45 protein-coding genes (2 of these 45 only partly in view) are annotated in these 57,671 nt (G+C 57.1%); 17 read left to right on the top strand and 28 right to left on the bottom strand.

The window, feature by feature from the left end; translation table 11 throughout:
• The 4 genes from purM to ppx form a co-directional block, all read left to right on the top strand.
• On the top strand, positions 1-754 hold the 3' portion of the coding sequence (gene purM / locus BJP35_RS18855) for a phosphoribosylformylglycinamidine cyclo-ligase (RefSeq protein ID WP_014171131.1). It extends 284 nt beyond the left edge of the window; 754 of the gene's 1,038 nt are visible here — the last part of the coding sequence; the start codon falls outside the window, past its left edge; it ends in the stop codon at positions 752-754.
• Entirely contained in the window at positions 751-1,392 is a 642-nt protein-coding gene (purN, locus tag BJP35_RS18850; RefSeq protein ID WP_014171132.1) for a phosphoribosylglycinamide formyltransferase, read from the top strand. Before purM ends, purN begins: the two co-directional genes overlap by 4 nt.
• A 229-nt stretch (positions 1,393-1,621) precedes the next feature.
• Positions 1,622-3,682: a polyphosphate kinase 1 gene (gene ppk1 / locus BJP35_RS18845; protein WP_047743052.1), complete on the top strand. Its 2,061-nt coding sequence runs from the start codon at positions 1,622-1,624 to the stop codon at positions 3,680-3,682.
• 3 nt (positions 3,683-3,685) lie between these two features.
• Positions 3,686-5,224, top strand: coding sequence for an exopolyphosphatase (gene ppx / locus BJP35_RS18840; RefSeq protein WP_020883058.1), 1,539 nt, complete (start codon positions 3,686-3,688; stop codon positions 5,222-5,224).
• A 4-nt stretch (positions 5,225-5,228) separates the two neighbouring features.
• Here the strand turns inward: ppx and BJP35_RS18835 are convergent, their stop codons facing one another.
• Positions 5,229-7,469, bottom strand: a complete 2,241-nt coding sequence (locus BJP35_RS18835) for an EAL domain-containing protein (RefSeq protein WP_086463477.1) — start codon at positions 7,467-7,469, stop codon at positions 5,229-5,231.
• Between the two features lie 370 nt (positions 7,470-7,839).
• Here BJP35_RS18835 and BJP35_RS18830 point away from each other — a divergent pair, with 370 nt between their 5' ends.
• On the top strand, positions 7,840-8,010 hold the full coding sequence (locus BJP35_RS18830; RefSeq protein ID WP_086463593.1) for a YfgG family protein: 171 nt from the start codon (positions 7,840-7,842) through the stop codon (positions 8,008-8,010).
• On the opposite strand, the gene BJP35_RS18825 is transcribed toward BJP35_RS18830, so the two are convergent.
• Positions 8,007-8,897: a LysR family transcriptional regulator gene (locus BJP35_RS18825; RefSeq protein WP_032678668.1), complete on the bottom strand. Its 891-nt coding sequence runs from the start codon at positions 8,895-8,897 to the stop codon at positions 8,007-8,009. The two genes, BJP35_RS18830 and BJP35_RS18825, sit on opposite strands and share 4 nt — an antisense overlap.
• A gap of 97 nt (positions 8,898-8,994) precedes the next feature.
• Between BJP35_RS18825 and BJP35_RS18820 the strand changes: the two genes are divergently transcribed.
• From BJP35_RS18820 to BJP35_RS18810, 3 genes are all read left to right on the top strand, one after another.
• Complete coding sequence (locus BJP35_RS18820; protein WP_086463476.1) at positions 8,995-10,188, top strand: MFS transporter; 1,194 nt, start codon at positions 8,995-8,997, stop codon at positions 10,186-10,188.
• A 111-nt stretch (positions 10,189-10,299) separates the two neighbouring features.
• Positions 10,300-10,767 (top strand): DUF6130 family protein, encoded by a 468-nt coding sequence (locus BJP35_RS18815; protein WP_025203479.1) that lies wholly within the window; start codon positions 10,300-10,302, stop codon positions 10,765-10,767.
• Between the two features lie 11 nt (positions 10,768-10,778).
• Positions 10,779-11,522 (top strand): alpha/beta fold hydrolase, encoded by a 744-nt coding sequence (locus BJP35_RS18810; protein WP_086463475.1) that lies wholly within the window; start codon positions 10,779-10,781, stop codon positions 11,520-11,522.
• Positions 11,523-11,567: 45 nt separating this feature from the next.
• Here the strand turns inward: BJP35_RS18810 and BJP35_RS18805 are convergent, their stop codons facing one another.
• Positions 11,568-12,014, bottom strand: coding sequence for a helix-turn-helix domain-containing protein (locus BJP35_RS18805; RefSeq protein ID WP_014171141.1), 447 nt, complete (start codon positions 12,012-12,014; stop codon positions 11,568-11,570).
• 113 nt (positions 12,015-12,127) lie between these two features.
• Between BJP35_RS18805 and BJP35_RS18800 the strand changes: the two genes are divergently transcribed.
• The gene (locus tag BJP35_RS18800) at positions 12,128-13,345 is read left to right on the top strand and encodes an MFS transporter (protein WP_086463474.1); all 1,218 of its coding nucleotides are present in this window, start codon (positions 12,128-12,130) and stop codon (positions 13,343-13,345) included.
• A 41-nt stretch (positions 13,346-13,386) separates the two neighbouring features.
• On the opposite strand, the gene iolB is transcribed toward BJP35_RS18800, so the two are convergent.
• The 10 genes from iolB to BJP35_RS18750 all read right to left on the bottom strand — a co-directional run bounded on the left by iolB (position 13,387) and on the right by BJP35_RS18750 (position 26,506).
• Positions 13,387-14,199 (bottom strand): 5-deoxy-glucuronate isomerase, encoded by an 813-nt coding sequence (iolB, locus tag BJP35_RS18795; RefSeq protein ID WP_044867668.1) that lies wholly within the window; start codon positions 14,197-14,199, stop codon positions 13,387-13,389.
• Between the two features lie 9 nt (positions 14,200-14,208).
• Positions 14,209-15,099: a myo-inosose-2 dehydratase gene (gene iolE, locus BJP35_RS18790; protein WP_047743065.1), complete on the bottom strand. Its 891-nt coding sequence runs from the start codon at positions 15,097-15,099 to the stop codon at positions 14,209-14,211.
• Between the two features lie 14 nt (positions 15,100-15,113).
• Positions 15,114-17,018, bottom strand: coding sequence for a 5-dehydro-2-deoxygluconokinase (gene iolC, locus BJP35_RS18785; protein ID WP_047743066.1), 1,905 nt, complete (start codon positions 17,016-17,018; stop codon positions 15,114-15,116).
• Positions 17,019-17,030: 12 nt separating this feature from the next.
• Positions 17,031-18,164, bottom strand: coding sequence for a Gfo/Idh/MocA family protein (locus BJP35_RS18780; RefSeq protein ID WP_020883047.1), 1,134 nt, complete (start codon positions 18,162-18,164; stop codon positions 17,031-17,033).
• Positions 18,165-18,172: 8 nt separating this feature from the next.
• Positions 18,173-19,201 (bottom strand): ABC transporter permease, encoded by a 1,029-nt coding sequence (locus tag BJP35_RS18775; protein ID WP_014171147.1) that lies wholly within the window; start codon positions 19,199-19,201, stop codon positions 18,173-18,175.
• A gap of 11 nt (positions 19,202-19,212) precedes the next feature.
• Positions 19,213-20,760 carry a sugar ABC transporter ATP-binding protein gene (locus tag BJP35_RS18770; RefSeq protein ID WP_014171148.1) on the bottom strand — a complete coding sequence of 516 codons (1,548 nt, stop codon included), beginning with the start codon at positions 20,758-20,760 and terminating at the stop codon, positions 19,213-19,215.
• A gap of 54 nt (positions 20,761-20,814) precedes the next feature.
• Positions 20,815-21,744: a sugar ABC transporter substrate-binding protein gene (locus BJP35_RS18765; RefSeq protein ID WP_020883045.1), complete on the bottom strand. Its 930-nt coding sequence runs from the start codon at positions 21,742-21,744 to the stop codon at positions 20,815-20,817.
• A gap of 31 nt (positions 21,745-21,775) precedes the next feature.
• Positions 21,776-22,762 carry an inositol 2-dehydrogenase gene (gene iolG, locus BJP35_RS18760; protein WP_025203474.1) on the bottom strand — a complete coding sequence of 329 codons (987 nt, stop codon included), beginning with the start codon at positions 22,760-22,762 and terminating at the stop codon, positions 21,776-21,778.
• A 301-nt stretch (positions 22,763-23,063) separates the two neighbouring features.
• Positions 23,064-24,989 (bottom strand): 3D-(3,5/4)-trihydroxycyclohexane-1,2-dione acylhydrolase (decyclizing), encoded by a 1,926-nt coding sequence (iolD, locus tag BJP35_RS18755; protein WP_086463472.1) that lies wholly within the window; start codon positions 24,987-24,989, stop codon positions 23,064-23,066.
• Between the two features lie 11 nt (positions 24,990-25,000).
• Entirely contained in the window at positions 25,001-26,506 is a 1,506-nt protein-coding gene (locus BJP35_RS18750; protein ID WP_086463471.1) for a CoA-acylating methylmalonate-semialdehyde dehydrogenase, read from the bottom strand.
• Positions 26,507-26,784: 278 nt separating this feature from the next.
• Between BJP35_RS18750 and BJP35_RS18745 the strand changes: the two genes are divergently transcribed.
• The gene (locus tag BJP35_RS18745) at positions 26,785-27,615 is read left to right on the top strand and encodes a MurR/RpiR family transcriptional regulator (RefSeq protein ID WP_032680493.1); all 831 of its coding nucleotides are present in this window, start codon (positions 26,785-26,787) and stop codon (positions 27,613-27,615) included.
• A gap of 58 nt (positions 27,616-27,673) precedes the next feature.
• Here the strand turns inward: BJP35_RS18745 and guaA are convergent, their stop codons facing one another.
• The gene (gene guaA / locus BJP35_RS18740) at positions 27,674-29,251 is read right to left on the bottom strand and encodes a glutamine-hydrolyzing GMP synthase (RefSeq protein WP_014171154.1); all 1,578 of its coding nucleotides are present in this window, start codon (positions 29,249-29,251) and stop codon (positions 27,674-27,676) included.
• A 67-nt stretch (positions 29,252-29,318) separates the two neighbouring features.
• Positions 29,319-30,785: an IMP dehydrogenase gene (guaB, locus tag BJP35_RS18735; RefSeq protein ID WP_020883040.1), complete on the bottom strand. Its 1,467-nt coding sequence runs from the start codon at positions 30,783-30,785 to the stop codon at positions 29,319-29,321.
• A gap of 162 nt (positions 30,786-30,947) precedes the next feature.
• Here guaB and xseA point away from each other — a divergent pair, with 162 nt between their 5' ends.
• The 3 genes from xseA to BJP35_RS18720 all read left to right on the top strand — a co-directional run bounded on the left by xseA (position 30,948) and on the right by BJP35_RS18720 (position 33,764).
• Entirely contained in the window at positions 30,948-32,321 is a 1,374-nt protein-coding gene (xseA, locus tag BJP35_RS18730; RefSeq protein ID WP_047743070.1) for an exodeoxyribonuclease VII large subunit, read from the top strand.
• A 72-nt stretch (positions 32,322-32,393) separates the two neighbouring features.
• Complete coding sequence (locus tag BJP35_RS18725) at positions 32,394-33,413, top strand: M4 family metallopeptidase (RefSeq protein WP_014171157.1); 1,020 nt, start codon at positions 32,394-32,396, stop codon at positions 33,411-33,413.
• Entirely contained in the window at positions 33,414-33,764 is a 351-nt protein-coding gene (locus BJP35_RS18720) for a protealysin inhibitor emfourin (protein ID WP_020883037.1), read from the top strand.
• On the opposite strand, the gene BJP35_RS18715 is transcribed toward BJP35_RS18720, so the two are convergent.
• The 13 genes from BJP35_RS18715 to BJP35_RS18655 all read right to left on the bottom strand — a co-directional run bounded on the left by BJP35_RS18715 (position 33,761) and on the right by BJP35_RS18655 (position 53,398).
• The gene (locus tag BJP35_RS18715; RefSeq protein ID WP_025203470.1) at positions 33,761-33,982 is read right to left on the bottom strand and encodes a zinc ribbon domain-containing protein; all 222 of its coding nucleotides are present in this window, start codon (positions 33,980-33,982) and stop codon (positions 33,761-33,763) included. The genes BJP35_RS18720 and BJP35_RS18715 overlap by 4 nt on opposite strands.
• A 52-nt stretch (positions 33,983-34,034) precedes the next feature.
• Positions 34,035-35,069, bottom strand: a complete 1,035-nt coding sequence (locus tag BJP35_RS18710; RefSeq protein WP_047743072.1) for a Gfo/Idh/MocA family oxidoreductase — start codon at positions 35,067-35,069, stop codon at positions 34,035-34,037.
• Between the two features lie 65 nt (positions 35,070-35,134).
• Positions 35,135-36,676 (bottom strand): peptide MFS transporter, encoded by a 1,542-nt coding sequence (locus BJP35_RS18705; protein ID WP_025203468.1) that lies wholly within the window; start codon positions 36,674-36,676, stop codon positions 35,135-35,137.
• A 300-nt stretch (positions 36,677-36,976) separates the two neighbouring features.
• The gene (der, locus tag BJP35_RS18700) at positions 36,977-38,449 is read right to left on the bottom strand and encodes a ribosome biogenesis GTPase Der (RefSeq protein WP_020883033.1); all 1,473 of its coding nucleotides are present in this window, start codon (positions 38,447-38,449) and stop codon (positions 36,977-36,979) included.
• A gap of 112 nt (positions 38,450-38,561) precedes the next feature.
• The gene (bamB, locus tag BJP35_RS18695; protein ID WP_014171163.1) at positions 38,562-39,740 is read right to left on the bottom strand and encodes an outer membrane protein assembly factor BamB; all 1,179 of its coding nucleotides are present in this window, start codon (positions 39,738-39,740) and stop codon (positions 38,562-38,564) included.
• A gap of 10 nt (positions 39,741-39,750) precedes the next feature.
• Entirely contained in the window at positions 39,751-40,371 is a 621-nt protein-coding gene (locus tag BJP35_RS18690; RefSeq protein ID WP_020883032.1) for a YfgM family protein, read from the bottom strand.
• Positions 40,372-40,384: 13 nt separating this feature from the next.
• On the bottom strand, positions 40,385-41,659 hold the full coding sequence (hisS, locus tag BJP35_RS18685) for a histidine--tRNA ligase (RefSeq protein WP_047743074.1): 1,275 nt from the start codon (positions 41,657-41,659) through the stop codon (positions 40,385-40,387).
• An 81-nt stretch (positions 41,660-41,740) separates the two neighbouring features.
• Positions 41,741-42,859 carry a flavodoxin-dependent (E)-4-hydroxy-3-methylbut-2-enyl-diphosphate synthase gene (ispG, locus tag BJP35_RS18680; protein ID WP_014171166.1) on the bottom strand — a complete coding sequence of 373 codons (1,119 nt, stop codon included), beginning with the start codon at positions 42,857-42,859 and terminating at the stop codon, positions 41,741-41,743.
• A gap of 26 nt (positions 42,860-42,885) precedes the next feature.
• On the bottom strand, positions 42,886-43,902 hold the full coding sequence (rodZ, locus tag BJP35_RS18675; protein WP_014171167.1) for a cytoskeleton protein RodZ: 1,017 nt from the start codon (positions 43,900-43,902) through the stop codon (positions 42,886-42,888).
• 293 nt (positions 43,903-44,195) lie between these two features.
• Entirely contained in the window at positions 44,196-45,362 is a 1,167-nt protein-coding gene (locus tag BJP35_RS18670) for a bifunctional tRNA (adenosine(37)-C2)-methyltransferase TrmG/ribosomal RNA large subunit methyltransferase RlmN (RefSeq protein WP_014171168.1), read from the bottom strand.
• 169 nt (positions 45,363-45,531) lie between these two features.
• Positions 45,532-45,963 (bottom strand): nucleoside-diphosphate kinase, encoded by a 432-nt coding sequence (gene ndk / locus BJP35_RS18665; RefSeq protein WP_003860625.1) that lies wholly within the window; start codon positions 45,961-45,963, stop codon positions 45,532-45,534.
• Between the two features lie 156 nt (positions 45,964-46,119).
• Positions 46,120-48,444, bottom strand: coding sequence for a peptidoglycan glycosyltransferase PbpC (gene pbpC / locus BJP35_RS18660; RefSeq protein ID WP_047743077.1), 2,325 nt, complete (start codon positions 48,442-48,444; stop codon positions 46,120-46,122).
• Position 48,445: 1 nt separating this feature from the next.
• Entirely contained in the window at positions 48,446-53,398 is a 4,953-nt protein-coding gene (locus tag BJP35_RS18655; protein ID WP_086463470.1) for an alpha-2-macroglobulin, read from the bottom strand.
• A 285-nt stretch (positions 53,399-53,683) separates the two neighbouring features.
• Here BJP35_RS18655 and BJP35_RS18650 point away from each other — a divergent pair, with 285 nt between their 5' ends.
• The 4 genes from BJP35_RS18650 to BJP35_RS18635 all read left to right on the top strand — a co-directional run.
• Positions 53,684-55,228: a PTS transporter subunit EIIC gene (locus BJP35_RS18650; RefSeq protein WP_047743081.1), complete on the top strand. Its 1,545-nt coding sequence runs from the start codon at positions 53,684-53,686 to the stop codon at positions 55,226-55,228.
• A 12-nt stretch (positions 55,229-55,240) separates the two neighbouring features.
• Positions 55,241-56,608, top strand: coding sequence for a 6-phospho-alpha-glucosidase (locus BJP35_RS18645; RefSeq protein WP_014171173.1), 1,368 nt, complete (start codon positions 55,241-55,243; stop codon positions 56,606-56,608).
• 90 nt (positions 56,609-56,698) lie between these two features.
• Complete coding sequence (gene sseA / locus BJP35_RS18640; protein WP_032678689.1) at positions 56,699-57,547, top strand: 3-mercaptopyruvate sulfurtransferase; 849 nt, start codon at positions 56,699-56,701, stop codon at positions 57,545-57,547.
• Positions 57,547-57,671: the 5' portion of a MurR/RpiR family transcriptional regulator gene (locus BJP35_RS18635; protein WP_014171175.1), read on the top strand. Its footprint extends 646 nt past the window's final position; 125 of the gene's 771 nt are visible here — the first part of the coding sequence; its start codon is at positions 57,547-57,549; its stop codon lies off the right edge, out of view. The genes sseA and BJP35_RS18635 overlap by 1 nt, the downstream gene beginning before the upstream one ends.

Raw genomic sequence — 57,671 nt, 5'->3', positions numbered from 1 at the left:
GGTGGTTCAGGGCGCAGAGCCGCTGTTCTTCCTGGATTACTACGCGACCGGAAAACTGGACGTGGATACCGCAGCAAGCGTCATTAACGGCATTGCCGAAGGGTGTCTGCAGTCTGGCTGTGCGTTGGTCGGTGGTGAAACCGCCGAAATGCCCGGTATGTATCACGGCGAAGATTATGACGTCGCAGGCTTCTGCGTTGGCGTAGTAGAAAAATCAGAAATTATCGACGGCAGTAAAGTGGCTGATGGTGATGTGCTGATCGCGTTGGCCTCCAGCGGCCCGCACTCGAACGGCTACTCTCTGGTGCGTAAAATCCTCGACGTGAGCGGCAGCGATCCACTGACCACCGAGCTTGATGGCAAGCCACTGGCTGACCATTTGCTGGCGCCGACCCGCATCTACGTGAAAAACGTGCTGGAGCTGATCGAGAAGGTTGACGTGCACGCCATTGCCCACCTGACCGGTGGCGGCTTCTGGGAAAACATTCCGCGCGTCCTGCCGGACAACACCCAGGCGGTGATCGACGAATCGTCCTGGCAGTGGCCGTCCGTCTTTAACTGGCTGCAGACTGCGGGCAACGTGAGCTCACACGAGATGTACCGCACCTTTAACTGTGGCGTGGGCATGGTTATCGCGCTGCCAGCAAGCGAAGCGGATAAGGCGATTACGCTGCTGACCGACAAAGGTGAAAACGCGTGGAAAATCGGTATTATCAAAGCATCCGATTCCGAACAGCGTGTGGTCATTGAATGAAAAACATTGTGGTGCTCATTTCCGGTAACGGAAGCAATTTGCAGGCGATAATTGACGCCTGCAAACAGAAGAAAATCAACGGCACCATTCGGGCAGTATTCAGCAATAAGGCCGACGCGTTCGGCCTTGAACGTGCCCGGGAAGAAAACATTCCCGCGCACGCGCTGGAAGCCAGCCAGTTCTCCGGACGTGAAGCGTTTGACCGGGAACTGGTTCAGGAGATTGATGCCTACGCGCCTGACGTTGTCGTGCTGGCGGGGTATATGCGTATCCTGAGCCCGGCCTTTGTCGGGCACTACGCTGGTCGTCTGCTGAATATCCACCCTTCCCTCCTGCCGAAGTATCCCGGCCTGCACACCCATCGTCAGGTTCTGGAAAACGGCGATGAGGAGCACGGTACCTCCGTGCATTTCGTTACCGACGAGCTGGACGGCGGGCCGGTGATCCTGCAGGCAAAGGTGCCGGTCTTTGAAGGTGACAGCGAAGACGACGTTACCGAACGCGTGCAGACGCAGGAACACGCCATTTATCCTCTGGTGGTAAGCTGGTTTGTTGACGGGCGTCTTCAGATGCGCGACGGTGCCGCCTGGCTGGACGGCGTCAGGCTCCCTGCACAGGGTTATGCCGCTGACGAGTAGTTTGTTTGATGTGCCCGGCGGCGCGACGCCTGCACGGGCCTGTGGTCTTCACTGTCGGGTGAGCACCGCGCTTCCCGACATGCCCTTCCCCCAACCCTCTAAAATCCCCCAGAAAAAAAATAACTGTCATACTTTTCTGGCACTGTTGGACATATCGTGGAAATGCTCGCCATAATAAGGACGAGACGGATTTACCACGTCCTGTGATTGAACTGGAGTGTGAGCTGTAATGGGTCAGGAAAAGTTATATATCGAGAAAGAGCTAAGCTGGTTAGCATTCAACGAACGTGTACTCCAGGAAGCGGCAGACAAAAGTAACCCGCTTATCGAGCGTATGCGTTTTCTGGGGATTTATTCCAACAACCTGGATGAGTTCTACAAGGTTCGCTTTGCCGAACTGAAACGGCGAATCATCATCAGCGAAGAACAGGGCTTAAACTCTCACTCGCGCCATCTGCTGGGCAAAATTCAGTCGCGCGTATTGAAAGCCGATCAGGAGTTTGACGGCCTGTATAACGAACTGCTGCTGGAAATGGCACGCAATCAAATCTTCCTGATTAACGAACGTCAGCTTTCTGTTAACCAACAAACCTGGCTGCGCCACTATTTCAAACATTACCTGCGCCAGCACATTACCCCTATTCTGATCAACCGCGAAACCGATCTGGTGCAGTTCCTGAAAGATGACTACACCTACCTCGCGGTGGAAATTATTCGTGGCGAGACGATTCGTTACGCATTGCTTGAGATCCCGTCCGATAAGGTGCCGCGGTTTGTGAACCTGCCGCCGGAAACCCCGCGCAGACGCAAGCCAATGATCCTGCTCGATAACATCCTGCGTTACTGCCTGGACGACATCTTCAAGGGCTTCTTCGATTACGACGCGTTAAACGCCTACTCCATGAAGATGACCCGTGACGCCGAATACGATCTGGTGCACGAGATGGAAGCCAGCCTGATGGAGCTGATGTCATCCAGCCTGAAACAGCGCCTGACGGCGGAGCCGGTGCGCTTTGTTTATCAGCGCGATATGCCAGATGCCATGGTGGAAATGCTGCGCGACAAGCTGACCATTTCTCGCTATGACTCCATCGTGCCGGGCGGTCGTTACCATAACTTTAAAGACTTTATTGGCTTCCCGAACGTCGGCAAGGCCAATCTGGTGAACAAACCGCTGCCGCGACTGCGCCATCTCTGGTTCGATAAATTCCGCAACGGTTTCGACGCCATTCGCGAGCGCGATGTCCTGCTCTACTATCCGTACCATACGTTTGAACACGTGCTGGAACTGCTGCGTCAGGCTTCGTTCGACCCGAACGTACTGGCGATCAAAATCAACATCTACCGTGTAGCAAAAGATTCCCGCATCATCGACGCGATGATCCATGCGGCGCACAACGGCAAAAAAGTGACCGTGGTGGTTGAGCTGCAGGCGCGCTTCGACGAAGAGGCAAACATTCACTGGGCGCGCCGTCTGACGGAAGCCGGTGTCCACGTTATCTTCTCAGCGCCCGGGCTGAAAATTCACGCCAAGCTGTTCCTTATCTCCCGTAAAGAGGGGGAGGACGTGGTGCGTTATGCCCACATCGGTACCGGGAACTTTAACGAAAAAACCGCGCGAATTTATACCGACTACTCGCTGCTGACTGCCGATGCGCGCATCACTAACGAGGTTCGCCGGGTGTTCAACTTTATTGAGAACCCGTACCGCCCGGTCAGCTTCGATTATCTGCTGGTCTCGCCGCAGAACTCACGCCGCCTGCTGTACGACATGATCGATAAAGAGATCGCCAATGCCCAGAAAGGGCTGTCGTCGGGCATTACGCTGAAACTCAACAACCTGGTCGACAAAGGGCTGGTGGATCGTCTGTATGCGGCGTCCAGCTCCGGCGTTCCGGTCAATCTGCTGATACGCGGTATGTGCTCGCTGATCCCTGAACTCGACGGCATCAGCGACAATATTCGCGTGATCAGCATTGTTGACCGCTACCTGGAACACGATCGGGTCTATATTTTCGATAATGCGGGTGATAAACAGGTCTATCTCTCATCTGCAGACTGGATGACGCGCAATATTGACTACCGAATTGAAGTCGCGACACCGCTCCTGGATCCGCGGCTGAAGCAGCAGATCCTCGATATCATCGAGATTCTGTTCAGCGATACGGTGAAAGCACGCTATATCGACAAAGAACTCAGTAACCGCTATGTACCGCGCGGCAATCGCCGTAAAGTGCGGTCGCAACTGGCGATTTACGACTATATCAAATCACTCGAGCAACCCGATTAACCTATGCCGATAAATGATAAGACCCCACGCCCGCAGGAATTCGCCGCGGTCGATCTTGGTTCTAACAGTTTCCACATGGTCATCGCCCGTGAGGTGGATGGCGCGTTGCAGATCATCGGTCGTCTGAAACAGCGTGTACACCTGGCGGATGGTCTTGATGAGCGCAGCATGCTCAGCGAAGAGGCAATGGAGCGAGGCTTAAACTGCCTGTCGCTGTTTGCTGAACGCCTGCAGGGCTTCTCGCCCTCCAGCGTATGCATTGTGGGCACCCACACGTTGCGCCAGGCGCTGAATGCGCCAGAATTCCTCAAGCGGGCCGAAAAAGTGATCCCCTACCCCATTGAGATCATCTCCGGTAACGAGGAAGCCCGTCTGATTTTCATGGGTGTTGAACACACTCAGCCGGAAAAAGGGCGCAAGCTGGTCATCGACATCGGCGGCGGCTCTACGGAACTGGTGATCGGCGAAGATTTTGAGCCGCGTCTGGTCGAAAGCCGTCGTATGGGCTGCGTCAGCTTTGCGCAGATGTATTTCCCGGGTGGCGCAATCAGCCGCGAAAACTTCCAGCGCGCGCGCATGGCCGCTATCCAGAAACTGGAGAACCTGGCCTGGCAGTACCGTATTCAGGGCTGGAACGTAGCGCTGGGCGCATCGGGCACCATCAAAGCGGCACATGAAGTGCTGTTGGCGATGGGTGAAAAAGATGGGTTTATCACCCCTGAGCGCCTGACCTTGCTGACCGAAGAGGTGCTGAAACATAAAAGCTTTGACGCCTTAAGCCTGCCGGGTCTTTCCGACGAGCGCAAAGCGGTATTCGTACCGGGGCTGGCTATCCTGTGCGGCGTATTTGATGCGCTGGCAATTAAAGAGCTGCGTCTTTCCGACGGCGCGCTGCGTGAAGGTGTGCTGTATGAAATGGAAGGCCGTTTCCGCCACCAGGATATTCGTAGCCGCACCGCGCAAAGCCTGGCAAACCAGTACAATATCGACCGTGAACAGGCGAAGCGCGTGCTGGAAACAACCGTTCAGATATACGACCAGTGGCAGGAGCAGAACCCTAAGCTGGCGCATCCGCAGCTTGCCGCCCTGCTGAAATGGGCAGCAATGCTGCACGAAGTGGGACTGAATATTAACCACAGCGGAATGCACCGCCACTCAGCCTATATCCTGCAAAACAGCGATCTGCCTGGCTTCAACCAGGAGCAGCAAACCATGATGGCGACCCTGGTGCGCTACCATCGTAAAGCCATCAAGCTTGACGATCTGCCGCGCTTCACGCTGTTTAAGAAGAAGCAATTCCTGCCGCTTATTCAGCTGCTGCGTCTCGGCGTGCTGCTCAATAACCAGCGTCAGGCCACCACCACCCCGCCCACGCTGAAGCTCAAAACGGATGACAACCACTGGACCCTGAGCTTCCCGCCAGACTGGTTTAGCCAGAATGCGCTGGTGCTGCTGGATCTGGAAAAAGAGCAGCAGTACTGGGAAGCGGTCACCGGCTGGCTACTCAAAATCGAAGAAGAGAGCTCAGACGTCGCGGCGTAACGGCTCAGGTCTCGACCGGCGACGCCTCTGCTTCCAGCAGTGACTCAAGCGCCACCGGTCTGCCAATCAGATAACCCTGCACATAATCGATACCTAGCGCGTGAACCGCGCTACGTATCTCTTCTGTTTCGACATACTCCGCGACCACCAGCATTTTCTTCATTCGCGCCAGATGGCAAATCGAGGCCACTATCTGATAGTCCAGACTGTTGTTGACGATATTACGGATAAAGCTTCCGTCTATCTTAAGGATATCGGCGTCCACGCTTTTCAGCCGCGCGTAGCTCGCATAGCCGGTACCGAAATCATCAATCGCAATGCGTACCCCCATTTTTTGCAACTGCCTGAGGGTATGTAACGCCTGCTCACCACTGCCGAAGGTGCTGCACTCGGTCACTTCAAATATCAGCTGCCAGGGTTCCACGGCGTATTTCGCCAGCAGACGACTCACCTCAGCCGGGAACTGCGCACGGCACACGGTGGAAGGGCCCAGATTAATGGCAAAACGCTGGCCGGGCAGATTTACCCGATGCTCTGCCAGGAAGCGTAGCGTGTTCTCCAGTACCCACAAATCAACCCGCGACGACAGACCAAATTCCTGGGCGACGGGCAGGAATTGCAAGGGAGAGAGCAACGCCCCGTTTGCATCCGACATCCGCAGCAACACCTCGTGGTAGCAATCGCCCCGCACGCCGCAAACCGGCTGGACCAGCAGAGTAAACGCGTTACTGTCGAGCGCACTTTGCAGACGGCTCATCATCGCAACCTTGTCCTTCAGGCTACGCTGGAGATGGACAGCACCGCGCTGCTGCAGATTTTCCGGATGGTTGGTCGAAATCGACAGATCGGCAATCACCCCCAGTTCACCGAGGACCAGATAGAGATGGGTCACCGGTGAGCGCACATAGCAGTAGCTCACGCCCACCTGAGGCTGCAGCGGCATCCCATCCCAGACAAAGCGGAACTGTTTAATATGCTCGTCCAGCGCCTCGATGCGTTGCTGGTGCGATTCCGCGTTAAGGCGAACCGCCAGGTCACAGCCGGTGAGGTGATAGACCCGCTCACTGGGCTGCAAGGTGCCATTGACCCACTGCGCCAGCTGCTGTTTATACAGGATCCGCAACAACACCCCGTAATTTCGGCCCAGCACCTCCAGCTCCGGAATGCGCAGCAGACAGAGCGCCGACCACGGGTTTTTAGCAAGATCGCGCGACAAGGCCCGCAGGTTCGGCATATGGACAACCGGGTCGAGTAGCGCCAGCCTGCGGGAACGTTTATTCGCGGCGCGCTGGCAGGTGGCCAGCATCGACATGTAAATCACCACAAACGAAAAGACCAGATAGCTGGAAGAGGTAATTGCCAGCTGAATGTCATACCCGGACTGTTGAGGGATATAGCGGTAAAAATAGTGAATAGACACCAGCAGCACCGGGGTCCAGATGAGCGACATCAGCTTATAGCCAAACCGCATCGCTCCCCAGAGCATCACCGGCATCAGCAACGACAGGGTGTAGTTGGTGGTGAAAATCGAGCTGTTTTCATTCATCGGGAGCAGCAGCAGGGTAAGCAGCCCGCCAAGCGCAATGGCCCACAGCAGAAATTCAATGACCGTCACCTTTTTGTCTATCTGCATTCGCACCTGCGAGACAAGACTTCTGATATACCGCGGATGGCGAATCAGACGGATCAGTAAATAGCTTAACGGCACGCCCGTCAGCCCACTGACCAGCAGCGTCTGATAGTTAATCAGCGTGCGAATATTAAGCGGGGTCAACCCCTCCAGGCTCTGACGGCTCTCATACACCCCCAGATAGAGGGCAAACTGGAACAGCAGCAGAAACAGCGTCGCGGGGCAAAAGGCCTGCCAGAAGATACGCTGCGCCATCAGTCTGACATCCCCGTAAGCCGTCATGCTGCGTCTGGGCGCAAACACCCGATACCCCCCCCAGCTGAGCACAACAGGGACAATAAAATGAAAAATGCCGGCGATGGTTTCGAACAACCCAACCGACGGGTAGTAGCGGATGAACAGTGACAATACGATGCCGGGCAGCGCTTCCAGACCAAAAAACATCATCACCGAAAGCAGAAAGGAGAGAGGTAAATAATAGAGTGCCACCAGACCATCGCCCAATCGGGTAAAGGTATTGGCAACGCTTAATACAGGCAGTAAACCCACCGGTAAAATAAGCGGTAAAGCCCACCAGCGGTCTTTATTGTTTTTCAGGAAAGAAATAATGTTCATAGATGCCCGTTTAAACCCCTTTCGCTCCAGAGGGAAATGAAGACAGGCATCCAACCTGACGTACCTGCCGCCCGACAACGTGCGGGGCGAACAGTATGGAGGTGGGATTTTAAATACCAGGCCAGGGAAACCGTTGACTTAAATCAAACTAATTTACTCAAACGATCCTTTCTTACATTTTTTTTGAAATAGTTTTCTTCATATTATCAATATGGTAAATGCAATTATTAATTTCAATAACATTAATTAATGTAACTATTGACGGTTATTTACACATTTGCGAATTGACCCTCTCTTCCCGCTGTGCCTTAATATCCCTGTCGCCCAAAAGGGCATGCCCAGGAAAAACACAGTGAGTCAGGCCACGCGTATGCGAAAACGACATCAGTTCAACACCCGGATGACCCGCATCATACTGCTTATCAGCTTCCTGTTTTTCTTCGGCCGCTTCGTTTACTCCTCTATTGGCGCCTGGTATCACCATCAGGACAAGACCCAGTCACAGCAATCCAGCCTGACCGTTGATTCAGCCGATCGCTAACGCGTCGAAGGATTTTGTAATATCCGAATTATCCCTGCTATTCCTTTGCTCAGGATTTTATCCTGACGCATCACCACAGCCAGCTGTCGCTGCAGCACGGGCGTGAGCGACATCATGCATAGCCCTTCGCGGTCAGCCGCCAGGTCTACGGCCATACGCGGCACGATACTGTAGCCAAGCCCCGCACGTACCATCCGCTTGATCGCCTCGATGCTGCCCAGTTGCATCACCGGCGTGAGGATTCGCCCCTCGGCAGCAAACCAGCCGTCGATCAGCGCCCGGGTGCCGCTGCCTGATTCAAAAGCAATGAATGGCTGCGCGTGCAACGCAGCCGGCGTCAACGACTGAAAACCGTCCTGCTGGTCCAGCGACGCGATAAAAACAAACTCTTCGTCCATCACCGGCGTAACGTCGAGCGCTCTTCCGCTCACCGGTAGCGTCACCAGCCCCATATCAAGTCGGTTTTCTTCAATTGCCCGGACGATGTCGAGCGTATTACCGGTCGTCACGCCCACTCTGAGAAGCGGATAGTCACGTCCGAGCTGCTGTAACAGCGGCGGCAGAAGATGAATGCAGGCCGTTGCGCCCGTACCAAGCGTAATGGTGCCACTCACGTCGTGGCTGAACTCACTCACGGACCGAATGGCTTCATCCACCGCCTGCTGAATACGCTCCCCGTGCACCAGCAACGCCTGCCCGGCAGCCGTGGGTTTGATACCCCGCCCGGTACGCTCTACCAGCCGGGTTTGCAGAAACTGCTCCAGCTGGCGGATTTGCAGGCTGACGGCCGGCTGGGAAATGCCCAGCAGGTCCGCCGCCGCGGAAAAACTGCCGCGCTGGATAACCAGACGGAACGTCGCGAGATAGCCCAGGTTGAGCGTTGTCATTCAAAGTTTCTCTTATACAGCGCATAAGGTGGCTGACCTGCCAGCACAATAGCGCGCTCGCTATGCTCAGGACAACTGCATAACGGAATGAAAAACAATGAAAACACCTGCCCTTCCCCGTCACCTCGCCCTCCGGGCAGGTTGTCATCAGCTTATCAACTGGGGGATCTCGTTTTATATGCCCGGGACCTTTGCCCAGGCCATTGTGGCCGACAGGGGGTGGTCATCACCGCAGCTCTACCTCGGCCTGACGCTGGCGATGCTGGTAATGGCGATGGTCTCCCCTTTTGTCGCCCGACTGCTGGCGTACGCTGGCGGGCAGAACGTGGTGATAAGCGGAACGTTACTGATTGCCGCAAGCTGCGCGGGCATGGCATATACGCAGACGCTGTTCGGCTGGTACGGTGCCTGGCTGGTTGCCGGTATCGGGATGCGGCTGTCGCTGTATGATGCGCTGTTCGCCGCGCTGGTGAACCTGTACGGCCAGCAGGCACGCAGAACGATCTCGCGCATCACGCTTGCAGGCGGGCTGGCCTCAGCGGTTTTTTGGCCGCTGGGTGATGGACTACTGAAAGTGATGAGCTGGCAACACGCATTGCAGATCTACGCCCTCTTTGGCCTGCTGAGTGCGGTGCTGATTCGCACGCTTCCCCACCAGCAGCTGGCGGCCCCCCCGCACGTTACCGCGCCGCCCGTGCGCGAGGAACGGCGTAACGGCTGGCGGTATGCCACGTTTATTGCCCTCATGACCTTTGTCTCTAACGGCACGTCCACCCATCTGCCAGAGTTTATTGCCAGTTTTGGCCTGCCGGTCGCCATCGGCATGCTGTGGGGAGTTGGCCAGACGGGCGCACGCGCCACGGAGGTGCTGGCGGGTGCACGCTTAACCCCGCTCAACCTGACGCTCCTGACCGCCCTCGCCATGCCGCTCTGCTTTGTTATCGGGTTAAGCAGCTCGCTGTTTGTCGGGTGTGCCGCCGGTTTTGTGCTGGGCTACGGCGCCATCAACGGGCTGATGACGATAGTAAAAGCCACCCTGCCGCTGACGCTTTTCAGCGCCGAAAGCTATGCCCGCCGCACCGGCATGCTGCTCATTCCCGCACAGCTTATGGCCGCGGCATCGCCGTTTGCCTATGCGTGGCTAAACAAAACGCTGGGGATCGCCGGCGCAATGTGGGTTTCCACCGCGCTGACGCTGGTGATTGCCGGGCTGGCGATAGCGATTGTGCGCAGTGCCGACCCCGCGCGGAATGATGAAATGTATCCCACTGTATCCGGAGCGCCACGCTGACAAGCCGGTACAAAACGCCGTTCCCCGCAAACATCCCGGATACATAAAAATGGTTTTCTGTGTCTGTCATTGTTTAAAACCGAATTTGAAACCGATTGAGGAGAGACTCAGATGATCCGTCGTTATTTACTGCTCCCTGCACTTGTTCTGGCGTCAGCAACCTGCTCCTGGGCCGCACCGCTGGATAACCTCAGCGCTGCCGACGTCAACGGCCCTGCCGCTGTTGCCCCGCTGGAACATCCACAGGCGGCCGCTAAGCTGATTGTCGATCCACCGCTTGCCGGCCCGCTGAGCAAGGGGGCGGTCTTTATTCAATACCGGGCTGAAAACCTGCGCATCGAGCCGGTATTCGGGCCCGATGCGCTGAAGGTCACGCCACGTATCGGCCATATCCATGTCGTGGTGGATGACGCCCCCTGGCACTGGGCCGATACCAGCGGAGAGCCAATCATTCTGGTTGGGTTACCCGCCGGGAAGCATAAAGTGACCATAATTCTGGCCGACCCCACGCATAAACCCATCGACCATAAAACCATTGAATTCACCGTACCGCCTCACGCAACGGTCCATCATTTTTAAGGAGCCAGACAATGAAAGCACGCTCTGTACTGACGGCGGGTCTGCTGGCGCTTTCAGCCAGCGCCTTTGCTGAGAGCAAAACCAGCGTGGTGCTGGTCCATGGCGCGTTTGCCGATGGCAGCAGCTGGAACAAGGTCATTACCCGGCTGCAAAAACAGCATACCGAGGTGATTGCCGTCCAGCTGCCGCTCACGTCGCTTAAAGATGACGTTGCCGCCACCCGGCGCGCCATTGCACGGGCGCATGGCGATGTGGTGCTGGTAGGTCATTCCTGGGGCGGAACGGTGATCAGCGAAGCGGGCAACGATGCACGGGTAAAATCCCTGGTCTACGTAGCGGCCTTTGCGCCTGATTCCGGCCAGTCGACGGCGGACCTGGCGGGAAGTTACCCACCGCCAGCGGGGAGTGCGGATATCGCAAAAACGGCAGACGGGTATTTGTATCTCCCGCCAGAAGCCGTGATGAAAGACTTCGCACCGGATGCAGACGCCGTTGAACAGCAGACCATTGCAGCCACTCAGGGGCCGATCAAGGCCGACGCGTTTGCGGAAAAAGTGAGCCATGCGGCCTGGCATGAAAAGCCAAGCTGGTTTGTGGTCAGCAAAAATGACCGGATGATTAACCCGGAGCTTGAACGTGCGATGGCGAAAACGATCCACGCGAAAACCACGGAAGTGGCAGCAAGCCACGTGTCGATGGTGAGTCAGCCGGATGATATTGCCCGCACGATTGAGCAGGCAATAATAAACCATTAAGAATGCAACAAAAGCCCGCGTAGCGCGGGCTTGCAGAGCGTCGGGTTACTTCACTTTCTGCACGTCAGTATCTTGCGCCTTCAGCGCCGTTCCATCCTGCGCTGCTGGCGCCATCAGGGGAACCGGCTTGCCGGTACGCCTGTCGATCAACAGCGAGTGGCGCTCCCCGCGTTCAAACAGATGCTGCTCTCCCCACTGGCGAAGCGCAACGACGATGGGAAACAGGCTTTCGCCTTTGTCCGTCAGGACATATTCCTGATACGACGTACCGTCCGACGCCCCCTGCATCGCGAGAATGCCCGCGTCGACCAGCTTGCGCAGCCGGTCAGCCAGAATGTTACGCGCAACCCCGAGATCCCGCTGAAAATCCCCGAAACGGCGCATGCCGTCAAAAGCATTACGCACAATCAGAAGCGACCAGCGATCGCCAATCAGATCGACGCTGCGGGCAACGGGACAAAATTCCTGTTCAATCGGTTTACGAGACGGCACAGCGTTACCTCGGCAGGTCAGTCAACAATAACTGGTTGCATTTTAAAACTGCATAGCCTAGCCTTCAACTGGTTTCTTTTTAAAACCACTTTACCCAGGGCGAGGATTTGAACATGTCACACGCGTCACCACTACCGTCAGATCGAAAAACCGGGCACGTCCGCTCAGGCGACATGCCGCGTAGCCTGGTGTGGCTGTTCGCCCTCGCCAGCGGCTTAAGCGTGGCCAACGTCTATTACGCACAGCCGTTGCTTGACGCGTTGTCCAGAGACTTTGGCATCAGCCATGGTGCCATTGGCGGCGTGGTCACCGCCACGCAGATTGGCTGTGCTCTGGCTCTGCTGTTCGTGGTTCCTCTGGGGGATAAAGTGGATCGCCGGGGTCTGATGGCGCTACAGCTTGTCGTACTGGTGGCCGCTCTGGTCGCGGTCGGCATGGCGCAGACGTCAACGATGCTGCTGGCGGGTATGCTCGCCACCGGCATGGCAGGAACGGCCATGACGCAAGGGCTTATCGCCTATGCGGCCAACGCCGCGTCGCCGCATGAGCAAGGCCGCGTTATTGGTGCGGCACAAGGCGGGGTATTTATGGGCCTGTTAGTGGCCCGCGTCGTCTCCGGAGGCGTCAGTGATATCGCGGGCTGGCGTGGCGTGTATCTCTCTGCCGCCGGGCTGATGGTCATTATTGCGTTTCCGCTGTGGTGGAGGCTGCCCCGTTTGCCTGCGGTGCCTGAAACGATGAGTTACCCGCGCCTGATTCACTCAATGCTGACCCTGCTGCGGGAAGAAAAAGTCCTGCAGGTGCGCGGCGTACTGGCTTTACTGATGTTCGCTGCGTTCAATATTTTCTGGAGCGCCCTGGTGCTGCCGTTAAGTGCCCCACCCTATAACTTATCGCATACCGCCATTGGTGCTTTTGGCCTGGCCGGAATGGCAGGCGCGTTAGCGGCAACCCGGGCCGGAGAGTGGGCCGATCGAGGATATGCCCGGCGCACCAGCGCGGCTGCACTGGTCATGTTACTCCTGGCGTGGTGGCCGATTTCACTGATGGGCCGTTCGCTCGGCATTTTGCTCATTGGCATCGTGCTGCTCGATTTGGGCGGGCAGGCGCTGCATGTCACCAACCAGAGCCTGATCTTTCGTGCCCGCCCCGAGGCGCATAGCCGGCTGGTCGGGCTTTACATGCTGTTTTATGCCGTCGGCAGCGGTCTGGGCGCGCTGAGCACCACGATGACGTATGCCATCGCGGGCTGGCAGGGCGTCTGCCTGACTGGCGCAGCGGTGAGCCTGGTGGCGCTGGTGTTCTGGTGGGTAACGCGCAAGACAGGATAATGTTGATAAAAAAAGCCCGCGGGGTGCGGGCTTCTGCAACGTCAACGTGGATAGTCGCGGTTGATCCACGCGTGATCGTCTTCCCAGGTGAACATCCATTTTCGCACCGGACCGGCCATCACGTTGAGATAGTAGCTGTCATAACCAGCCAGCGTCGCCACCGGATGGTACCCCTTCGGCACCATCACCACGTCGCGGTTATAAACGGCCATACACTCATCCAGCGACCTGTCGTCGGTATAGACCCGCTGCATGCAGAACCCCTGCCCGGGATTGAGGCGATGATAGTAGGTCTCCTCCAGGTAGGTTTCCTGCGGTGGATTATCCGTATCGTGCTTATGGCTCGGGTATGAACTGGTGCAGCCTTCGTGGGTCCAGACCTCAACCACCAGCAGGCTGTCGGCGGGTTGATCTTCCGGCAGAATGTTGTGCACGTAGCGCTGGTTATGGCCTTTGCCGCGCGCCTGCGCGTCGATATCCTGCGGAGCGATAAGCCGTGTCGGGAAGGTCCCTTTGCCGGGTGCGGCACAGACCGCCAGCTCCAGCGTCGTCAGCGCCTTAATCTGCACCGTCTCTTGCGGCGTGACGTAGACCGCCCAGGGCTTTATACGCTCAAACGGGCTCATCCGCTCGCCGATGTCAGTAAACTGCGCGGTAGGTGTGCTGATAGAGGCCCGTCCGGCCACCAGCACCAGACAGCGCTCTTCGCTGACGGCGGGCAGCGTCAGCGTCTGCCCCTCCTGCAGTTCATACGCTTCAAAGCCAACGTATCCCCAGCCCGCGCGTTCCGGCGTGACGGACTGGGTGCGGCCCTCCGCACTCGGCGGTTGCCAGCGTGATAACAGACGTGACATGTCACCTCCTCAGATAAGCCCGGCGTCGCGCGCCATGCGGCTCAGGTTGTTATACCCCAGACGGGCGTAGGTCAGCGGGTGAGCGATAGCAGGATCCTGCTCCGCCTCCACCACCAGCCAGCCGTGATAATCCTGCGCCTTCAGCAGTCGCATGATGGGCGGATAGTCCACGCAGCCGTCACCCGGTACGGTGAAGACCCCACTCAGCACCGCATCAAGGAAGCTGGTTTTGCGGTTTTTGACGTCCGCCAGCACGTCGGCGCGCACGTCTTTGCAGTGAACATGGTTAATGCGCGATGCCCAGCGCTGGGCCACCGCCAGCGGATCAGCCCCGGCAAAGGTCAGATGGCCCGTGTCCAGCAGCAGGCCCACCTCTTCACCGGTATGGGTCATCAGGTTATCGACATCTTCAGCGGACTCAATGACCGTTCCCATATGGTGATGGTAGGCAATCTGCACCCCCTGCTGCTGCGTGTAGCGGGCAAAAGCGGTCAGCTTCTCACCGTACTCTTTCCAGCGCCCGTGCGGGAAGCGCGGGCGAAGATGAACCGGCGTCTGTTGCTCGCCGTGAATACAGCCGCTCACTTCGGCGAATACCAGCACCTTTGCCCCCAGTTCGCGCAGCAGCGTCAGGTGGGACTGCACGGCGGCAATCTCCTCCTCCACGCTACGCTCCAGCAGACGCCCTGAATACCAGCCGGATACCAGCTGCAGATCGTGGCGCTGCAAAATGGGGCCAAGCAGGCGCGCCTCACGCGGGAATTTATTGCCCAGTTCGAAACCGGCAAAACCGGCCTCTTTCCCTTCGCTCAGACAGGTATCCAGCGGCGTCTCCGCGCCGAGTGAAGGCAGATCGTCGTTCGTCCATGTCAGCGGGTTAATGCCTAATTGCACACTCATTGTCGTCTCCTGAATTATGCGTGTCCGCGCTCGCGCCACCAGGCGATAAGCTGCAGGTAATTGTCCCGGATGCGTGCCACCAGCTGCGCATCGTCAATATCGTGTTTCAGCCATGCACGGGACGCATCGCCAAACAGCGTGCGTCCTACGGCAAAGCCCTTCACCAGCGCGTGTCCCGAGGCGGCTTTAAAATCAGCACGAAGCTGCTCAGCCGGGGCGTCCAGCCCGAGGATCACCACGCCACGGCAGTGCGGATCCCGACGTTCAATAATCTCGCTCAGCGCCGTCCAGCCATCGGCAGAGAGCGGCGGCAGTTTCCACCAGTCGGGATAAATCCCCAGGTTGTAAAAACGCGAGATGGCGCGCAGGTAAAGCTCATCGCTGCGCGGCATGCTGGCAGGCAGGATCACCTCCAGCAGCAGTTCATGACCGGACTGGCAGCAGGCGTGGTAGACCTCAGCGATTTTCTGCTCCTGCTCCAGACGCAGGCCGTGCGCATCTTCCGGATGGAAAAAGACCAGGCATTTCACCACATGCTCCTGCGGCCAGCTGATGAGCTGCGTGCCGATGTTACCGTGCTCCATCTCCAGCGGCCGGGAGCCCGGCAGCTCAATAGGGCGGCCTATCCACCACCCTTCGCCGGTAATCGCGTTCAGGGCGTCCTGACCAAAAGTACCGTCACACAGCAGACCGGCCTTGCCCTCAAGCCCTGCGCTGCAGGCCGCCTCACGGCTGGCCTGCAGAATAAGCTGCTTCAGCGCCGGGATGCGCTTCAGGGATGCCCCGCACTGCAACGCCATATCTTCCAGCTGGCTGCGATGATCGAAGGCCATCACGCACAGCTCCGGCCACTCACGGCGGCGGGTGGTGACGCGGTGCAGATGGTTCAGGCGCGCGTCAAGATCGGGACGCGGCACCGACGCCGCACGCGACAGGTAGTCGTCCAGCTCAGCCTTGCTCGGCATCGCCGGGGCACAGCCGTGGCGGGAAACCACCAGCGCGCCACACGCGTTGGCATAGCGGCAGGCCTGCTCCCAGCCTTCGTCGTTCAGGTAGCCGCGCAGCAGGCCGGACATAAACGCGTCGCCCGCACCGAGCACGTTCAGCACCTCAACGCGCACGCCGGTCACCGTCAGGCCCTCATCCAGCCGGGGCGGAATAGCGTCGGTGTACACCGAACAGCCAAGCGCTCCACGCTTGCAAACCAGCGTAGCGTTACTCACGGCGCGCACGCGACCCAGCGCCTGCAGGGTATCGGTACTGCCACCTGCAATGTGGAACTCTTCTTCGGTGCCGACAATGACGTCGAAAAGGTGCAGCACCTCCTGCAGTTCACGGGTCACGTTTTCCGCGGCAATAAAGCGCGTCTCCCCGTCCCCTAATGAGGTCAGCCCCCACAGTACCGGACGGTAGTCGATATCCAGCACCGTGCGAACACCGTGACGGCGGGCATAGTTAAGCGCCGTCAGCACCGCGTCACGGGTCTGAGGGTGCGAGAGATGGGTCCCGGTGATGGCAAGGCACCGTGCGGAGGCTATGTAGCGTTCGTCCACATCGCTGGCCGTGATGGCCATATCCGCGCAGTTATCGCGATAAAAAATCAGTGGAAAGGTGTCCCGGTCTTTAATGCCGAGGAGCACCAGCGCCGTCAGGCGTTCTTTGTCGGTGATCAGATGGCTGGTATCGCAGCCCACCTGGTGTAATTCTTCTCGCAGGAAGCGTCCCATATGTTCATCACCGACGCGTGCCAGCATCGATGAGCGCAGCCCCTGACGCGCCGTCCCGTAGGCTACGTTGCCGGACGAGCCGCCGAGATATTTCGCGAAGCTCGACACATCTTCAAGACGGGCACCAATTTGCTGACTGTAGAGGTCTACCGCCACGCGGCCCATGCATATCACATCAAACTGCTTTTCCACGTTGATACCTCATCAGACAATGTCGTTCACGTTCAGCCAGCGGCCTTCCTGGTGCGAGAGTGCGATGGCGTCCAGCACCCGCGAAACCTTCCAGCCCTCTTCAAAGTCCGGCCACATCGGCACATCAGCGGCAATACCGTCGACCAGGTCGCGTACTTCCACCGTTTTTTGATCGTTAAAGCCGATACCATGGCCCGCCCCCATGCAAAACGCACCATAGTCCGGATGTGACGGACCCACGAGCAGCGTGCGGAATCCCTGGCGGTTTACCGGGTCGTCATGCAGATAGAGCTTCAGTTCCGCCATCCGCTCCTGGGTAAAACTGATGGCCCCTTTGGTGCCGGTTATCACATACGACAGTCCCATCTTGCGCCCGCAGGCGACGCGGGACGTTTCAATCACCCCTTGTGCTCCGCCGGCGAAACGGACCATCGCGTGCGCCTGATCTTCGTTTTCAACCGCAACGTTTTGCGACGAACCGGCCTGCGCCGGGCGCTCAGGCACAACAATTTTTAAATCACCGCAGACCTGCTGAATGTCCCCGACCAGATACTGCGCCATGTTGACGATATGCGCCGCCAGGTCCCCCAGAGCACCCAGCCCGGCGGTCTCTTTAAAACAGTGCCAGTGAATGGGAGAAAGCGGGTCGGCCATATAATCTTCGTTGTGGGTACCGTAGAAGTGGATCACCTCGCCAATCTCGCCGCGGGCGATGATCTCTTTCGCCAGCTGTGCCGTCGGGTTTTTCATGTAGTTAAAACCCACCAGCGTTTTCACCCCTGCCCGCTTCGCGGCGTCCACCATTTCACGTGCGTCATGGGCATTCAGCGCCAGCGGCTTTTCCGAGTAGACATGCTTACCGTGGCGAATGGCCTCCAGCGCCATCTCTTTATGCAGATGGTTGGGGGAGCATATATCCACGACATCAATCGCCGGGTCAGCCACCAGTGCCCGCCAGTCGCCGGTTGAGCGGTTGAAGCCAAAGGCCTGCGCCCGCTCTGCCGCCAGCGCGGGCGTCACTTCCGCCACCATCTCGCGCACCAGTTTGCCGCGCAGGGTAAATACCGTCGGCGCCTGGGCATAGGCGATGGCATGTGCCTTGCCGATATACCCGGTGCCAATCAATCCAATACGAACCTCTTTCATCCTGATCCTCACAATGCGCCGCGACGGCTCTTGGCATAGGTGTCGAATGCCACCGCCAGAACGATAATTAATCCGGTGATTATTTGCTGGTAATAGGCCGAGACGTTCATCAGCACCAGACCGTTAATCAGGATCCCCATAATGATGGAACCAATGATGGTGCCGCCGATGCGTCCATAGCCGCCCATCAGCGAAGTGCCGCCGATGACCACCGAGGCGATAACGCGCAGTTCAAAGGAGATCCCGGCGACCGCTTCCGCACTGCCAAGACGTGCGCTGAGAATGAAGCCCGCCAGTCCCGCCAGACAACCAATCAGCACATAGACACTCACCAGCACGCGCTTCACGTTGACCCCCGCCAGGCGCGCTGCCTCCGGGTTACCGCCGATGGCATAGACGAAGCGTCCCCAGCGGGTTTTATGCAGCGCCAGATACCCGCCAAGCGCCACGATGGCGAAAATCCAGATTGGAATGGAGATGCCAAGCAGCTCCCCGCGTCCCCACCAGCGGTAACCCGGGTCGAAACCTGCAATGGGCGCGCCGTCGTTGATCACCAGCGTCAGGCCACGCCAGATGGTCATCCCGCCGAGCGTGACGATAAACGGCGGCAGGCGCAGGCGGGTTACGCCCAGGCCGTGCAGGAAGCCAATCGCCGTGCCCATCGCCAGACAAATCCCCAGCCCAATCAGCCAGCTCATGCCGCCCCAGGCGTTCGGATCAACGGTGGTGAAGTTGTCGCCCTTAATCACGTATGCAGCGGTCATGGCGCAGACCGCCAGGATGGAGCCGACTGAAAGATCGATACCGGCAGTCAGAATGACGAAGGTCATCCCCACGGCCATGATCCCGTAGATGGACACCTCGGTCAGGATGTTGAAAATATTGCGTTCAGAGAAAAAATTGCTGTTCTGCGACTGAAAGAAAATCAGCAGCAGGATCATGAAAATCAGTACCCCGAAGCGCTCGAAGAAGGCGATGGGATCGAGGCGTCCGCTGCGTTTCACCGGAACCTGCGTTTTAGAAATCATCTGCGTCATGGAAAACTCCGTTATGCCGCGTTGAGGGCGTTGTGGTTGATGGCCATCATCGTCATCAGCCGCTCTTCGTTAGCGTCGTCGCCGTGGATCTCACCGGTCACCCGGCCTTCACTGAGCGTGATGATCCGATCGGATACCGCCATCACTTCAGGCAGATCGGAGGAGATCACGATCACCGCCACGCCCTGTTTGGCCATATCAAACAGCACCTGGTGTACTTCCGACTTGGTGCCCACGTCGATACCGCGCGTCGGCTCATCGACAATCAGCACCCGAGGGTTCAGCGCCATGCAGCGCGCCAGGATAACTTTCTGCTGGTTACCGCCGGAGAGCTTGCGCACCTCCTGCGCGCTATTGACCATTTTGATCTGCAGCGCCTTGCGGTAGGACTCAATCAGATCGTCCTCTTTGCGGGTATTCACAAACCAGCGCCACTGCATCAGAGAAGAGAGACTGGAGAGCGACAGGTTGTCGCGAATCGATAACCCCAGCACCGCCCCCTCTTTCTTGCGATCTTCCGGGACCAGCGCGATGCCCTGCTCAAGGGCGTACATTGGGTCGCGCGGTTGATACGGGACGCCGTCCAGCTCAAAGCTGCCCGAGGTAAAGGCATCCGCCCCGAACAGGCAGCGCGCCACTTCGGTACGCCCTGCCCCCACCAGGCCGGCAATGCCCAGTACTTCTCCGGCGTGGACATGGAAGCTGATGTCATGCAGGGCAATGCCGTGCGGATCCAGTGGCGGTTTTTCGCGGCTCAGCCCTTTTACTGCCAGACGAACCGGCTTGTTTTCATGATGGGTTTCGCTGGCGGGACGACGATTAAAGGCCACGTCACGCCCCACCATCAGACGGATCAGCTGCTCGACATTGGTTTGCGCCACGGCGCCACTGCCGGTGAAACGGCCGTCCTGGAAAACGGTAAAGCGATCGCAAAGCTGGAAAACTTCGTGCAGTCGGTGGGTAACGTAAATAATGCTCACCCCCCGGTTTTTCAGCTCGCGCACCACGCGGTGCAGGCTTTCCACCTCGCTGTCGCTCAGCGCCGCGGAGGGTTCATCCATGATGATCAGCCTGGCGTTCAGCGTTAGCGCCCGGGCAATCTCGACCATCTGCTGCTGGGCTACGCTCAGACGGGCGACAGGCGTGGTTGGCGCAACGTTCAACTGCAGATAATCGAGGATCACCTGCGCCTCCTGGTTCACCGCTTTTTCGTCGACAATCAGGTTACGTTTACGCGGCTCGCGCCCGAGAAACATGTTTTCCGCGACGGTCATATTGGGCAGCAGGTTAAATTCCTGATAGATAGTGATAATGCCCTTGTTCTGCCGCTCAACCGGTGAATCGTCCACCGGCAGCGTGTCGCCGTTGAACCAGATATCCCCGCGCGTTTGCGGCTGTGCGCCCGCCAGGGCTTTCAGCAGCGTGGATTTCCCCGCTCCGTTCTCACCCAGCAGCGCGTGGATCTCCCCGGCACCGACGGTGAGCTGTGCGCTGCTCAGCGCCCAGACGCCAGAAAAGCTTTTTGCCAGGTCGGTCACTTTCAGTAAGGGTTGCGACATCGGTCTGCTCCTCCTTAATAGTGAGCCGCCACCTGCGCGGCGGCTCCGGATAAATCAGTTACCGGCCTCACTGATGCGCTCAGCCTGCTGCAGATTTTCTTTGGTGATAAGCGTTGGCGGGTAGTCCGCGCCGGTGATGGCTTTCTTCTCACGCACGTTGGCCACCAGTTGGCTCATCGCCGTTTGTACCGCGAAGCCCGGGCGCTGATCCGCTGTGACCGCCAGCCAGCCGTCGCGCACGCGCGCCAGCGCCTCAGGGACCGCGTCAAATCCGGTCACCAGAATTTCGCCTGGCTTCACGCCCTGGCCCTGCAGCGCTTCAATTGCGCCCAGTGCCATGTCGTCATTGGCGGAGAGGATCACCTGTGGGCGTTTCGGCAGTGACGGCAGAACACTTTCCACAATGCGCATCCCTTCAGAGCGCATCCAGTTGCCGGTCTGATCGGCAACGATCTTGTACTTGTCCCCGCCCGCCTTCAGGCTGTCGCGGATCCCTTTGGTACGTTCAATGTTGGAGGAGGAACCTGGCTGGCCGGTGAGCAGAATAATGTCTGCCCCGTTGGGGAATTTGCTTTTAACGAAGTCGCCAATCGCCTGGCCGCCTTTGTAGTTGTTAGCACCAAAATGCGGCACCTTCTTCTGGCTGTCGACGGAGCGGTCAAGCGTCACAACGGGCAGATTCGCATCCTGAATTTCATCCACCGCGCTGGAGACGGCATTGACGTCATTCGGGGAGACGATGAACCCCTGCGCACCACGGGTGATGGCGTTTTCCAGGTCAGCGACCTGTTTCGGCGAGCTGCCCTGCCCGTCCAGTACCTGAAGCTTTACGCCCATCTCTTTTGCGGCTTTTACCGCGGTACGCTGCATGTGAACTTCAAACGGCATCGCCAGGTTTGGTGTACTGAAAACTATTTGCTCGTTTTCGGCCATTGCTGCCCCGGCGGTCATGGCGATGAGGGCGGCTAAGATCAGTTTTTTCATTATTATGTCTCTCTGTGTAGGGTGGTTGTGTTTAGAGGACGATCTCACGCTGGCTACGCAGGGATTCCAGCGCTTTATCCGCCAGGTACAGCGCACGTTCACCATCATCGCCGCTACAGTCAGGCGTCGCTTCGCCGCGCAGCACCGCAACAAAGTGTTCCCACTCCGCGGCGTAAGCGGATTTGTAGCGCTGCAGGAAGAAGTGTTCCGGCAGCGCGCCGGTGCAGCCCTGTTTGCCGTAGTGCTGCACCTGATTTTCAAGAATATTGCCCGCGCACAGCAGGCCTTCTGAGCCGTGCAGTTCCAGGCGCTGGTCGTAGCCATAAGAAGAGCGGCGGCTGTTGACGATGGTCGCCATCGCGCCGGAGGCATACTTCAGTACGATAAACGCGGTATCGATATCCCCCGCCTCGCCAATTGCCGGATCCACCAGATTGCTGCCCTGGGCATACACCGACACCGGCTCTTCGCCCATGATGAAGCGCGCCATATCAAAATCGTGAATGGTCATGTCGCGGAACATACCGCCGGAAACGCGCACATATTGCGCCGGTGGCGGGGACGGGTCGCGGGAGATAATCAGCAGCGATTCGGGCTTACCGATCCGCCCGGCCTGCACCTCGGTTTTGACCCGGCGAAACTGCGGGTCAAAGCGGCGGTTAAAACCGATAAACAGCGGTACGTTGTACTCGTTAACCACTTTCAGGCAGTCGCGCACGCGGGCAAGATCCAGGTGTACCGGCTTTTCACAGAAGATCGCTTTGCCGTGGCGGGCGGCCATCTCAATCAGATCCGCGTGGGTGTCCGTCGCAGACGCGATCAGCACGGCATGAACGTTTGGGTCGCTCATCGCGTCCTCCAGGCTCTGCAGACGAGCCTGATATTGCGTGGCGAGGCGGGTGGCAAATTCCTGATTCGGGTCGACCACAGACCAGAGCGTGGTCTCACTGTGGCTGGCGATGTTAGCTGCATGTACCTGGCCAATTCGGCCAGCGCCCAGTAAAGCAATGTTAAACATAACGGCTCCCGGTGTTGGTGAATGCTGTGAACTAACGACCCCTTAAATAAAACATTTATTTCATTTTTATAAATAGTGAAAATTATATTTTTGAGTGCGGGTTAACACTTTTGAGATGATTGAGATAAATTTTGTTATCAATCTCACAACATGGAAGAAGGTGCTACTAACCCCTCACCCCTGCCCTCTCCCCAAAGGGGCGAGGGAGAAAAGAGTGCACTACACCATCCCCTCTCCCCTTTGGGGAGAGGGTTAGGGTGAGGGGAAAATGAAATGAAAATTTCGTTATGGCGGGAAATACTTAATACTGGCGTGCTTTTTTCACCTGCGCCTGGGTTTGCTCGGCGGCTTTGCGCACCGCAGACGATCCCGCGACCTGCGCATCACCGGTTCGCCACCATGACGCGTAATCATGGGTCATGGTTTTCGGCAGCACTTTGATATCCAGCAGCGTTGGGCCAGGATGCGCCCGCGACGCCGCCAGCGCCGCCAGCAGACTCTGCTCGTCGTGGACCCGCCACGCGCGACAGCCGTAGCTTTCCGCGTTCTGGGCGAAATCGACTTTCACCAGCGGCCCGTCAAGCCGGCCTGAATCTGGATTTCGATGACGGTTTTCCGTACCGAAGCTCCCCATCCCGTGCCCCATCTGCAGGTTATTAATGCAGCCGAAGCTGGCATTATCAAACAGCAAAACGGTGACGTTAATCCCCTCCTGCACCGCGGTTTGTAGCTCGGAGTGCAGCATCATGTAGGAGCCATCCCCCACCATGGCGTAAACCGGCTGATGCGGGCTGGCAAGCTTCGCGCCTATCGCCGCGGCAATCTCATACCCCATGCAGGAGTAGCCGTACTCCAGGTGGTAACTGTCCGGCGTCTTCACCTGCCAGAGGCGCTGTAAATCCCCGGGCAGCGATCCGGCCGCGCCCACGACGATGGCGTTATCTTCGATATGTTGATTGATAAGCCCCAGCACCCGCGTCTGGGTCAGGCGGGTATTGAGCGCCTCACCGTATTCCGCCAGCTGCGCATCAAGGTGCCCTGCCACTTCAGGCGCATCGTCGGGATGCCACTGACGGCCCCATAAGCGCTGGCACTCCGCATGCCAGGCAGATTTCGCCTCAGCGATCTCCTCTCCCCAGTGGCTTCGGTACGCCGGGAGCGCCTGCGTTAAAGCGTGCAGCCCGGTTTGCGCATCGGCAATCAGCGCCGTGGCATCCAGTTTCAGGGCATCAAACTCGGCGACGTTCAAAAGCAGGAACTCGACGTCCGGATGGGAAAAGAGCGCTTTGGAGCCGGTGGTAAAGTCCGTCAGGCGCGTGCCGATGCCAATCACCAAATCCGCCCTGGGTGCAAGCTGGTTAGCGGCCATTCCGCCCGTCACACCCATCCCTCCCAGATTAAGGGGATGATCGCTTACCAGCGCCCCCTTTCCGGCCTGGGTTTCGGCAAACGGCAGTTGCAGCGTCTCGACAAATTCCCGAAATGCCTCATGCGCGCCGGAATAACGCACGCCCCCGCCACACACCACCAGTGGACGGCGTTTACGGGCAATCAACGCCTGTGCCTGGGCCAGACGCTGGGGGTCAGGCGGACGGCGTTCAATGTGATGCACGCGACGCGTAAAGAAGCTCAAGGGATAATCCCAGGCTTCGCCCTGTACGTCCTGCGGCAGGCAAATGGTCACTGCCCCCGTCGCTGCGGGGTCAGTAAGCGTACGCATCGCATTTAACATCGCGCTCATTAACTGTTCCGGACGGTTAATGCGGTCCCAGTAGCGTGAAACGGGACGGAAGCAGTCGTTGGTGCTGATACTGAGATCGTGGTACTGCTCGATTTGCTGCAAAACCGGATCGGGCTGGCGGCTGGCATAGATATCCCCTGGTAACAGCAGGAGCGGAATGCGGTTCGCGGTGGCGGTCGCCGCGGCCGTCACCATATTAGCCGCGCCGGGCCCGACGGATGAGGTGACGGCAAAAATGCGCCGACGGCGATGCTGTTTGGCGAATCCGGTCGCCATATGGGCGATGCCCTGTTCGTTACACCCCTGCATCACCTGCAGGTGGCCAGGATCCTGCTCCAGTGCCTGGCCGATACCCAGCACGTTGCCGTGACCAAAAATGGTCGCCACGCCCTCCACGAAGGGCGTTTCGTGTCCATCAATGGAGACATACTGTTGATTAAGGAATCTGACCAGGGCCTGAGCCATGGTCATACGTTCGGTTTGCATAAAACCTCCTGTCAGCCCAGCGTCGGCATGGAGAACGCAGCGCCAGTCTCCTGCTGCATTTCCGGCCAGCGTGCGGTGATGGTTTTCATTCGGGTGTAGAAACGCACGCCGTCGTTGCCGTGGACATTCAGCGCACCAAAGATCGAACGCTTCCAGCCACCAAAACTGTGGAACGCCATCGGCACCGGGATCGGCACGTTCACCCCAACCATCCCTGCCTGCACCTCTTCGCAGAAGCGGCGCGCGCAGCCACCGTCACGGGTAAATATTGCCGAGCCATTACCATATTCATGCCGGTTAATCAGGTCCACCGCGCTGCTGTAATCTGCAACACGCACCACAGAAAGTACCGGCCCGAAAATCTCTTCTTTATAAATGGTCATCTCCGGCGTGACGTTATCGAACAGCGTTGGTCCAACAAAATAGCCCTGCTCGTGGCCTTTCACGCTGAACCCACGGCCATCCACGCGCAGGCGGGCTCCCTGAGTTTCCCCGCTGTCGATATAGCCCAGTACTTTGTTACGGTGTGCCGAGGAGATAAGCGGCCCCATTTCGTTCTCTGGCGTCTGGTCCAGACCCGGTCCGACGCGCAGCGCGGCAATCTGTTTTTCCAGCCGGGAACAGAGTTCATCAGCGGTGTTATCCCCCACTGCCAGCACCACCGACAGCGCCATGCAACGTTCTCCCGCCGCGCCGAAGGCAGCGCCCATAATCGCGTTCGTCGCCATATCCATATCAGCATCCGGCATTAAGATGCAGTGGTTTTTTGCCCCGCCCAGCGCCTGACAGCGTTTACCGTGGGCGGAGGCGGTCTCGTAAATGTATTGGGCGATCGGCGTTGAACCGACAAAGCTCACAGCCTGCACGCGCGGGTCAGTCAGCAGCACGTCAACCGACTCTTTATCGCCCTGCACCACGTTAAACACGCCGTCAGGCAGGCCGGCGTCTTTCAGCAACTTTGCCAGCGCGAGCGCCAGAGAGGGATCTTTTTCCGACGGTTTCAGCACGAACGTGTTGCCGTTGGCCAGCGCAATTGGGAACATCCACATCGGCACCATTGCCGGGAAATTAAACGGCGTGATCCCGGCACATACGCCGAGCGGCTGCATCAACGAGTGGCTGTCGACACCGGTGCCAACGTTAGCGGAGTGCTCACCTTTTTGCAGATGCGGGATGCCGCAGGCAAACTCCACCACTTCCAGGCCACGGGTCAGCTCGCCCACCGCGTCGGAGAAGACTTTGCCATGCTCTTCGCTGATGATGCGGGCCAGGCGCTCCATGTTCTCTTCCAGCAGCGCTTTGAAGCGGAACATCACGCGTGCGCGTTTAAGTGGAGAATGACGCGCCCAGCCAGGAAATGCCTGCTGTGCTGCGGCAATCGCCTGTTCGGTTTCCTGTGCCGTACTCATCACCACCTGGCGGATCTGCTCTCCGGTGGCCGGGTTGAAGATTGCCTGAACGCGCTGGCCTGAACCGGTGACACACTCGCCGTGAATAAAATTCGCTACCGTCTCCATCCTTAACCTCTCGCTGTTGATACGTGACTGTTACCTGCACACTATATATGAAACAAATATTCCATTTTAAGTTGAAATAAAATAAATGATGATTATTGTGATCAAGGATGGATTTTTATGTTAACAGCCACCATCACTGGTGCAGCCTGCGCTATTAAGGCATTTCAGGCGTTGAAATGCGTGAAGCTTCTGTTTCATTTTTGAGGCCAGATGGACGGCCGGCATTTAAAAGACGCGGTTTTGCGTTTAGAATCATAAAACTATGCATAGGGGGTAAAATGACCACAGCAACCAGCCTGAATGAGCTGCAGCAGCAAATCCGCGATCGCTACGATAGCCTGAGCAAGAGGCTGCAGCAGGTCTCCCGCTATGTGCTGGATAATACCAACAGCGTGGCCTTTGATACGGTCGCCGTCATTGCCGAGCGTGCCGATGTGCCGCCGTCAACGCTGATCCGTTTTGCCAATGCTTTTGACTTCACCGGTTTCAACGAGATGAAACAGCTGTTTCGCATGAACCTGGTGGAAGAGACCGCCAGCTACAGTGACCGCGCCCGGCTGTTTCGCGAAATGGAAAGTCAGGCCGTCCCGGAAACCCCGCTCGATATTCTGCAGGAGTTCGCCCGTTCAAATGCGCAGGCCCTCCAGCAGCTGGCTGCCCGCGCCGAGCCGGAGATGCTGGAGCGCGCCGTGCAACTGCTGGCCGAAGCCGACACAATCTATATCGCTGGGTTACGCCGCTCGTTTAGCGTCGCCGCCTATCTGACCTACGCCCTGAGCCACCTGGAGTGCCGCCCTATTCTGCTCGACGGTATGGGGGGGATGCTGCGTGAGCAGATCAACCGCATCAAGGCGCAGGACATCGTGGTCTCGATCAGCTTCTCGCCGTATGCGGAAGAGACGGTGATGGTCAGCGAAACCGCCGCCAGCGTCGGCGCGCGGCAGATTGTGATCACCGACAGCCAGATAAGCCCGCTGGCCACCTTCAGCGATCTCTGTTTTGTGGTGAAAGAGGCGCAGGTTGACGCGTTTCGCTCGCAGTCGGCGACGCTGTGCCTGGTGCAGTCGCTGGTGGTAGCGCTGGCATATCGGCTGGGCAGTGGGAAGTAACGGAGAATAAAAAAACCCCCTGCGCAAGCAGAGGGTTTGGGGTGATATCAGGGGAAAATCATTCCCACTCAATCGTAGCCGGTGGCTTACCGCTGATGTCATACACCACGCGGGAGATACCGTTCACTTCGTTGATAATGCGGTTAGAGACGCGGCCCAGGAAGTCGTACGGCAGGTGCGCCCAGTGCGCGGTCATGAAGTCGATGGTTTCTACCGCACGCAGGGAAACAACCCAGTCGTACTTACGGCCATCGCCCATCACGCCGACAGAGCGCACCGGCAGGAACACGGTGAACGCCTGGCTCACTTTGTTGTACAGGTCAGCTTTGTGCAGCTCTTCAATGAAGATAGCGTCCGCGCGACGCAGCAGGTCGCAGTACTCTTTCTTCACTTCGCCCAGCACACGCACGCCCAGACCTGGACCCGGGAACGGGTGACGGTAGAGCATGTCGTACGGCAGACCCAGTTCCAGGCCAATCTTACGTACTTCATCTTTGAACAGCTCACGCAGCGGTTCAACCAGGCCCATCTTCATCTCTTTCGGCAGGCCGCCCACGTTGTGGTGAGATTTGATGACGTGTGCTTTACCGGTTGCGGAAGCCGCAGATTCAATCACGTCAGGGTAAATGGTGCCCTGCGCCAGCCATTTAACGTCTTCCAGCTTCAGCGCTTCTTCGTCGAACACTTCAACGAAGACGCGACCGATGATTTTACGTTTCGCTTCCGGATCGTTCTCGCCGGCCAGCGCGTCGAGGAAGCGCTTCTCGCCTTCCACGTGAATGATGTTCAGACCGAAGTGGTCGCCGAACATATCCATAACCTGCTGTGCTTCATTCAGACGCAGCAGACCGTTGTCCACGAATACACAGGTCAGGTTTTTGCCGATTGCGCGGTGCAGCAGCATCGCGGTGACAGAGGAGTCAACACCGCCGGACAGGCCGAGGATCACTTTGTCATTGCCAACCTGCTGGCGGATACGCTCAACGGCGTCGTCGATGATTTTTGCTGGCGTCCACAGTGCTTCACACTGGCAGATATCACGCACGAAGCGTTCCAGCATGCGCATACCCTGACGGGTGTGGGTCACTTCCGGGTGGAACTGCACACCGTAGAAGCGTTTTTCTTCGTTCGCCATAATCGCAAACGGGCAGTTATCGGTGCTGGCAACGGTCACAAAGTCAGACGGGATGGCGGTGACTTTGTCGCCGTGGCTCATCCACACGTCCAGCAGCGGTTTGCCGTCTGCGGTCAGGGAGTCTTCGATACCGCGAACCAGCGCGCTGTCGGTGACGACTTCAACCTGCGCGTAACCAAACTCACGCTCGTTAGACCCTTCTACGTGGCCGCCCAACTGCATGGCCATGGTCTGCATACCGTAGCAAACGCCGAATACCGGCACGCCCGCTTCAAACACGTACTGCGGTGCGCGTGGGCTGTTCTCTTCGGTGGTGCTTTCCGGGCCGCCGGACAGGATGATGCCGCTTGGATTGAATTCGCGAATCTGTGCTTCCGTGACATCCCATGCCCACAGTTCACAGTAAACGCCCAGTTCACGCACGCGACGTGCCACCAGTTGAGTGTACTGAGAACCAAAGTCCAGGATGAGAATGCGATGTTTATGAATGTTTTCCGTCATTGACGCTAATTCCGAGGCAAGTGAAACAAATACAGAGCGCCCGGCATGAGCCGGGCGCGGAAATTTATCAGGAGCCCAGACGGTAGTTCGGGGACTCTTTGGTGATCGTCACGTCGTGAACGTGGCTCTCCTGGATACCCGCACCGCTGATGCGTACGAATTCCGCTTTAGTACGCAGCAGGTCGATGGTACCACAGCCGGTCAGCCCCATACAGGAGCGCAGGCCGCCCATCTGCTGGTGAATGATCTCTTTCAGGCGGCCTTTATAGGCAACGCGGCCTTCGATACCTTCCGGTACCAGTTTGTCAGCGGCGTTATCGCTCTGGAAGTAACGGTCGGAAGAGCCTTTGGACATCGCGCCCAGGGAGCCCATACCACGGTATGATTTGTAAGAACGGCCCTGGTAGAGTTCGATTTCGCCCGGGGATTCTTCAGTACCGGCCAGCATGGAGCCAACCATGACGGCTGCAGCACCTGCAGCGATCGCTTTCGCGATGTCGCCAGAGAAGCGGATACCGCCGTCAGCGATAACCGGAATACCGGTGCCTTCCAGCGCTTCAACCGCGTCGGATACCGCGGTGATCTGCGGAACGCCTACGCCAGTCACGATACGGGTGGTACAAATAGAGCCAGGACCGATACCGACTTTCACCGCGCTGCAGCCTGCTTCAGCCAGTGCGCGAGCGCCTGCGCCCGTTGCAACGTTACCGCCGATGATCTGCAGGTCTGGGTATTTCGCACGGGTTTCACGAATACGTTGCAGAACGCCTTCGGAGTGGCCGTGAGAGGAGTCAATCAGCAGTACGTCAACGCCCGCAGCCACCAGCGCGTCAACACGCTCTTCGTTACCTGCACCCGCGCCAACGGCAGCACCTACGCGCAGACGGCCATGCTCGTCTTTACAGGCGTTAGGTTTACGTTCTGCTTTCTGGAAATCTTTAACGGTGATCATGCCCAGCAGGTGGAAGTTCGCGTCCACAACCAGTGCTTTCTCAACGCGCTTCTCGTGCATTTTAGCCAGCACGACGTCACGGGTTTCGCCTTCACGGACGGTCACCAGACGCTCTTTCGGGGTCATGTATACGCTGACAGGCTGGTTCAGGTCAGTCACGAAACGCACGTCACGGCCGGTGATGATACCCACCAGTTCGTTATCTTCGGTGACAACCGGGTAACCGGCGAAACCGTTACGTTCGGTCAAGGCTTTCACTTCGTGCAGGGTGGTGGTTGGCAGAACGGTCTGTGGGTCAGACACGATGCCGGATTCATGTTTCTTCACGCGGCGAACTTCTTCAGCCTGACGCTCGATAGACATGTTTTTATGAATAAAGCCGATGCCACCTTCCTGTGCCAGGGCGATAGCCAGGCGCGCTTCAGTCACGGTGTCCATTGCCGCAGAGAGCATAGGAATGTTCAGGCGAATCGTTTTCGTCAACTGCGTGCTGAGATCGGCAGTATTCGGCAGAACGGTGGAATGAGCGGGAACGAGGAGGACGTCGTCAAACGTCAGTGCTTCTTTAGCGATACGTAGCATGGGCAATATCTCTGACCTGGTGGGTGGTTAAATATTGCCGTGGCATTATACAGAGCGTAACCGATTGCATCCACACTTTTTTATAAAAAAACCTTGCACTCCCCTCTCAGCAGGTTACTATCGACTGAATAACTTGCTGATTTAGAATTTGATCCCGCTCACATGTTATCCACTCAATCCCCCTCAATTTTTACTGTCAGCCGCCTTAATCAGACGGTTCGTTTGCTGCTTGAGCAGGAAATGGGGCAGGTCTGGATCAGCGGTGAAATCTCTAACTTCACGCAGCCTTCATCTGGTCACTGGTACTTCACGTTAAAAGACGACACCGCTCAGGTGCGCTGTGCAATGTTCCGCAACAGCAACCGCCGCGTGACGTTTCGCCCTCAGCATGGTCAGCAGGTTCTGGTTCGTGCCAATATCACCCTGTATGAGCCGCGCGGCGATTACCAAATCATCGTCGAAAGTATGCAGCCTGCGGGCGAAGGTGTGTTGCAGCAGAAGTACGAGCAGCTAAAAGACAAACTCTCGCAAGAGGGTCTGTTCGATCAGCAGTTCAAAAAACCGCTCCCCTCACCTGCCCACTGCGTTGGGGTGATTACGTCAAAAACCGGGGCGGCACTGCACGATATTCTTCATGTCCTCAAACGCCGCGACCCGTCCCTGCCCGTTATCATCTACCCGACCGCTGTTCAGGGTGATGACGCACCGGGTCAGATTGTCCGCGCCATTGAACTTGCAAACGCACGTCAGGAGTGCGACGTGCTGATTGTCGGGCGTGGCGGCGGTTCGCTGGAAGACCTGTGGAGCTTTAACGACGAACGCGTGGCACGGGCCATTTTCGCAAGCCAGATCCCGGTCGTCAGCGCCGTCGGCCACGAAACGGACGTGACAATAGCTGATTTTGTGGCGGATTTACGCGCGCCAACGCCCTCCGCAGCCGCGGAAGTGGTGAGCCGCAATCAGCTGGAGCTGCTGCGTCAGCTGCAGAATGGTCGGCAACGTCTGGAAATGGCGATGGACTATTTTCTGGCCAACCGGACGCGCCGGTTTACCCAGCTTCATCATCGCCTGCAACAGCAGCATCCGCAATTGCGGCTGGCCCGTCAGCAAACCGTGCTGGAGCGTCTGCGTCAGCGAATGAACGTCGCACTGGATATTCAGCTCAAGCGCGCGGTCTCGCGCCAGCAGCGTATTACTCAGCGCCTGAACCAGCAGAACCCACAGCCAAAGATTTATCGCGCGCAAACGCGTATCCAACAGCTTGAGTATCGACTGGCAGACACTATCCGCGCACGTCTTAGCACCACACGTGAACGCTTTGGCAACGCCGTGACCCACCTCGAGGCGGTCAGCCCGCTCTCGACGCTGGCACGAGGCTATAGCGTAACGACCGCCACCGACGGTAAAGTGCTGAAGCAAACGAAGCAGGTGAAAGCCGGAGATGTTCTCACCACCCGTCTGTCAGACGGCTGGGTGGAGAGCGAAGTGAAAGAGATTAAACCGGTGAAAAAAACGCGCCAGCGAAAAACCGGATAATTCTTCGTCGGTTACAAACTATACTGCTGCTATTCCCTTTTATCTGGCCTTGCCCGAACTAAGGAGAGCAGCATGTCTTATCTTCACAGCGTCATTCCCCCCTATATTCTTCGTCGCATTATCGAAAGTGGCTCTGAGCCGCAGCAGCGCTGCGCCCGTCAGACATTAACGCATGTGCAAACGCTCATGGCGCATATGCCGGGCAAACCCGCCGCGCCGCACGTCAATAAAGCCGGTCAACTGGAGCGTGATATTTACGATGCCAGACAGACGCAGGAGCTGCCGGGTACTCAGGTGCGTTATGAGGGCCAGCCGTCAAATGGCGATGTGGCCGTTGATGAAGCCTACAATTATTTGGGGGTCACCCATGATTTCTTCTGGAAAATGTATCAGCGCGATTCGCTTGATAATAAAGGCCTCATCCTGACCGGTACCGTGCACTATGGCCGGGAATATCAGAACGCCTTCTGGAATGGTCAGCAGATGGTCTTTGGCGATGGCGATGGCGAAATATTTAACCGCTTTACCATTGCCATTGACGTCGTGGCCCACGAGCTAAGCCACGGTGTCACCGAGACCGAAGCCGGGCTTATCTATTTTGAGCAGTCTGGCGCACTGAATGAATCATTGTCAGATGTGTTTGGCTCGCTGGTCAAACAGTACCACCTCAAACAGACCGCCGATGAAGCCGACTGGCTGATTGGTGAGGGGCTTCTGGCAGACGGTATTAACGGCAAAGGGCTGCGCTCCATGTCAGCGCCCGGCACCGCCTATGACGATCCTCTGCTCGGTAAAGACCCGCAGCCTGGGCACATGAAAGACTTTATCAAAACGCGCGAAGACAACGGCGGCGTACACCTGAATTCAGGTATTCCCAACCGGGCGTTTTATCTGGCCGCGAAGGCGATTGGGGGTCATGCCTGGGAAAAAGCGGGATATGCCTGGTACGACACAGTTTGCGACCGTCACCTGGCGCAAGATGCCGATTTTGAGGCCTTCGCAAAACTGACGGTTGCCCACGGCGAGAAACGGTCCGGTGGTGACGTGGCAGCTGCGATAAAACAAGCCTGGGAACAGGTGGGAGTGCTGTAAATGCAGGTTCCGGAACTCACAGATGACGCCGTCGTTGAGCTGGCCCGGGAAGGCGGCGTCGCTTTTATCCCTAAGCTAAGCGGCCAACGCACCATTACGCTTTCTTCACTCAATGAGGCCCAGCGTCAGCGCGTGGTAAGCATCCTGGAGCAGGCATTTCCACGCGGCCAGCCGCCGGGTGAACCCACCTCGCCGGGGAGTGGCGATCAGCGTTATTTTCGCATCCAGATAATCTGGACTCAGCACAATCAGGCCCAGTACACCGATATGATTGTGCTGGTGCCTGAGCAGGAAGCCCCTGAGTCGCTGGTCGAGCTATGGCAGAAAGGCGAAGGCTGCGTGTGTGATTAAGCTTCAGCCGGGACAAACTCCACGCGCTTTTTCGAAATCAGGCCGTGGCCGTTCTGGCAGAAATAATCCACCGCACCGCAGGCTTTTAAGACCTGGAGTGGCTGATGACACTCCGGGCAGCGGGCTTCGAGCGCGATATCCTTATCGCAGTGCTCACAGTGGGCGACGCCATTTTGCACTTCAAGCTCTGCGTGGCAATCCGGGCAGGTAATCGACATGATGACTCCTTTGCTGGGCATTCTGTAATACGTTGATATTAACACGCAGCACTCAGTGCGGGCCACGCAGCTGTTGCTGTAAGGTCAGCAGCAGTTCTACTTCCGCCATTCGACGGCGTGTCGTCCGGCTCACTTCTTCCGGGTCACATTCGAAAAGACTTTTCTGCCCCAGAATGCGCTCTGCCAGGCAGTGCATATAAATCGTGCCTGGAATATGCCAGCGCTGAACCCGATCGCCGTCCGTCAGCACGAGCACATCTTCTGCTCCGTGACGATCGTGGCTTATGACGCGCCCGTCATGCAGATACAGCCGTAACCCTTTTTGCCCGCCTGACGGTCCCGCATATTTGTTGAGCCAAATCTCCACCGGAATGCCACTAAGCTGCCCGCGAAGATGAGCGCGGCCCTCTGCCGTGGTGAGATCGCCCTGTTTGATCTCACGCCCAAGCCGGTCAGTAGCGGCCACCACCTGCAGCGTCATATCATCCCCGCCCCCCAGATAACGCACCGTTTCACGCAGCATCGCCAGCACATGCGTGCCGATGTCCAGGATAACGCCGTCAGGATGGCGAAGCGTGCGGGTGTCCACTTCACCCGTCGCGAAGTTAAGCGCGACAGGTTCTCCTTTTGCGTTAAACCCGCTCGGTTCCTGCAAAAAACCGTCAATTCTGGCGATATCAGCAAAAGTCCCGATCAGCCCAAGCTGAACCGTTGCGAGGCGCGCCATCCAGTGGTCAAGTGCGAGCACACGGGACGCCGCACCGGGCAACGCCAGCAGTCTGTTCAGTTTTTCGAGCTGCGCGAGCGTGGCGACGATGGGTTTTTCAACCACGATCCGCACCACAGGAGACGCCAGGGCGTGCTCCAGCACCTCAAGATGCTGCAGAGAAGCCGTGGTAATAAACAGGGTATCAAGAGGATGCGAGAGAAGTTCGGTGAGAGAGGCGCAGCGCGTTACGCCTTCAGGGTGTCTGCCTGGCTGAACATCAAAACCCAGGCAGTGCAGTGAATCGCCATACAGATTGTGTAGTGCGGGTAAGTACGCGGTTTCCACCACCGCGCCAAGACCAACAAACCCTAACAGCATCTTCTACCTCGTCGAGTAAATTACCGGGGCAAACGCCTGCCCCGGTATTGACGAGCAAGGCGTTATCAGGCGTTAGCGGCCGGTTTAGTCTGCGCATTTTCCAGCATGCGACGTACCGGAACAATGAGGACGATCAGCACCGCGGCACAAATCAGCAGCGCGATGGAGCAACGTGCGAAGAGATCCGGCAGCATATCCAGCTGGTCGGCCTTCACGTGACCGCCAATCAGACCTGCCGCCAGGTTGCCCAGCGCACTTGCGCAGAACCACAGGCCCATCATCTGCCCACGCATTCTTTCCGGTGCCAGCAGCGTCATGGTCGCCAGACCAATCGGGCTCAGGCACAGTTCCCCCAGCGTCAGCATCAGGATGCTGCCCACCAGCCAGAATGGCGACACGCCCGCGCCACCGTTATTCAGTACGTTCTGCGCAGCCAGCATCATCAGACCAAAGCCTGCGGCGGCACACAAAATACCAATAACAAACTTGGTGATACTGCTCGGACGAATGTTCATGCTGGCAAGTTTCGGCCAGGCCCAGCTGAATACCGGTGCCAGCAGGATGATGAACAGAGCGTTAATCGACTGGAACCATACCGCCGGGATTTCGAAATCACCGATCATGCGGTTAGTGTAGTCGTTGGCAAAGAGGTTGAATGACGTTGGCTTCTGCTCGAAGGCGGACCAGAAGAACGCAGCGGAGACCAGCAGAATAAAACAGACCAGAAGTCTGGCACGCTCTTTACGATTCAGGCCCGCAAAAAGGAACAGGTAGATAAAGTAGAGGGCAACGGACGCCGCAATCACGTAAACCAGCACGCTGGCTACCGCAACCGGGTTAATCACAATCACACCCTGCGCGATCAGCGTAACGATAACCGCCACACCCACAGCCAGCGCCAGCAACCATGCGCCTACGCCGTTTCTTTTCACCACCGGGCTGTTCCAGGTCGAGTCCAGCCCCACTTCGCTGTCATAGCGTTTCATTGCCGGAACGGCAAACACGCGGAAGATGATCAGGGCAACCAGCATCCCGATGCCACCAATGCCGAAGCCCCAGTGCCAGCCGTGAGATTTAATCAGCCAGCCGGAAATCAACGGCGCGATAAACGAGCCCATGTTGATGCCCATGTAGAACAGCGAGAAACCGCCGTCACGGCGCGCATCGCCTTTTTTGTACAGCGTCCCAACCATGACCGAGATACAGGTCTTAAACAGACCAGAACCGAGCACGATGAACATCAGGCCGATAAAGAACAGGTTATCGCCCATGATGGCCGAAAGCGCAATCGACAGGTGGCCGAGCGCAATCAGGATAGATCCGTACCAGACGGCTTTCTGCTGGCCGAGCCAGTTATCCGCCAGCCAGCCACCCGGCAGTGCGGCCAGGTACATGGTGCCGGCAAAGATGCCCACAATTGCCGACGCGTTTTCACGTGCCAGCCCCATCCCGCCGTCATACACGGTAGCGGCCATAAACAGGATCAATAATGGGCGAATGCCGTAAAACGAGAAACGTTCCCACATCTCGGTAAAGAACAGCGAACCGAGCGGATAAGGGTGGCCGAAGAACGTTCGGCTTTCTTTTTGATTAACAGAGGATTGCATAATTCTCCCAGGAAGGTATGTGTCGTGCTTGTAAACACCAGCATGTACGCCGGCCAGTTACGTATCTGACCGATTTTTTACATGCGGCGAAAAGTTAGTTAACCATTTGATAACCAGTCGCTAGTTTTGTCTAGTACCGGACCCTGGACTTTAAGATGAAAATTCGATGATTGTCTACTTTCTTAGATTTAAACTTGGTTAAAAGTGAATAGTGATTGACATCACACAGAGTGGACTGGCGGTATGAGCGGGCGAAAAAAAGCCCGCGATCAACGCGGGCTTCAGAAAGAACGGCAACGCTTATTTGCTTTTCTTAATGTGCTTAATCAAACGCTTACGCTTACGCATCTGGTTTGGCGTCAGGGTATTGCGCTTGTTGGCGAACGGGTTCTCCCCTTCCTTGAACTGGATGCGGATTGGCGTGCCCATTACGTCCAGTGATTTACGGAAGTAGTTCATCAGATAGCGCTTGTAGGAATCCGGCAGGTCTTTAACCTGGTTGCCGTGAATCACCACGATTGGTGGGTTATAACCCCCGGCGTGAGCATATTTCAGCTTCACGCGACGACCACGCACCAGCGGCGGCTGATGGTCTTCTGCTGCCATGTTCATGATACGGGTCAGCATGGCGGTGCTCTGACGACGGGTGGAGCTGTCGTACGCTTCACGCACGGACTCAAACAGATTACCTACACCGCTGCCGTGTAACGCAGAGATAAAGTGCACGCGGGCAAAGTCGATAAAGCCCAGACGGAAGTCGAGCGTCTCTTTCACCTGCTCTCTCACCTCATTACTCAGGCCATCCCATTTGTTGACCACGATAACGAGTGAGCGCCCACTATTTAGAATGAAGCCGAGCAGAGAAAGGTCCTGATCGGAGATACCTTCACGCGCATCGATGACCAGCATGACCACGTTGGCATCTTCAATCGCCTGCAGGGTTTTGATAACGGAGAATTTTTCCACCACATCGGTGATTTTCCCGCGCTTACGTACGCCTGCGGTATCAATGAGCACATACTCACGCTCATCGCGCTGCATCGGGATATAAATACTGTCGCGGGTGGTGCCCGGCATGTCGTAAACGACCACACGCTCTTCACCGAGGATACGGTTAGTAAGTGTAGACTTACCTACGTTTGGACGGCCCACGATAGCCAGTTTGATCGGCAGATCCTGCGGGTTGAAGTCGTCTTCAGGCTCTTCCTCGCCCGCTTCGCCGTCTTCGAACTGCGCCCAATATTCGGCGTCTTCATCGATCTCTTCCGGCGGGTTAACTTCATCAACCCACGGCAGCAGAACGGTTTCCAGCAGGCTGGTCACGCCACGGCCATGAGATGCCGCGATCGGGTAGATTTCGCCCAGACCTAAGGACCAGAAATCCGCAACCGCCTGGTCTGCATCAATACCGTCAGTTTTGTTCGCCACCAGGAAAGTGGGTTTTTCACGCGAGCGCAGATGTTTCGCAATAGCGGAGTCCGCTGGCATCAGGCCTGCGCGAGCGTCCACCATAAACAGAACCACGTCAGCTTCTTCAATCGCCAGCAGCGACTGTTCCGCCATGCGGGTTTCAACACCATCTTCTGTCCCGTCAATACCACCGGTATCAATACAGATGAACTCGCGTCCTTCTACTTCTGCACGACCGTACTTACGGTCACGCGTCAGCCCCGGGAAATCCGCAACCAGCGCATCACGGGTGCGTGTTAAACGGTTAAAAAGAGTGGATTTTCCAACGTTAGGGCGCCCGACAAGCGCGACCACAGGTACCATGTTTGAAGCCTCATAAAATTCAAATAAACGTCGCATTTGCGGCGTTTTTAAAAATGTCAAAACGGCTCCTGAGTGAACAGGAGCCGTTTAGTATACTACAACCGCTGGGTAATTAACGCGTGATCGCGTACAGCGTGCCGTCTTTTGCCTGAATCAGCAGTTTGCCGTCAGCCACGACCGGTTCCGTCAGGAAACCTGAGCTGTCGACTTTTTGCTGAGCAACAAAACGACCGTTGTCCGGGTCAATCCAGTGCATATACCCTTCGCTATCACCCACCACCAGGCTACCGTTATACAGTGCTGGTGCGGTCAGCAGACGGTGCAGCAGATCGCTTTGCGTCCACAGCGTAACACCACCTTCGGTGCTGAGCGCCAGCAGACGGTCGTTCTGATCGACCATATAGATACGGTTGCCATCAACCACGAAATCATTTACCGAGCCCAGTTCACGTTTCCACATGACCTGGCCGCTGCGCAGATCCAGCGCGGTCAGGTTACCGTTATAGGCCAGTGCGTAAACCACACCATCTACGATAACCGGAGTCGTGTCGACATCGCTCAGACGATCGATTTCCGTTGAGCCTGTCGCCTGAGAAATACGCTGCTGCCAGATCATCTGGCCTTGCTGCATCAGTACCGCGCTTACACGACCGTTGTCACCGCCAACAATGGCAGCACCAAAGGCGGTAGCCGGCGCAGATTCACCGCGCAGGGACAAGGAAGGCATATCCAGGTTCACGGTCCATTTCACCAGACCATCAGCTTCGTTCAGCGCCTGTAACTGGCCGTTGCTGGTGTGGATCAGTACCATGCCGTCGCTCACGACCGGACGAGACAGAGACTCACCGGCCACGGAGGTTTGCCATGCAACAGAACCATCGCTGGTGTTGAGAGCATAGACCTGGGCTTTTTCGCTACCCACGTACACATGCCCACCGGCAACGGTCAGACCGCCAGAAAGCAGTGCCGGTTTACGAGAGAACCAGCCGTCTTTTTCCGCCAGGTTAACCGACCACACTTCTTTCCCGTCATCGGCATTAACCGCCTTCACGGTACCTTTGCGGTCAGCCGCATAGATAACGCTGTCGGCAAAAGCCGGGTGCAGGTTGGAATAAAAATCACCAATACCATCGCCCACGGAGGTGCTCCACGCGGTGGACGGGGTAAACTGGTTTTCAACAGTCGGCAGTGGGGACATTTTCACAACGTCTTCTTCGCCACTGAACAGTGAACAGCCACTCAATAACGTAACAGAAAGCAGTCCTGGCAGAAGTAATTTACGCAATTGCATCGGGTCCCTCTCAGACGGACAAATTATTTATTTTCATCTGCATCATTTCGCTCAGCGCAGGTGAAGCTTTGCTCTCTACGCCAGCTTGCCACGCTTTACGCGCGCCCGCTTTGTCACCTTTGCTCAGCAGTGCTTCACCGCGCAGATCGGCAACAATGGCAGCAAAACCTTCGCCTTTGATGGTATCGAGCGTTTTCAGCGCATCGTCAGCTTTTTTCTGCTGAACCTGAATACGAGCCAGGCGCAGATTGATCACCGCTTTCAGATTTTCATCACTGGCGGCGGTTAGCCCTTGTGACAGCAGGCTAGCGGCTTTATCCAGTTCGTTCTTATCAACGTACTGCTGCGCCACTTCCAGTGCGGCCAGCGCACCGTAGGTGTTTTTGTTGTCAGCGGCAAATTTCTCAGCCGCCGTCAGCGTTTGCGGCTGATCGGCACGGATTGCGCTAACGGTATTTTCATACGACAGCGACGCGTCACGCGCGGAGTCCGCCTGATGACTGTTCCAGTAACGCCAGCCTACCAGCGCACCGACACCTAAAATAACCCCAACAACCAGCGCCTTGCCGTTTTCGACAAAGAAGCGTTTAATCGCGTCGACCTGATCGTGTTCGTTCTCGTAAATTTCCACGCAGTCCTTCTCCTTAGCCCAATAGAGTGCGCAAGTGCGCCGCAACGCCGTCCTGCGTTACCGTTGTCTGCTCACCCGAGCGCAGGTCTTTCACAACCACTTCGCCGTTAGCCACTTCGGACTCGCCCAGCACCAGTGCAATACTTGCGCCCCATTTATCGGCACGAGCAAACTGTTTTTTGAAGTTGCCGCCGCCATGGTTGGTCATCAGCTTCACGTCCGGCAGTGCATCACGCACACGTTCCGCAAGCTGCATTGCCGCAGGCTGCGTTTCCGCGCCTGAGGCTACCAGGTATATATCGACAACGGAATCTGCTTTAAATTCCGGATTAACTGCCTGAACCAGCAAAACAAGTCGCTCAAGACCCATGGCGAAGCCAACGCCAGGGGCTGGGCGACCACCAAGCTGCTCAACCAGACCGTCATAACGACCGCCGGCACACACGGTGCCCTGGGAACCGAGGCTGGATGTCACCCACTCGAACACGGTGCGGTTGTAGTAGTCCAGACCGCGCACCAGACGCTGGTTCACGGTATAAGCAATGCCCGCGGCTTCCAGCAGTTTGCACAGACCCGCAAAGTGCTCACGTGACGCTTCGTCCAGGTAGTCGCCCAATGCAGGTGCTTCGTTCAACAGCGCCTGTACGTCAGGATTTTTGGAATCCAGCACGCGCAGTGGGTTGCTGTACATACGACGTTTGCAGTCTTCGTCCAGCTTCTCTTTGTGCTGCTCCAGGAACGCAACCAGTGCGTCACGGTAGTTCGCGCGTGCTTCCAGAGAACCGATGGAGTTCAGTTCCAGTGAGACGTGCTCAGCAATGCCGAGCGCACGCCACCAGCGGGCAGTCAGCATAATCAGTTCGGCGTCAATGTCCGGGCCCTGCAGGCCAAAGACTTCCACACCCAGCTGGTTGAACTGGCGATAACGACCTTTCTGTGGACGTTCGTGGCGGAACATCGGGCCGATATACCACAGGCGCTGCTCCTGATTGTACAGGAGACCATGTTCGATGCCGGCGCGTACGCAGCCCGCCGTACCTTCCGGACGCAGTGTCAGGCTGTCGCCGTTGCGGTCCTCGAAGGTGTACATCTCTTTTTCAACCACGTCGGTCACTTCGCCGATCGCGCGTTTGAATAACGGGGTCTGCTCTACAATCGGCAAACGGATTTCGCTGTAACCGTAGCTGCCGAGCACCTGTTTGAGTGTGCCTTCAATGCGCTGCCAGATGGCGGTTTCGCCAGGCAGATAATCGTTCATGCCGCGGATGGCTTGAATGTTTTTTGCCACGTTTATTCTCTTTCTATATACAAAAAAGAACCCAAAGAATGGGTTCAATCATACATGGGAAGCGCCACGCTTCCCATCACGTTATTTTTCAACCTGCTGAATGCTGATGCGCTGCGCTTCATCCATCATTGTTGCTTTGGCACGGATGCGGGCTTCAAGCTGGTCGATCATATCACTATTATCCAGACGATCTTTACGCACGCCATCTTCATAGAGACCACTTTTCTTGTTACCGCCGGTGACGCCGAGCGTTGACACCAGGGCTTCACCCGGACCGTTCACCACGCACCCGATGATGGAGACGTCCATCGGGGTGATGATATCTTCCAGACGTTGCTCAAGCGCATTCACCGTGCCAATCACGTCAAATTCCTGACGTGAACAGGTTGGGCAGGCAATGAAGTTGATCCCACGTGCGCGAATACGCAGTGATTTGAGGATATCGAAACCGACTTTGATCTCTTCTACCGGATCGGCCGCCAGCGAAACGCGCAGGGTGTCACCGATCCCTTCCGAGAGCAGCAGCCCCAGACCGATCGCCGATTTAACGGAACCGCTACGAAGGCCACCGGCTTCCGTAATCCCGAGGTGCAAAGGCTGATCGATCTGTTTTGCCAGCAGGCGATAAGACTCTACTGCCAGGAACACATCTGAGGCTTTTACGCTGACTTTGAACTGATCGAAGTTCAGACGATCAAGATGATCAACGTGACGCATCGCGGATTCAAGCAGCGCCTGCGGTGTTGGCTCACCGTACTTTTCCTGCAGATCTTTTTCCAGGGAACCGGCGTTGACGCCGATACGGATAGGAATATTTTTATCGCGGGCGCAATCCACCACCATGCGGATACGCTCTTCGTTACCGATGTTGCCCGGGTTAATACGCAGGCAGTCGACGCCATATTCAGCAACTTTCAGCGCAATGCGGTAATCGAAGTGGATATCAGCAACCAGCGGAACGCTGACCTGCTGTTTGATCAGTTTGAACGCCTCTGCGGCATCCATTGTCGGCACGGAGACGCGAACAATGTCCGCGCCTACACGCTCTAACGCTTTGATCTGATTGACCGTCGCTTCCACGTCTGTGGTGCGCGTGTTGGTCATCGACTGGACGGCGATAGGAGCCCCATCGCCGATTGGCACATTACCAACGTAAATCCGTTTCGATTTTCTACGTTGAATCGGAGCCTGGTTATGCATGAAAAATCTCCCGCGTTGCCCGTCTGTTACTGTGCTGCTGATTGTTCGGCATTAACGGTAAGACGCGCAACCTGGTTAGTTCTGATAAAGCGGCTCAGGTCGACAGGTTTTCCTTGATACTGGATCTGAACTGCTGCCGGAGCGCCGATTTTAAGTTTATACGGTGCCTGGCCGGTTAGGTTTAACGTGCCATCTTTACGCTGCAGACCGCTGAACAGTTTTTTACCTGTTGCATCGGTCACTTCCAGCCAGCAGTCAGCAGAGAAGTTCATCACCAGCGCATTTGGGTCCGCCGCCGGCGCAGCCGTTCCGGCCGGGTTGGTTGGCAGTGACGCAGCACCGTTGTCCGCAGGCTGAGTGGCCGCTGGCGCGTTGGTCGCGGTATCCACGTTTGCCTGAGAAGGGGCAACCACCGCGTTTGGATCCTGAGCCTGAGGCGCAGGGGTATTAGCCGTTGCGGCGGGTGCCTGCCCGGCATCGGTTGCAGGCGCATCGGTCGCGGCAGTCTGCGGCTCGCTGGAGGTGGCAGCACCTTCGGTATTCAGCGGCACGCTCTGAGCGTTGTCATTGCCGGACTGATTGAGCTCGGCGGAGGATTGATCGGCCATGGTGGTGATCTCTTCCTGCTGCGCCTTGTGGTTTTGCCACCACCATGCGCCCGTCAGGCCGATCACCACAAACAGCACCAACCAGGTAAAGCTCATCAGCCAGCCATCACGTTTTTTACGACGTTTTCCCAGGGAGAAGGTCTGCATCGGCGCAACTTTTGCTGCGCGGACCGGTGCCTGCTTCTCCATCATTGGCAGTAATTCTTCTTCAGGGATATGCACCAGTTTTGCATAAGAGCGGATGTAACCACGCAGAAATGTTGAAGCCAGATCGGCCGGAGCCTTATCTTCTTCAATATCGCGAACCGTGGAAACCTTCAGACATAAGCGTTCTGCAACGGCTTGCTGGCTGAGTCCGAGTTGTTCACGGGCGTTGCGAAGACGAACGCCAGTGGAGAGTGCTTCATGTTGGTCGTGAGTGGCTTCAGTATTCATTCGCTACAACTACTGGTACGTGAAAAAAAAGGGTTCAGGTGCCGGTAAGTCACAATGCCACCCGCACCGCGAAAGTTCTGATCAGTTAACCTTGAACAGACAGTATAAGACTGTCAGCCCGGAGATGACAGCACAGCCCTGCCCGTCAGGATAAACTGTTGTTACGTCGTTACATACTGCCCGAAAGTCGGATGAAACGCACCGTAATTATTGATCAGTCATCACGAATCTGACTGATTATTCAGTAAGATTATGCTTCACGGCGCAAATAATGCGCCGTGAGTGCATAAGAATCAAACAGCTTTCACCGCAATCGTCTCGCCCTGCATACGTTTACGCAGGGTACGTTTGGTACGGTCAATCACATCACCTGCCAGCTGTCCGCATGCAGCATCGATATCATCACCACGGGTTTTACGCACGATAGTGGTGAAACCATACTCCATCAGCACCTTGGAGAAACGGTCGATACGGCTGTTCGAGCTACGGCCATAAGGTGCGCCCGGGAACGGGTTCCATGGAATCAGGTTGATTTTGCACGGCGTATCTTTCAGCAGTTCAGCCAGCTGATGCGCATGCTCGGTACCGTCGTTTACGTGATCGAGCATGACATACTCGATCGTCACGCGGCCCTGGTTCGCGTTGGATTTCTCCAGGTAGCGACGCACGGCGGCGAGGAAAGTTTCGATATTGTACTTTTTGTTGATGGGTACAATTTCGTCACGGATTTCGTCGTTCGGTGCATGCAGGGAGATCGCCAGCGCAACGTCAATCATGTCGCCCAGCTTGTCCAGTGCAGGCACTACGCCTGACGTCGACAGCGTTACGCGACGCTTGGACAGACCAAAGCCGAAGTCATCCAGCATGATTTCCATCGCCGGAACGACGTTGGTCAGGTTCAGCAGTGGCTCGCCCATGCCCATCATCACTACGTTGGTGATTGGACGGGTCCCGGTTACTTTCGCCGCACCGACGATTTTCGCCGCACGCCACACCTGGCCGATAATTTCAGACACGCGCAGGTTACGGTTGAATCCTTGCTGAGCGGTTGAGCAGAACTTGCACTCCAGCGCACAGCCCACCTGAGAGGAGACGCACAGCGTGGCGCGGTCTTCTTCCGGGATGTAGACGGTTTCAACGCGCTGATCGCCAACGGCAATCGCCCATTTAATGGTGCCATCGGCAGAGCGCTGCTCCTCCACCACTTCTGGTGCACGGATTTCAGCCACTTCTTTGAGCTTATTGCGCAGCACTTTGTTGATGTCAGTCATGTCATCAAAGTTGTCGCTGCAATAGTGGTACATCCATTTCATGACCTGATCGGCACGAAACGGCTTCTCGCCCATCTCTTTAAAGAATTCGCGCATCTGCTGACGGTTCAGATCCAGCAGGTTAATTTTTCCATTTTTATTTGGAACCGCAGGAATGGCGACTTCGGAGGTATTCACTAATTCAGACATAATTTTTTCCGGCCTCGTTGTTACACGTTATGGCCCATGGAGGGTTGAAAAGAAACGCCCCGGAAAGCAGTCTGCTCGTCCGGGGCGTTGCATTGTACAAAGTCTGGCGCAGGGATGCCACGTCTGCACGCGGCATTTACGAAAATAATGTGTAAACGAAACCGTTAAATTAACGGGTACGTGGACACACTTCGCCTTCAGCGAAGAAGAACGCGATTTCACGAGCGGCAGATTCAACAGAATCGGAACCGTGGGTGCCGTTCTCGGTGAAGCTGTCTGCATAGTCGGCGCGCAGGGTACCAGCCAGTGCGTTATCCGGGTTGGTCGCACCCAGCAGGTCACGGTGACGCTGTACTGCGTTTTCGCCTTCCAGTACGGATACAACGATCGGGCCAGAAGTCATGAACTCAACCAGACCGTCGAAGAATGGACGACCTTCGTGCTCAGCGTAGAAACCGCGAGCCTGCTCAACGGTCAGGTGCAGCATTTTGGTGCCAACGATTTTGAACCCTGCTGATTCAAAGCGAGCAAAGATGCTGCCAATAACGTTTTTTGCCACCGCGTTTGGTTTGATGATGGAAAAAGTACGTTCAATAGCCATGATAACCTCTGTAAATGTTCTGTTGTTTTTCATACCTGAGTATGGTGTGGCGCGGATTATAATGAGCAATAGCGCCATTGCCTATGGATTCAGGTAACATTTTTTTAAAATGAGACGAAGATTAGCAACAGCTCACAGCAGAAGAGACGTTTAACGCTACTGCAGCGTGAAATTCACCGTCGCCACCTGCCCCGCTTCATCCATCACCAGCACCTGATAATCGCCTGATTTATCAAGCTGCAAGGTGTAAAACCGGCTCTTCACCGCCAGCGGTTCGCCATTCAAAAACCACCAGCGTTCACCGCTATTGCCGGTGGCCTGTAGCGGTAACGAGACGCGGGATTCCCCCGGCAGACGCTTGATAACCGCGCCTTCACGCACGCCAGTCAACATCAGCGGTGCAGGTGAGTCCTGCGACAAGGGCGGACAGGTAGCCGATGGCGAAGGGATCCGTGCTGAGCGCCGCTCGGCTGCAGGCAGCCAGGGTTCCAGCGGCAGCGGCCAGACATCCAGAACTTTCTCGGTCGCATCCGGGCAGTCTGCCGCCACGCGTTTGCCCTCTTTATCCAGCCAGACCGGGAAACGGATCCCGCGAATACCTTCCTGTTCCGGTAAGAGCAATGTCGGCGGCTCGCTGCCGTCCAGCAGCCAGGTCGCCAGACGACGACGGCAATTTTCGCTCCCTTCCGGCAGCGACTGGCCGCCCGGCCAACAGATGACGCCGCGTCCCACACCGTCAGGACGCGGGTCGCGTGGCAGACGCGCCTGATCGAGCGTTGAACCAGACTGCAGAACATTATTTACCTGGTTAAGCAGAGGTACCGCGCTCGCAAACCCAAACTGCCCCGCCACAGGCGTGCCGTCCGGTCGTCCGGTCCAGATCCCAATAACGTAACGGGCATTCAGCCCTACCGCCCATGCATCACGGTAGCCATAGCTGGTTCCCGTTTTCCATGCCAGAGGTACCACCTGTGGCAACGTATTGTCCGGCAGCGGCTGCGCCTCATTGGCCAGAATACGGCGAATGATCCACGCCGAGCCCTGGGATAACAACGGCCGCTCTGACAAGGGATCGCCTGGCTGTAATCGCAGCCGGCCCGCTTTACCGTGTCGGGCGAACGCGCTGTAGGCCGCGGTGATATCGGCCAGCCGCGCCCCTGCCCCGCCCAGGATCAGCGATAAATTCGGCTGTGCGCCAGCAGGTAAAATCAGCGGCAAACCTGCATTACTCAACATCGCAGCAAAACGTTTTGGTCCGTATGCCTCGAGCACCTGCACGGCGGGCAGATTAAGGGAACGTACCAGCGCTTCACTCATACTCACCGGCCCATGGAATCCACTGTCGAAATTACCCGGGCGATAATCCCCCGTTTTTCTTGGAACATCCTGGAGCAGCGATGCCGGGTGGATCAAACCGTCGTCCAGCGCCATACCGTAGATAAAGGGCTTGAGCACCGATCCCGGCGATCGGATCGCATTCACCATATCCACATGGCTAAACCGGGTGTCATCGTTAATGTCGACCGATCCCACCCAGCCACGCACTTTCATATCCGTGTGATCGACGACGATCATTGCCAGCGAACTGCGTGCCGGCAGGCGGGATTTCCAGTTCATCGCCAGTTCTTCAAGCTGCCGCTGCAGGGACGCATCTAAGGTAGTCACAATTTTAGTATCGCGACTTTTGCTGAGCATCATGCGCGAAAAGAGCGGTGCCAGCTGCGGCATTTGCCGGGGCGCCAGCCATACCGCTTCTTCACGGGACTCCTTAACCTGGCTTGCCGACCAGACGCCCTGCGTCACCATCCGGTCGAGCACTTTGTTGCGTGCCGCTTCTGCACGTTCCGGCCAGCGGTCAGGACGCAACCGGCTTGGCGCCTGCGGCAATACGGCGAGCAGCGCCGCTTCGGAATAGCTGAGCTGCGAAGGTGGTTTGCCGAGGTAGGTCCAGCTTGCCGCACCAATCCCCTGCAGCGTACCGCCAAACGGGGCGCGGTTAAGATAAAGCGTGAGGATGTCGCGCTTAGAGAGGTGCCACTCAAGCTGCATGGCTCGCCAGAGCTGACGAATTTTGCCACCAAAAGTGCGCGGATGCGGATCCAGCAGGCGCGCCACCTGCATAGTGAGCGTGCTACCGCCTGAGACAACCCTCCCGGAGGTAAGATCCTGCCAGGCGGCGCGCAGCACAGAGAACGGATTCACGCCTGGATGGTCCCAGAACCAGCGATCTTCATACTGGATCAAGGCTTCAAGATAGCGGGGAGAAACCTCTTCGAGAGTGACCGGATAGCGCCAGATCCCTTCGCTGTCGGCAAAACGCCAGAGCGGTGTGCCTTTTTCGTCCACCACCACCCGTGCGGGGTTGACCTCTTTCAGAGGTAACGGCCACAGGCGATCAGCGGCCAGGATCAGCCCCCATAAAACGAGAAGCGCTCCCGCCAGCCACAGCCAGCGGGAGCGTATCAGACGTACAAGCCGCATATTACGGTACAACAATCAGCGGGCCACTGGCCGCACCTGTTGCCCGCCACTGCGGCACATACATGGACTCCACCATCGGGACCGGCACCTCATAGGTTCCCGGCGTCACGGCGCGCGCCAGATAAACCAGCGTGACCGGCTGCCCTTCGTTAACCGGCACCGCCGCCACAAAGCGATCGTCGCGGAATTCCATATGCTGAATATCCGCCTGCTGCATCTGACTGAGCAGGTTCTGCACTTCGCTGCCGCTGTCCTGCAGGCTGGCGCTGCTGCTCGCCAGGTTCTGGTTTTCCAGTTCCAGTCCCGCCGGGAGGAGATCGACAACCAGCGCATCCGGCACGTTCTGGCTGGCCTTCACTTCAAGCCATACCAGCACCAGCTCGCCGCTCTTCAGTGACGTGAGCGACTTTGTGCTGCCGTCGGTTGCCAGAATATGGCGCTCAATCTGCAGCACGTTAGACGATGGCTGAGGTGCAGATGCCGGATAACCGGTGCTATCAAGGCGTACCCACAGCGGTGTGCTACCGGTATTTGTCACCTGCAGCGCGCCAAGCTGGTCGCCGTTCACGTTCTGTACCAGGGCTTTATCACCGCCTGATGCAGTATCCGCCAGAGACGTTTGCGCCTGCCATGCGCCGGATAAAGTTTGCAGCGAGCGTCCGGCCAGGAACAGGGCGTTACTCTCCTGGGTCGAGAGCCAGCGCTGGCTGAAAGCTTGTTCCGACAAGGCGTTCAGCAGCGTATTTTGCGCATCCGGCAGAAGCTTGTACTCCTCAAGCAGAGAGAGCATCAGCGCATTATCACGAAGCGCACTGCCATAATCGGCCATCCAGTTTTTGCTGTCGTTACGCGGCGTTTTGATGGCCAGACCCAGTGCCTGCTGGCTGCGCGGTGCGTCGCCCATCAATTTTAGCGCCATCCCCAGCTGCATCAGCGGCAGCCCGGAAGCGGCCTGTCCGTGACGTTCCCAGATTTCACGCAACGCACCAAGCGGGGCCTTTTGCTGGCGAGCCAGCACCAGCGCGGCATAGGCCTGCACCGCAAATTTACTGGCCTGGGTATCATCGCTGTAGCGGATGGACATCATACCCGGGTCCTGCAGGTAACGCAGCAAGCGGCTGTTGGCGTTGTTAACCGCCTCAGCAGGCACGCTGTAGCCCTGCTCGCCTGCACGAACCAGGAAGTCAGTGACATAGGCGGTGAGCCAGTACTCCTCCGGACCGTTTTTATCCCAAAGCGCGAAACCTCCGTCATCACGCTGCATTTGCAGCAGACGGGAGATCCCGATATCAATGGCTGCACGGCGCTTGTCATCCGTATCTCCTTTGATGCCAAGCGCGGTCAACTGCGCCGCGTTGGTGTAGAGCGACGGGAACAGACCACTGGTGGTTTGCTCCAGACAGCCATACGGGTATGCCTGCAGCTCACGAATATAGCGCGCCAGATTCAGAGGCGGTTTCCCGCTCAGCAGCAATTGTCCCTGTAGCGTGGCAGGAGAGAAGCCATTAAGGTGCTGCGCCGGTGCACTCCACGACTCACCAGGATTCAGCATGGCACCGGTGTTAACGGTCTGCGCCGGGAATGCCGGACGAACGCCGATTTTCCAGCTCTTCTGTTGTGCAGCGAAAGTCTCGCCCGGCAGCTGCAGGCCGGTCACCTGAGCGGTCACTTCACCATCACCGTAGCCATCCAGCGCACGTACCGGTATAAACAGGGTGCTGCGCGCGCCCGGCGGTAACTTCACGGGCTGCGGCTGTGCGCCCTCAAGCGACAGCTTGCCGGTAGCGGTAAAGGCAACGTTCAGCGTTTGCGGCTGGTCCGTCAGGTTGGTCACATCCAGCGTCAGGCGTGAGGTATCGCCACTTGCCAGGAAGCGCGGCGTGTTCAGTTCGGTAATGATTGGGGCGGCGACAATCACTTTACCTTCGCTGCTGCCGAAATCATCTTCCGTCCAGGCCTGCGCCATCAGACGCAGCTCGCCATTGAAGTCTCCAATGGGCAGCGTCACGGTCCCTTCACCGTTAGCATCGAGCTCGACCGGCTGCGCCTGCTGGGCAATGATAGTCACGTGGTTCACCGGTGGTTTACCGCCGCGCTTAAGCTCATCGCCGTCACCACCAAAACGCAGTGCAGCCATGCGGCCCTGCCCTTCAATGACCTGACCGTAAATATCGTAGATATCCGCGCCGTAGCGCTTCTGACCGAAGAACGCTTCCCACGGATCCGGGGTAACGTAATCGGTGATGTTCAACACGCCGCTGTCCACTGCCGAGATCAGCACATTCACTTTCTGCGGAACGGCGCCTTCTTTGACGCTGGCCTTCACCTTCACGGACAGCGTCTGGTTTGGCCGAATTTTCTGCGGATTTTCCAGCGCGACATTCAGGCGGCGATTCTCATCGCCCATCGGCAGATGCAGTAACCCGACGGCACGTTTCGGCGTCGCTGATTTGGATTTATCGCCAGGGCGTACCACCAGCGTGCTGAGATAGAGATCGTGACGTTTCCAGGCCTTATCCACCGGGATTGAGAGATCGAGTCCGTTGGCCGGTACGTCGATCTCTTTCCACCACAGCGGCCCTTCGCTGGACTCGATCATTGCATAGCCTTTACCCGCCGCCGGAGCAGCGATATGCAGCTGGATGGTATCTCCCGGCTGATAGGAAGGCTTGTCCAGTTTCATGGTCACACGGTCAGGGCGAGCGGCACCGGTGCCGTCGCTATTATCCTGCCAGCTGTAGCCAGCCCAGAAGCGCACGCTGCTGACCATGTCGTCCGGCGCTTTGACCTCCAGACGGTACGAACCCCACTCCACCGGGAAGGTCACTTTACCGGTTTCATCGGCCTTAAGGGTCAGCTCCTGCTCGCCCTCAACCAGGTCTTTCTGATCAAACTGTGACTGCCAGCCATCGCTCTCTGACCAGTTCCAGTAGTAGTCACGGCGCTCACGGATCAGGCGAACCTGTAACCCGGAAACCGCCTTTTTTGCCCCGCTGGCATCGGCATAGACGATATCAAAGCTGGCATTGCCGTTTTCATCCACGATCGGCTGGTTGACGGTGGTGTCAGTGCGGTAGTCATAAACGGCCTTACTGGCAAACTGAGGACGGATACCCGGCAGATCGGCCGCCGGCCAGATGTCCTGCTCAGCACGGCGCGTCACCGGGCGACCGCCCGATTCCAGAAGGCTGGCCTGCAGGATCAGTTGCAGCGGTGAATGCGCCTCTTTCCACTGGCTTTCGGTCGAGACCTGTCCGCGCCCCTGTTCATCAAGGGTTAGCTGAACTTCATCCAGGCTGCGGCTCAGGTTCTCTTCGGCGATATCACCGAACTGGAAGCCCGGCAGTGCAGCGACGGCTTCGCGCAGCGGTCGCAGGAAAAGCTGGCCTTGCAGGGAATTTCCGTTGGCAGGTGCGCCATACAGGTAATAACCCGCAATGTTAAAGTCGACGTTATCCTCGGTGGAAACCGGCGCTTTTTGTCCCGTCAGATTAAGCGCCATACGCTCCGGCATAAAATCTTCAACGTGGAAATCCCACAGGCGCTGTTGGTTATCGCCGGTATTGGCGCGGATATGCCACATACCGGTCTGCGCCCCGCCGTCCAGGGAATAATTGAAGCGATAGAGGCCGTTCTCAGGCTGGACGACAACCGTGCGCGCCACCTGTCCGTCCGGGCGCAGTACGTCGAGTTTAACCGGCTGGGCAGGAAGCGGTTTACCGTCGCTGTCGCGCAGCAAACCATTGAGGATCACCGTTTCGCCAGGGCGATAGAGATCGCGCGGGCCAAACATAAAGAATTGCTTGCTGTAGCCTGGGCTACCTGCGATATCAAACTCCGCCAGATCGAGGGCCGGAAGCTTGAGGTCAAGCAGCGTGGTCTGCCCGTCTTTACTGGCCAGAATCAGCGCGGCTTCTTTGTCAGTCTCAAGTTTTGCGTGGCCGTCAGCATCGCTGTTCGCTTCGGCAAGCGTCTGCCCTTTATCATTCAACAGGGTGACGGTAACGCCGGATTGCGCCGCGCCATCTTCCAGGCTCTGGGTGAAAATATCCAGACGGTTATGATAACGGTGAGCGGACAACCCAATATCACTTAAGGTAAAGAGGGTTGCGGCATTGCTGTAGTTATAGTGCCCGGCCTGATTCATGACCGCGATGTACACGCCTGACTGCTGTAGCGGCTTAATATCCCGCAGCGGCAACAGCAGTTTTTCACGGGTGTTGCGTGCCGGATTGAGGTCAAACCGGCCGGTATACACCAGGTCCGCCATTTTGAGCAGATTATCGGACTCCCAGTTAGTCAGGGAGTTACGGTACTCCCACTGGCTGACAAAGGAGGCCAGGGATTCAGGCTTCACGCGGTAGAAATTCACGTCAACATTGTTGACGTTGAGCGCCATTACCGGCAAACCTTCCACCACCTTGCCCGGCAGCAGCGAGCCACGGCTGGCAAAACCGACCGTCGGTTCAACATCCCGGGTAGTCAGGGCTTTTTCGTAATCGATTCCAAATGTCGCTTTGTTCAGCGCCTGCAAATCACGTTCAACGGTGACAACCAGATTGCGGTTGGGCTCCAGATGGCGCAGGCGTAGCTCTTTCAGGTTAGGTGCGAGTTCCCACGCCCCGTCAACCTTGCCGCTTTTTTTATCCACCACATGCACTGTTTTGGCGAAATCCTGATCGGGATTGAGCGGAACAGAGAAGGTCAGCACCAGCGTGGCCGCGCCATCAAGCTGCACCTCTGAGGTATCCAGCAGGGTGAGCGCTTTGCCCTGACTCTGTGCCGCCAGCGTTGCCAGCTTTTCAGCGTCCGGCTTTTCCGGTGCTTTCGGTGTCGTTGCTGTGGATGCTGCGGGAGCCGCAGCCTGAGAGTTATCGTCGCTGTTATCACAGCCGACAAGCGAAAATGTGGTAAGCAGCGCGAGAGAAATCGCGGCTAAGCGAAACGGTGTCATCCTTTGTCCCTGGCCCATGGAGCCTGTTGGTCGTCTTCCGGATAAGTATTATCCGCAAGTTTCATTAATACAAAAAGTCTAATTTTAGAATCTGGAAAGCACCTCGCAGAGCGACGACGCCTTTACTCAGGCACTGCTATGCCGATCACAGTCGCAAACGTCACATGTTACCTTTTACGTCATTTGTTTTTAAAACAAGAAGATAGCTGGATTACCTCGCCTTTAGCCTGCTAGCTTTAAGCTCAAGACGCACCCCGAGTGCGCGGTTCACTAAGAGAGACAGTCATGAAACGAGCCGTGAACGCCCTACAAAATTTCGGAAAATCGTTGTACGGACCGGTACTTATCTTACCGATCGTCGGTCTGTTTATCGCATTTGGTAACGTCCTGGGGAACGGTAACCTCGCAGAGTATGTGCCGTTTCTCGGCCATCCGCTGATTCAGCATGTTGGTCAGCTTATCGCGAAATCGGCCGTGTCAGTACTGGTTAACCTGGCGCTGGTGTTTGCCGTCGGGATACCGATTGGCCTGGCCACGCGTGATAAAGGCTATGCGGCCCTGATTGGCCTGGTGACCTTTGTTGTTTTCATTAACGCGATGAACGTTACGCTGCAGCTCCAGGGCGAACTGGCCCCCGCTGACCAGATGAAAGCCGCCGGGCAAAGTATGGTGCTGGGCGTGCAGGTGCTGGAGATGGGCGTTTTCGCCGGGATCCTGACCGGGGCGCTGTCCGGATACCTGTACAACAAATACTCCGGCGTACAGTTTAACGGCGCGATGGCCATCTATTCCGGCCACTGTTTCGTCGCCATCGTCATGCTTCCTGTCTCAATGCTGCTCGGCGTCGTGATGAGCGAACTGTGGCCATTTGCCCAGCATGGCATCAGCGCACTGGCGCTGGCGATCAAAGGTTCCGGGCCTTTTGGGGTGGCCATTTACGGCTTCCTGGAACGCATTCTGGTGCCGACCGGCCTGCATCATCTGGTCTATACCCCCTTCCTGTATACCGAACTTGGGGGGACGCAAGAGGTATGCGGCACGGTTTATCAGGGCGCACGCAATATCTATTTCGCCGAAATGGCTTGTCCGGAAGTGAAGCAGTTGAGCAGCACGGTAGTGTGGGACGCGCGCGGCATCAGCAAAATGTTTGGCCTGCCCGCGGCGGCGCTGGCGATGTACATGACCGCCAGGCCGGAGCGCAAAGCGGCAGCCAAAGCCATCCTGATCCCGGCAGCGTTAACCTCTCTGCTGGTGGGCGTTACCGAGCCGATTGAGTTTTCGTTCCTGTTCGTCGCTCCGCTGCTGTTTGTGGTACATGCGGCGCTGACCGGCATCGGCATGATGCTTTTCTCCCTGTTCGGTGTTCATGCCATCGGCGCTAACGGAATTATCGATTTTATTCTTTATAACCTGCCGCTCGGCACGGAGAAGTCCAACTGGCCGATGTACATCGTGGTCGGGCTCATCATGTTCGCGCTCTATTTTGTGGTGTTCCGCTTCCTGATCCTGCGCTTCAACATGAAGACGCCGGGACGCGAGGATGACGATCAGGAGACGCGCCTGTACAGCAAACAGGAGTATCAGGCGAAGGGGAACAATGACGGGCTGGGTGAATCCATCGTGGTGGGGCTGGGAGGCCGGGAAAACATTGAGGTAGTGGATAACTGCTACACCCGCTTACGCGTCACGGTGAAGGATGTCTCCATCATCGACGAGCCGCGCCTGAAAGCGACCGGCGCGAAAGGGATTATCAAACAAGGTAACAACGTTCAGGTGGTCTACGGGCTGCATGTCAAAAAAATGCGAGAAGCCGTTGAGACGTTTCTCTGAGAGGAGCTAAAGATGTTTACACCCCCTTTTATTCTGTCGATTGCCGGTGGCGGCAGCACCTATACGCCAGGTATCGTGAAAAGCCTGATGGTACGCCTGCAGGACTTCCCGCTGGCCGAGATTCGCCTCTACGATATCGACGAAGCACGCCAGAACACCATTGCACCGGTGGTGGAGAAGGTCATTCGCGACCATAGCCAGAGCATTACCTTCACCGTGACCACAGACCCGGAAGTCGCGTTCAGCGGGGCGCACTTTGTCTTCGCCCAGATGCGTGTCGGCCAGTACAGAATGCGTGAGCAGGATGAGAAGATCCCGCTGCGCCACGGCGTGGTAGGCCAGGAAACCTGCGGTCCTGGCGGGCTGGCATACGGCCTGCGCACGATCCTGCCGATGGTCGAGCTGATCGATCTGGTGGATCGCTACGCGCATGAAAAAGCCTGGATCGTGAACTATTCCAACCCGGCAGCGATCGTTGCGGAAGGGGTGCGCCGCCTGCGACCGGACGCCCGCGTGCTTAATATCTGCGATATGCCAGTGGCGGCGATGCGTAACATGGGGGCCATTTTGGGTGTGGACCGCCACAAGCTGGAGGTGGACTACTTTGGTCTGAACCACTTCGGCTGGTTTACCCGCGTGCGGGTGGACGGCGAGGACAAGCTGCCGGAACTGCGTCGGCATATCGCGAGGTTCGGCCTGCTGACGGAAGATGCGGCCAAAACCGACCCGCAGCACTCGGATCCGTCGTGGGTGAAAACCTGGCGCAACATCAAGCCCATCATGGATAACTTCCCGGAATATCTGCCAAACCCCTATCTGCAGTACTACCTGATGCCAAACCAGATTGTGGAGCATCAGAACCCGGACTACACCCGCGCGAACGAAGTGATGAACGGGCGTGAGAAAAAGCTGTTTGCCGCCGCAGAAGAGTATAAGCGTACCGGGATTTTACCGGATGCCTTCCACGTGGGCGTCCACGGCGAGTTTATTGTCGATGTCGCCTGCTCGCTGGCATTTAACCTGCGTCAGCGCCATCTGGTAATGGTGGAAAACCGCGGGGCGATAACCAATCTGCCGTACGATGCGGTGGTGGAAGTCCCGGCCTACATCACCTCTGAAGGGCCAGAGCCGATCCGCGTGGGTCGGGTCCCGCTGTTCCATCAGACGCTGCTTCAGCAGCAGCTCGCCTCTGAACAGCTGCTGGTGGAAGCGACCATTGAAGGCAGCTACGAAAAAGCACTGCAGGCGTTCACCCTGAACCGTACCGTGCCTACCATGGAGCACGCAAAAGCGATTCTCGATGACATGATTGACGCCAACCGTGACTACTGGCCTGCGCTGCAAAAAGCCTGGCAGAACGGTGAAGCGGTGAAAAAATAGGGTCGTGCTCGCGAGTTGAATGTGGTTTGCTTGTCGGTGTCAGAAAAAACACCGACAATCCTTTTTTACGGAAAAGAATGGAGGCAACCCATGTCCACCTCATATTTTGTCGCCGCCGACTGGCTGATTGAGCACGGTGACGATCCGGAAGTACAGATTATTGACGCGCGTATGGCACCTGCCGGGCAGGAACACCTTCGCGATATGGTCGCAGAATACCGCGCAGGGCATTTGCCGGGCGCGGTATTTTTTGATATTGAAGCCCTGTCCGACCATAACTCCCCTCTCCCGCACATGCTGCCGCGCCCGGAAGCGTTCTCCGTGGCGATGCGCGAACTTGGCGTTAATCGTGACAAACACCTCGTGGTTTACGATGAAGGTAACCTCTTCTCCGCACCGCGCGCCTGGTGGATGCTGAAAAACTTTGGCGTGGAGAAAGTCTCAATTCTTGCGGGCGGTCTCGCGGGCTGGAAGCGTGATGAACTGCCATTGCAGCAGGGCGACGTGACGCTGCCGGAAGGCGAGTTCGACGCGACGTTTGATGCGCATCAGGTAAAACGTCTGACCGACGTGCTGGTGGTCAGCCATGAAAAAACGGCGCAAATTGTCGATGCCCGCCCTGCAGCGCGCTTTAACGCCCAGGCGGATGAACCGCGTCCGGGGCTGAAGCGCGGCCATATTCCCGGCGCGTTGAATGTGCCGTGGGGCGATCTGGTATTTGAAGGTGAATTAAAAACGACCGATGAGCTGCGCGCCATTTTTGATCGTCAGGGCGTGGATTTGCATCGTCCAGTTATTGCCAGCTGCGGGTCCGGCGTCACGGCCTGCGTGGTGATTCTGGCGCTCGCCACACTCGGTGTAAACGACGTGACGCTCTATGATGGCGCCTGGAGTGAATGGGGTGCACGAGACGATTTGCCCGTTGAACCGGCCAAATAATGGATAACCGTCTGGCCACGCTGTTAACGCGCGGGGCGTCACTGACCCGCGCGGAATATCGCGTGCTGGCCCACCTCACAGAGCATCCTCTGCTGGTGGGCAATATTACGGTGCGCGAACTGGC

Origin of the sequence: Enterobacter sp. J49 (assembly GCF_002148625.1) — a bacterium.
GTDB lineage: Bacteria > Pseudomonadota > Gammaproteobacteria > Enterobacterales > Enterobacteriaceae > Enterobacter > Enterobacter ludwigii.
Note: the sequence above shows the minus strand (reverse complement) of the source record. Positions and strands in the feature narration are given on the sequence as shown.

Excerpts from the sequence above, each read along its gene's own strand:
- purN (WP_014171132.1), top strand. The coding sequence starts at position 751 with ATGAAAAACATTGTGGTGCTCATTTCCGGTAACGGAAGCAATTTGCAG.
- ppk1 (WP_047743052.1), top strand. The coding sequence starts at position 1,622 with ATGGGTCAGGAAAAGTTATATATCGAGAAAGAGCTAAGCTGGTTAGCA.
- ppx (WP_020883058.1), top strand. The coding sequence starts at position 3,686 with ATGCCGATAAATGATAAGACCCCACGCCCGCAGGAATTCGCCGCGGTC.
- BJP35_RS18835 (WP_086463477.1), bottom strand. The coding sequence starts at position 7,469 with ATGAACATTATTTCTTTCCTGAAAAACAATAAAGACCGCTGGTGGGCT.
- BJP35_RS18830 (WP_086463593.1), top strand. The coding sequence starts at position 7,840 with ATGCGAAAACGACATCAGTTCAACACCCGGATGACCCGCATCATACTG.
- BJP35_RS18825 (WP_032678668.1), bottom strand. The coding sequence starts at position 8,897 with ATGACAACGCTCAACCTGGGCTATCTCGCGACGTTCCGTCTGGTTATC.
- BJP35_RS18820 (WP_086463476.1), top strand. The coding sequence starts at position 8,995 with ATGAAAACACCTGCCCTTCCCCGTCACCTCGCCCTCCGGGCAGGTTGT.
- BJP35_RS18815 (WP_025203479.1), top strand. The coding sequence starts at position 10,300 with ATGATCCGTCGTTATTTACTGCTCCCTGCACTTGTTCTGGCGTCAGCA.
- BJP35_RS18810 (WP_086463475.1), top strand. The coding sequence starts at position 10,779 with ATGAAAGCACGCTCTGTACTGACGGCGGGTCTGCTGGCGCTTTCAGCC.
- BJP35_RS18800 (WP_086463474.1), top strand. The coding sequence starts at position 12,128 with ATGTCACACGCGTCACCACTACCGTCAGATCGAAAAACCGGGCACGTC.
- iolB (WP_044867668.1), bottom strand. The coding sequence starts at position 14,199 with ATGTCACGTCTGTTATCACGCTGGCAACCGCCGAGTGCGGAGGGCCGC.
- iolE (WP_047743065.1), bottom strand. The coding sequence starts at position 15,099 with ATGAGTGTGCAATTAGGCATTAACCCGCTGACATGGACGAACGACGAT.
- BJP35_RS18780 (WP_020883047.1), bottom strand. The coding sequence starts at position 18,164 with ATGAAAGAGGTTCGTATTGGATTGATTGGCACCGGGTATATCGGCAAG.
- BJP35_RS18775 (WP_014171147.1), bottom strand. The coding sequence starts at position 19,201 with ATGACGCAGATGATTTCTAAAACGCAGGTTCCGGTGAAACGCAGCGGA.
- BJP35_RS18770 (WP_014171148.1), bottom strand. The coding sequence starts at position 20,760 with ATGTCGCAACCCTTACTGAAAGTGACCGACCTGGCAAAAAGCTTTTCT.
- BJP35_RS18765 (WP_020883045.1), bottom strand. The coding sequence starts at position 21,744 with ATGAAAAAACTGATCTTAGCCGCCCTCATCGCCATGACCGCCGGGGCA.
- iolG (WP_025203474.1), bottom strand. The coding sequence starts at position 22,762 with ATGTTTAACATTGCTTTACTGGGCGCTGGCCGAATTGGCCAGGTACAT.
- iolD (WP_086463472.1), bottom strand. The coding sequence starts at position 24,989 with ATGCAAACCGAACGTATGACCATGGCTCAGGCCCTGGTCAGATTCCTT.
- BJP35_RS18750 (WP_086463471.1), bottom strand. The coding sequence starts at position 26,506 with ATGGAGACGGTAGCGAATTTTATTCACGGCGAGTGTGTCACCGGTTCA.
- BJP35_RS18745 (WP_032680493.1), top strand. The coding sequence starts at position 26,785 with ATGACCACAGCAACCAGCCTGAATGAGCTGCAGCAGCAAATCCGCGAT.
- guaA (WP_014171154.1), bottom strand. The coding sequence starts at position 29,251 with ATGACGGAAAACATTCATAAACATCGCATTCTCATCCTGGACTTTGGT.
- guaB (WP_020883040.1), bottom strand. The coding sequence starts at position 30,785 with ATGCTACGTATCGCTAAAGAAGCACTGACGTTTGACGACGTCCTCCTC.
- xseA (WP_047743070.1), top strand. The coding sequence starts at position 30,948 with ATGTTATCCACTCAATCCCCCTCAATTTTTACTGTCAGCCGCCTTAAT.
- BJP35_RS18725 (WP_014171157.1), top strand. The coding sequence starts at position 32,394 with ATGTCTTATCTTCACAGCGTCATTCCCCCCTATATTCTTCGTCGCATT.
- BJP35_RS18720 (WP_020883037.1), top strand. The coding sequence starts at position 33,414 with ATGCAGGTTCCGGAACTCACAGATGACGCCGTCGTTGAGCTGGCCCGG.
- BJP35_RS18715 (WP_025203470.1), bottom strand. The coding sequence starts at position 33,982 with ATGTCGATTACCTGCCCGGATTGCCACGCAGAGCTTGAAGTGCAAAAT.
- BJP35_RS18710 (WP_047743072.1), bottom strand. The coding sequence starts at position 35,069 with ATGCTGTTAGGGTTTGTTGGTCTTGGCGCGGTGGTGGAAACCGCGTAC.
- BJP35_RS18705 (WP_025203468.1), bottom strand. The coding sequence starts at position 36,676 with ATGCAATCCTCTGTTAATCAAAAAGAAAGCCGAACGTTCTTCGGCCAC.
- der (WP_020883033.1), bottom strand. The coding sequence starts at position 38,449 with ATGGTACCTGTGGTCGCGCTTGTCGGGCGCCCTAACGTTGGAAAATCC.
- bamB (WP_014171163.1), bottom strand. The coding sequence starts at position 39,740 with ATGCAATTGCGTAAATTACTTCTGCCAGGACTGCTTTCTGTTACGTTA.
- ispG (WP_014171166.1), bottom strand. The coding sequence starts at position 42,859 with ATGCATAACCAGGCTCCGATTCAACGTAGAAAATCGAAACGGATTTAC.
- rodZ (WP_014171167.1), bottom strand. The coding sequence starts at position 43,902 with ATGAATACTGAAGCCACTCACGACCAACATGAAGCACTCTCCACTGGC.
- BJP35_RS18670 (WP_014171168.1), bottom strand. The coding sequence starts at position 45,362 with ATGTCTGAATTAGTGAATACCTCCGAAGTCGCCATTCCTGCGGTTCCA.
- ndk (WP_003860625.1), bottom strand. The coding sequence starts at position 45,963 with ATGGCTATTGAACGTACTTTTTCCATCATCAAACCAAACGCGGTGGCA.
- pbpC (WP_047743077.1), bottom strand. The coding sequence starts at position 48,444 with ATGCGGCTTGTACGTCTGATACGCTCCCGCTGGCTGTGGCTGGCGGGA.
- BJP35_RS18655 (WP_086463470.1), bottom strand. The coding sequence starts at position 53,398 with ATGACACCGTTTCGCTTAGCCGCGATTTCTCTCGCGCTGCTTACCACA.
- BJP35_RS18650 (WP_047743081.1), top strand. The coding sequence starts at position 53,684 with ATGAAACGAGCCGTGAACGCCCTACAAAATTTCGGAAAATCGTTGTAC.
- BJP35_RS18645 (WP_014171173.1), top strand. The coding sequence starts at position 55,241 with ATGTTTACACCCCCTTTTATTCTGTCGATTGCCGGTGGCGGCAGCACC.
- sseA (WP_032678689.1), top strand. The coding sequence starts at position 56,699 with ATGTCCACCTCATATTTTGTCGCCGCCGACTGGCTGATTGAGCACGGT.